The sequence below is a fragment of the Neisseria brasiliensis genome (assembly GCF_009671065.1).
GTDB lineage: Bacteria > Pseudomonadota > Gammaproteobacteria > Burkholderiales > Neisseriaceae > Neisseria > Neisseria brasiliensis.
This window is the reverse complement of record NZ_CP046027.1, coordinates 2,412,687-2,470,357: the sequence shown is the minus strand read 5'-3', so window position 1 is coordinate 2,470,357 and position 57,671 is coordinate 2,412,687. Positions and strand designations below refer to the sequence as shown.

Annotated in this window: 53 protein-coding genes and 1 pseudogene (2 of these 54 cut by a window edge); 16 read left to right on the top strand and 38 right to left on the bottom strand. The window is 50.1% G+C overall.

Annotation, left to right across the window (positions count from 1 at the left end):
* On the bottom strand, positions 1-141 hold the 5' end (the start) of the coding sequence (locus GJV52_RS12320; protein WP_100562974.1) for a DUF1364 domain-containing protein. The gene continues 156 nt to the left of window position 1, outside the view; 141 of the gene's 297 nt are visible here — the first part of the coding sequence; it begins with the start codon at positions 139-141; the stop codon falls past the left edge of the window.
* Between GJV52_RS12320 and GJV52_RS12315 the strand changes: the two genes are divergently transcribed.
* The 3 genes from GJV52_RS12315 (at position 134) to truB (ending at position 2,508) form a co-directional block, all read left to right on the top strand.
* The gene (locus GJV52_RS12315) at positions 134-955 is read left to right on the top strand and encodes a tyrosine-type recombinase/integrase (protein WP_154212908.1); all 822 of its coding nucleotides are present in this window, start codon (positions 134-136) and stop codon (positions 953-955) included. The two genes, GJV52_RS12320 and GJV52_RS12315, sit on opposite strands and share 8 nt — an antisense overlap.
* Before the next feature lie 189 nt (positions 956-1,144).
* Positions 1,145-1,516, top strand: coding sequence for a 30S ribosome-binding factor RbfA (rbfA, locus tag GJV52_RS12310; RefSeq protein WP_095502029.1), 372 nt, complete (start codon positions 1,145-1,147; stop codon positions 1,514-1,516).
* A 71-nt stretch (positions 1,517-1,587) separates the two neighbouring features.
* Complete coding sequence (gene truB, locus GJV52_RS12305; RefSeq protein ID WP_100562952.1) at positions 1,588-2,508, top strand: tRNA pseudouridine(55) synthase TruB; 921 nt, start codon at positions 1,588-1,590, stop codon at positions 2,506-2,508.
* Between the two features lie 57 nt (positions 2,509-2,565).
* On the opposite strand, the gene GJV52_RS12300 is transcribed toward truB, so the two are convergent.
* Positions 2,566-2,994 carry a DUF4124 domain-containing protein gene (locus tag GJV52_RS12300; RefSeq protein WP_100562954.1) on the bottom strand — a complete coding sequence of 143 codons (429 nt, stop codon included), beginning with the start codon at positions 2,992-2,994 and terminating at the stop codon, positions 2,566-2,568.
* An 85-nt stretch (positions 2,995-3,079) separates the two neighbouring features.
* On the bottom strand, positions 3,080-3,277 hold the full coding sequence (locus tag GJV52_RS12295) for a hypothetical protein (RefSeq protein ID WP_095502026.1): 198 nt from the start codon (positions 3,275-3,277) through the stop codon (positions 3,080-3,082).
* An 85-nt stretch (positions 3,278-3,362) separates the two neighbouring features.
* Here GJV52_RS12295 and GJV52_RS12290 point away from each other — a divergent pair, with 85 nt between their 5' ends.
* The 3 genes from GJV52_RS12290 (at position 3,363) to GJV52_RS12280 (ending at position 7,488) form a co-directional block, all read left to right on the top strand.
* Positions 3,363-4,991 carry an ABC-F family ATPase gene (locus tag GJV52_RS12290; RefSeq protein ID WP_095502025.1) on the top strand — a complete coding sequence of 543 codons (1,629 nt, stop codon included), beginning with the start codon at positions 3,363-3,365 and terminating at the stop codon, positions 4,989-4,991.
* 121 nt (positions 4,992-5,112) lie between these two features.
* Positions 5,113-7,113: a DNA helicase Rep gene (gene rep, locus GJV52_RS12285; protein WP_100562956.1), complete on the top strand. Its 2,001-nt coding sequence runs from the start codon at positions 5,113-5,115 to the stop codon at positions 7,111-7,113.
* A gap of 168 nt (positions 7,114-7,281) precedes the next feature.
* Positions 7,282-7,488, top strand: a complete 207-nt coding sequence (locus tag GJV52_RS12280; RefSeq protein WP_095502023.1) for a hypothetical protein — start codon at positions 7,282-7,284, stop codon at positions 7,486-7,488.
* A 258-nt stretch (positions 7,489-7,746) separates the two neighbouring features.
* Here GJV52_RS12280 and uvrC read toward each other — a convergent pair whose 3' ends face one another.
* The 10 genes from uvrC to guaB all read right to left on the bottom strand — a co-directional run bounded on the left by uvrC (position 7,747) and on the right by guaB (position 20,044).
* On the bottom strand, positions 7,747-9,600 hold the full coding sequence (uvrC, locus tag GJV52_RS12275; RefSeq protein ID WP_100562957.1) for an excinuclease ABC subunit UvrC: 1,854 nt from the start codon (positions 9,598-9,600) through the stop codon (positions 7,747-7,749).
* 75 nt (positions 9,601-9,675) lie between these two features.
* On the bottom strand, positions 9,676-10,014 hold the full coding sequence (locus tag GJV52_RS12270; RefSeq protein ID WP_100562958.1) for a thioredoxin family protein: 339 nt from the start codon (positions 10,012-10,014) through the stop codon (positions 9,676-9,678).
* A 123-nt stretch (positions 10,015-10,137) separates the two neighbouring features.
* On the bottom strand, positions 10,138-10,263 hold the full coding sequence (gene cydX, locus GJV52_RS12265) for a cytochrome bd-I oxidase subunit CydX (protein ID WP_096295327.1): 126 nt from the start codon (positions 10,261-10,263) through the stop codon (positions 10,138-10,140).
* Between the two features lie 57 nt (positions 10,264-10,320).
* The gene (gene cydB / locus GJV52_RS12260) at positions 10,321-11,478 is read right to left on the bottom strand and encodes a cytochrome d ubiquinol oxidase subunit II (protein ID WP_095502019.1); all 1,158 of its coding nucleotides are present in this window, start codon (positions 11,476-11,478) and stop codon (positions 10,321-10,323) included.
* A gap of 11 nt (positions 11,479-11,489) precedes the next feature.
* Positions 11,490-13,031: a cytochrome ubiquinol oxidase subunit I gene (locus GJV52_RS12255; protein WP_095502018.1), complete on the bottom strand. Its 1,542-nt coding sequence runs from the start codon at positions 13,029-13,031 to the stop codon at positions 11,490-11,492.
* A 128-nt stretch (positions 13,032-13,159) separates the two neighbouring features.
* Positions 13,160-14,794, bottom strand: a complete 1,635-nt coding sequence (gene cydC / locus GJV52_RS12250; RefSeq protein ID WP_100562959.1) for a thiol reductant ABC exporter subunit CydC — start codon at positions 14,792-14,794, stop codon at positions 13,160-13,162.
* Positions 14,781-16,478, bottom strand: a complete 1,698-nt coding sequence (cydD, locus tag GJV52_RS12245) for a thiol reductant ABC exporter subunit CydD (protein ID WP_095502046.1) — start codon at positions 16,476-16,478, stop codon at positions 14,781-14,783. The genes cydC and cydD overlap by 14 nt, the downstream gene beginning before the upstream one ends.
* Positions 16,479-16,717: 239 nt before the next feature.
* Positions 16,718-16,996, bottom strand: coding sequence for a cell division protein FtsB (gene ftsB / locus GJV52_RS12240; protein WP_095503112.1), 279 nt, complete (start codon positions 16,994-16,996; stop codon positions 16,718-16,720).
* An 18-nt stretch (positions 16,997-17,014) separates the two neighbouring features.
* On the bottom strand, positions 17,015-18,301 hold the full coding sequence (gene eno / locus GJV52_RS12235) for a phosphopyruvate hydratase (protein ID WP_095503118.1): 1,287 nt from the start codon (positions 18,299-18,301) through the stop codon (positions 17,015-17,017).
* Positions 18,302-18,580: 279 nt separating this feature from the next.
* Positions 18,581-20,044 (bottom strand): IMP dehydrogenase, encoded by a 1,464-nt coding sequence (guaB, locus tag GJV52_RS12230; RefSeq protein WP_095503113.1) that lies wholly within the window; start codon positions 20,042-20,044, stop codon positions 18,581-18,583.
* Between the two features lie 226 nt (positions 20,045-20,270).
* Between guaB and GJV52_RS12225 the strand changes: the two genes are divergently transcribed.
* A complete protein-coding gene (locus GJV52_RS12225; RefSeq protein ID WP_095503114.1) occupies positions 20,271-20,714 on the top strand; it encodes a DUF4124 domain-containing protein in 444 nt (147 codons plus the stop codon).
* Between the two features lie 55 nt (positions 20,715-20,769).
* On the opposite strand, the gene GJV52_RS12220 is transcribed toward GJV52_RS12225, so the two are convergent.
* From GJV52_RS12220 to GJV52_RS12210, 3 genes are all read right to left on the bottom strand, one after another.
* Positions 20,770-22,092 (bottom strand): anaerobic C4-dicarboxylate transporter, encoded by a 1,323-nt coding sequence (locus tag GJV52_RS12220; protein WP_198511392.1) that lies wholly within the window; start codon positions 22,090-22,092, stop codon positions 20,770-20,772.
* A 388-nt stretch (positions 22,093-22,480) separates the two neighbouring features.
* Positions 22,481-23,356, bottom strand: coding sequence for a DMT family transporter (locus tag GJV52_RS12215; protein WP_100562975.1), 876 nt, complete (start codon positions 23,354-23,356; stop codon positions 22,481-22,483).
* Positions 23,357-23,448: 92 nt separating this feature from the next.
* Positions 23,449-23,808, bottom strand: coding sequence for a DUF4870 family protein (locus tag GJV52_RS12210; RefSeq protein ID WP_100562976.1), 360 nt, complete (start codon positions 23,806-23,808; stop codon positions 23,449-23,451).
* A 139-nt stretch (positions 23,809-23,947) separates the two neighbouring features.
* Here GJV52_RS12210 and GJV52_RS12205 point away from each other — a divergent pair, with 139 nt between their 5' ends.
* Positions 23,948-24,304, top strand: a complete 357-nt coding sequence (locus GJV52_RS12205; protein ID WP_095503116.1) for a RidA family protein — start codon at positions 23,948-23,950, stop codon at positions 24,302-24,304.
* A 134-nt stretch (positions 24,305-24,438) separates the two neighbouring features.
* Positions 24,439-25,299, top strand: a complete 861-nt coding sequence (ygfZ, locus tag GJV52_RS12200; protein ID WP_095503117.1) for a CAF17-like 4Fe-4S cluster assembly/insertion protein YgfZ — start codon at positions 24,439-24,441, stop codon at positions 25,297-25,299.
* 66 nt (positions 25,300-25,365) lie between these two features.
* On the opposite strand, the gene ubiE is transcribed toward ygfZ, so the two are convergent.
* From ubiE to GJV52_RS12155, 10 genes are all read right to left on the bottom strand, one after another.
* Positions 25,366-26,103 (bottom strand): bifunctional demethylmenaquinone methyltransferase/2-methoxy-6-polyprenyl-1,4-benzoquinol methylase UbiE, encoded by a 738-nt coding sequence (gene ubiE, locus GJV52_RS12195; RefSeq protein WP_095502595.1) that lies wholly within the window; start codon positions 26,101-26,103, stop codon positions 25,366-25,368.
* Between the two features lie 37 nt (positions 26,104-26,140).
* Positions 26,141-26,572, bottom strand: a complete 432-nt coding sequence (locus GJV52_RS12190; RefSeq protein ID WP_095502594.1) for a gamma-butyrobetaine hydroxylase-like domain-containing protein — start codon at positions 26,570-26,572, stop codon at positions 26,141-26,143.
* Complete coding sequence (locus GJV52_RS12185; protein WP_229437043.1) at positions 26,569-26,808, bottom strand: cytochrome b6; 240 nt, start codon at positions 26,806-26,808, stop codon at positions 26,569-26,571. Before GJV52_RS12185 ends, GJV52_RS12190 begins: the two co-directional genes overlap by 4 nt.
* Positions 26,809-26,930: 122 nt before the next feature.
* Positions 26,931-28,220, bottom strand: coding sequence for a CAP domain-containing protein (locus tag GJV52_RS12180; RefSeq protein ID WP_100562961.1), 1,290 nt, complete (start codon positions 28,218-28,220; stop codon positions 26,931-26,933).
* 128 nt (positions 28,221-28,348) lie between these two features.
* Positions 28,349-28,477 carry a hypothetical protein gene (locus tag GJV52_RS13410; protein WP_255408370.1) on the bottom strand — a complete coding sequence of 43 codons (129 nt, stop codon included), beginning with the start codon at positions 28,475-28,477 and terminating at the stop codon, positions 28,349-28,351.
* 66 nt (positions 28,478-28,543) lie between these two features.
* Complete coding sequence (gene ilvD / locus GJV52_RS12175; protein WP_095502591.1) at positions 28,544-30,403, bottom strand: dihydroxy-acid dehydratase; 1,860 nt, start codon at positions 30,401-30,403, stop codon at positions 28,544-28,546.
* Between the two features lie 227 nt (positions 30,404-30,630).
* Positions 30,631-31,536, bottom strand: coding sequence for an oxygen-dependent coproporphyrinogen oxidase (gene hemF, locus GJV52_RS12170; RefSeq protein WP_095502590.1), 906 nt, complete (start codon positions 31,534-31,536; stop codon positions 30,631-30,633).
* Positions 31,537-31,627: 91 nt separating this feature from the next.
* A complete protein-coding gene (locus GJV52_RS12165; RefSeq protein ID WP_095502589.1) occupies positions 31,628-32,170 on the bottom strand; it encodes a C40 family peptidase in 543 nt (180 codons plus the stop codon).
* A gap of 28 nt (positions 32,171-32,198) precedes the next feature.
* Complete coding sequence (locus GJV52_RS12160; RefSeq protein WP_095502588.1) at positions 32,199-33,731, bottom strand: phospholipase D family protein; 1,533 nt, start codon at positions 33,729-33,731, stop codon at positions 32,199-32,201.
* 272 nt (positions 33,732-34,003) lie between these two features.
* Positions 34,004-35,389, bottom strand: coding sequence for an MFS transporter (locus tag GJV52_RS12155; protein WP_095502587.1), 1,386 nt, complete (start codon positions 35,387-35,389; stop codon positions 34,004-34,006).
* Between the two features lie 359 nt (positions 35,390-35,748).
* Here GJV52_RS12155 and GJV52_RS12150 point away from each other — a divergent pair, with 359 nt between their 5' ends.
* The 6 genes and pseudogenes from GJV52_RS12150 (at position 35,749) to GJV52_RS12125 (ending at position 42,508) form a co-directional block, all read left to right on the top strand.
* Positions 35,749-36,528: a (Fe-S)-binding protein gene (locus tag GJV52_RS12150; protein ID WP_095502586.1), complete on the top strand. Its 780-nt coding sequence runs from the start codon at positions 35,749-35,751 to the stop codon at positions 36,526-36,528.
* Positions 36,525-37,226 carry a LutC/YkgG family protein gene (locus GJV52_RS12145; protein ID WP_095502585.1) on the top strand — a complete coding sequence of 234 codons (702 nt, stop codon included), beginning with the start codon at positions 36,525-36,527 and terminating at the stop codon, positions 37,224-37,226. Before GJV52_RS12150 ends, GJV52_RS12145 begins: the two co-directional genes overlap by 4 nt.
* Positions 37,223-38,668, top strand: a complete 1,446-nt coding sequence (locus tag GJV52_RS12140) for a LutB/LldF family L-lactate oxidation iron-sulfur protein (protein WP_095502584.1) — start codon at positions 37,223-37,225, stop codon at positions 38,666-38,668. Before GJV52_RS12145 ends, GJV52_RS12140 begins: the two co-directional genes overlap by 4 nt.
* Before the next feature lie 252 nt (positions 38,669-38,920).
* A pseudogene (htpX, locus tag GJV52_RS12135) lies at positions 38,921-39,745 on the top strand (protease HtpX); the annotation flags it as partial.
* 148 nt (positions 39,746-39,893) lie between these two features.
* The gene (locus GJV52_RS12130; RefSeq protein WP_100562962.1) at positions 39,894-41,057 is read left to right on the top strand and encodes a M20 aminoacylase family protein; all 1,164 of its coding nucleotides are present in this window, start codon (positions 39,894-39,896) and stop codon (positions 41,055-41,057) included.
* A gap of 56 nt (positions 41,058-41,113) precedes the next feature.
* Positions 41,114-42,508: an MFS transporter gene (locus tag GJV52_RS12125; RefSeq protein ID WP_095502581.1), complete on the top strand. Its 1,395-nt coding sequence runs from the start codon at positions 41,114-41,116 to the stop codon at positions 42,506-42,508.
* A gap of 65 nt (positions 42,509-42,573) precedes the next feature.
* On the opposite strand, the gene GJV52_RS12120 is transcribed toward GJV52_RS12125, so the two are convergent.
* The 6 genes from GJV52_RS12120 to GJV52_RS12095 form a co-directional block, all read right to left on the bottom strand.
* Entirely contained in the window at positions 42,574-45,264 is a 2,691-nt protein-coding gene (locus GJV52_RS12120) for a M16 family metallopeptidase (RefSeq protein ID WP_195690047.1), read from the bottom strand.
* Between the two features lie 106 nt (positions 45,265-45,370).
* Positions 45,371-45,817 carry a GNAT family N-acetyltransferase gene (locus GJV52_RS12115; RefSeq protein WP_100562964.1) on the bottom strand — a complete coding sequence of 149 codons (447 nt, stop codon included), beginning with the start codon at positions 45,815-45,817 and terminating at the stop codon, positions 45,371-45,373.
* 67 nt (positions 45,818-45,884) lie between these two features.
* Entirely contained in the window at positions 45,885-46,634 is a 750-nt protein-coding gene (aroD, locus tag GJV52_RS12110; protein ID WP_095502578.1) for a type I 3-dehydroquinate dehydratase, read from the bottom strand.
* Positions 46,635-46,717: 83 nt separating this feature from the next.
* The gene (locus tag GJV52_RS12105) at positions 46,718-47,497 is read right to left on the bottom strand and encodes a ferredoxin--NADP reductase (protein WP_100562965.1); all 780 of its coding nucleotides are present in this window, start codon (positions 47,495-47,497) and stop codon (positions 46,718-46,720) included.
* Between the two features lie 118 nt (positions 47,498-47,615).
* The gene (gene thrC, locus GJV52_RS12100) at positions 47,616-49,025 is read right to left on the bottom strand and encodes a threonine synthase (protein WP_095502576.1); all 1,410 of its coding nucleotides are present in this window, start codon (positions 49,023-49,025) and stop codon (positions 47,616-47,618) included.
* Between the two features lie 74 nt (positions 49,026-49,099).
* Positions 49,100-49,471, bottom strand: coding sequence for a hypothetical protein (locus GJV52_RS12095; protein WP_095502575.1), 372 nt, complete (start codon positions 49,469-49,471; stop codon positions 49,100-49,102).
* 209 nt (positions 49,472-49,680) lie between these two features.
* Between GJV52_RS12095 and GJV52_RS12090 the strand changes: the two genes are divergently transcribed.
* Complete coding sequence (locus GJV52_RS12090; protein WP_095502574.1) at positions 49,681-50,985, top strand: replication-associated recombination protein A; 1,305 nt, start codon at positions 49,681-49,683, stop codon at positions 50,983-50,985.
* 231 nt (positions 50,986-51,216) lie between these two features.
* On the opposite strand, the gene yfaE is transcribed toward GJV52_RS12090, so the two are convergent.
* From yfaE to GJV52_RS12060, 6 genes are all read right to left on the bottom strand, one after another.
* A complete protein-coding gene (gene yfaE, locus GJV52_RS12085; protein ID WP_095502573.1) occupies positions 51,217-51,516 on the bottom strand; it encodes a class I ribonucleotide reductase maintenance protein YfaE in 300 nt (99 codons plus the stop codon).
* 61 nt (positions 51,517-51,577) lie between these two features.
* Positions 51,578-52,711 carry a class Ia ribonucleoside-diphosphate reductase subunit beta gene (gene nrdB, locus GJV52_RS12080; protein ID WP_095502596.1) on the bottom strand — a complete coding sequence of 378 codons (1,134 nt, stop codon included), beginning with the start codon at positions 52,709-52,711 and terminating at the stop codon, positions 51,578-51,580.
* Between the two features lie 21 nt (positions 52,712-52,732).
* The gene (locus GJV52_RS12075; RefSeq protein ID WP_157798105.1) at positions 52,733-52,906 is read right to left on the bottom strand and encodes a hypothetical protein; all 174 of its coding nucleotides are present in this window, start codon (positions 52,904-52,906) and stop codon (positions 52,733-52,735) included.
* A 92-nt stretch (positions 52,907-52,998) separates the two neighbouring features.
* Entirely contained in the window at positions 52,999-55,278 is a 2,280-nt protein-coding gene (nrdA, locus tag GJV52_RS12070; protein ID WP_095502572.1) for a class 1a ribonucleoside-diphosphate reductase subunit alpha, read from the bottom strand.
* Positions 55,279-55,726: 448 nt separating this feature from the next.
* Entirely contained in the window at positions 55,727-57,196 is a 1,470-nt protein-coding gene (locus GJV52_RS12065) for an efflux transporter outer membrane subunit (RefSeq protein ID WP_100562966.1), read from the bottom strand.
* Positions 57,197-57,297: 101 nt separating this feature from the next.
* Positions 57,298-57,671 carry the 3' portion of an ABC transporter permease gene (locus tag GJV52_RS12060; RefSeq protein WP_100562967.1) on the bottom strand. Its footprint extends 739 nt past the window's final position, so 374 of the gene's 1,113 nt are visible here — the last part of the coding sequence; its start codon lies off the right edge, out of view — the gene reads right to left on this strand; the stop codon is at positions 57,298-57,300.

The following is a 57,671-nucleotide window of genomic DNA, read 5'->3' as shown; positions in this document are numbered from 1 at the left end:
ATCGTTCGGCTTCATGGCGATGCCGCATGTTCCTGCCATGCGGTAATGCGCCAAGACGACCGTTTCGGGATTGTGGTTACAGATACCGGCAAGGCGGATTTGGCATTGTTGGCCGCGTGCCGATTCACGGATTTTGCTCATTTCCATACCTCTGCAAGAACCAAACCAGCCGCTCCATAAAAAATCAGGCACACAAAATACCTACAATCACGCCATAAAACACCTGCGGGAGTTTTTCGGCAACCCTGATGCACCGCTGGAGAAAATTCAGCCGCAACACATCAGCCAATACTTAGAATGGCGGAAAGCTACCCCGAGCGGCGCCAATATGGAAATTGCCGTATTCCGTGCCATTTGGAATCAAGCACGCGCATGGGGCTACACCGAGAAAACCAGCCCTACCCAAAACATAAAAACGCACACACTCACAGGCCGAAAAGATGTTTACATTGACGACTATTTATATAAGTTCGTCTATGATCATGCCGATACCGATATGCGAGACCTTATGGACATTGCCTATATTACTGGCCAGCGACCAATTGACATTGTACATATGCACAGTCACCATATACATGATGGTGTTTTATATATTACACAGCAGAAAACACAGGTAAAGCTTCGCTTCGAAGTAACAGGTGATTTGGCTGAAATCATCAATAGACGTGCCAAAGGCGGCTACCTATTTACGAGTAGCCATGGCAAGCCACTTACTAGATCAACCCTAAGCGCCCGTTTTAATAGGCTGCGTAAAAAACTAGCTGAAAAATACCCTGAAATGGCTATAGAATTAAATAACTTTCAATTCCGAGACCTACGTGCAAAAGCAGGGACTGACATCTATCTATCCCAAGATGCAGAAGCCGCAAAAAACCAGCTTGGACATGCGTCACCTGAAATGACAAAAAGATATATTCGTCAAGGAAAAGTATTAAAACCTCTTTCTCGGAAATGAGTTTTGCGGAACATATATATATTATGCGGAACAAATTTATAGACTATATAATTTTTATGATTTAATATCAGTAGCTTATGCGGTAACTTTTTAATAGTGTTATAATAGCGCATTAATGAAACAGGCTGTATGCTTGATTGACCAAATTCATGCCAATCCACTTCAGACGGCCATCAGAAAGGACACATTATGCGAAAACCACAACGCGGCTATGCCCGCCAAGACCGAGTTCGTGAACAAATCATGCGCGAACTGGCCGAACTCGTCCGCACCGATTTGAAAGACCCGCGCGCCGGTTTCATCACCATCAACGAAGTCGAAGTCACCCGCGATTACAGCCACGCTACCGTGTTTTACACCGTATTGGACGACAGCACCCGCGAAATCACCGAAGAAGCACTCGACCACGCCAAAGGCCATTTACGCAGCGAATTGGCCAAACGCATCAAGCTCTTCAAAATTCCCGAGCTGCATTTCAAATACGACGAATCATTAGAACGCGGCATGAGCATTTCCAGCCTGATTGACCAAGTGGCGGCTGAAAAACCGGTAGAAGATTAAACCATCCATCATAAAGGCCGTCTGAAAAGCATTTAACCGGCTTTCAGACGGCCTTTTACAGTTGAAACCCCATGAATACCAAACCCAGCAAACGCCCTATCAACGGCGTTTTATTACTCGACAAACCCGAAGGTTTGAGCAGCAACACCGCCTTGCAAAAAGCGCGCCGTCTTTATCGCGCCGAAAAAGCCGGTCACACCGGCGTGCTCGACCCACTCGCCACCGGCCTACTGCCTGTATGCTTCGGTGAAGCGACCAAGTTCGCGCAATATCTGCTCGATGCGGATAAAGCCTACACCGCCACCATGAAGCTGGGCGAAGCCAGCACCACCGGCGATGCCGAAGGTGAAATCATCGATACCGCCCGTGCTGATATTTCGCTACAAGAATTTCAGACGGCCTGCGCCGCACTCACCGGCCCTATCCGCCAAGTGCCGCCGATGTTCTCTGCATTGAAACACGAAGGCAAACCACTTTACGAATACGCGCGCAAAGGCTTTGTGATCGAACGCAAACCGCGCGACATCACCATTTACTCGATTGATATTCAAGAATTTTCCGCACCCAAAGCCGTGATTAACGTGCGTTGCAGCAAAGGCACCTACATCCGCACCCTCAGCGAAGACATCGCCAAACACATCGGCACTTTCGCCCACCTGACCGCCCTGCGCCGCACCGAAACCGCCGGTTTCACCATCGCACAAAGCCACATGCTGGAACAATTGGCAGACTTAAGCGAAGCCGAACGCGACGCGCTCTTACTGCCTTGCGATGTGTTGGTGCAGCATTTGCCGAAGATCACACTCAACGACCGCGCCGTAGAAATGCTGAAATTCGGCCAGCGCCCACAGTTCACCGAAAACATCGAGCATGAACAACCGATTCGTGTTTACAACCAACAAGGCGAATTTATCGGTTTGGTTGAGTATCAACAAGCCATAGGCCGTCTGAAAGCCTTGCGTTTGATGAATACGGCGAATACAAGCGAATAAAATACACAAGGCCGTCTGAAAAAATAATTTCAGACGGCCTTGTGTATTCAATCAAACTTAACGCAACAATTGTTGCGATTCACCACGCTCAGCGGCTTGCACCTTGTCTTGCGCCGCTTTGACATTGTTTTCCAACCCCTGCACACGCTCTAAATACTTGGCGTAATTGCGTTCATTGCCCAAGCGCACTTTTTTGCCTTCTTCCAAAGCGTGCTGCGCCTGCTGCAATTCGCGTTGTGCCGCTTCCAAATCAGCAGATGTATTTGCTTGCGGCATGCTTTCGCTGATGGCGACTGGGGCGGCAGTTTGATAAACAGGTGCTGAAGTGTATACCGATGGGCGGCCGATATTGCTGGCTTTGCAGTTTTTGCCGCCGTCTTGGCTATAAACCTTGCGGCCTGAGCGGTCGGTGCATTCGTAAATGGTTGCTGCTTGGGCAGCTGTGGAAGCGAGCAAGGCTAAGGTGAGTAAAACGGTTTTGTTCATGTGGGTCATCCGGTTGAAATCAATTCAAGCTATTGTAATGAATTCACGTTAGGGTAAAACGCCGGTTTGTGTAAAAATAAGTTGGCTAAAACCATTTCCACCAAATAAACACCAGCGCAGCAATCATAATCAGGTTGGCGATGATAATCGGCATCCAGCGTTGCGGCTGCTGGCGCACTTCGGCGGCATTGCGCGTGCGGCGGATATAGAAAAACGGGCTGAGCAGCATCGATGCCGCGCAAATCAGAATAATCACGGCGTAATAGATTTTTTCGGTTTCCAACGCGTTTCCTTTTCAGACGGCCTCTATAAAATATGCTACAATTTCGCCCGATTATAACACTCTATTTATAAAGGTTTTACAAAGAATGATTTCTACCAACGGCATTACCATGCAGTTTGGCGCAAAGCCGCTGTTTGAAAACGTGTCTGTCAAATTCGGCGAAGGCAACCGCTACGGTTTGATCGGCGCCAACGGCTCGGGCAAATCCACGTTTATGAAAATTCTGGGCGGCGATTTGGAGCAGACTGCCGGTGAAGTGGCGATTGAAAACGGCGTGCGCTTGGGTAAGCTGAAACAAGACCAGTTTGCTTACGAAGATATGCGCGTGTTGGATGTGGTGTTGATGGGGCACACCGAAATGTGGGCGGCCATGACCGAACGCGACGCGATTTACGCCAACATGGAAGCCACTGAAGACGACTATATGCGCGCGGCCGATTTGGAAGCCAAGTTTGCCGAATACGACGGCTACACCGCCGAAGCGCGCGCCGCCGAATTGTTGAGCGGCGTGGGCATTTCTGAAGATTTGCACAATGCGCAAATGAGCGAAGTTGCTCCGGGCTTCAAATTGCGCGTGTTGCTGGCGCAGGCATTGTTTTCCAAGCCCGACGTGTTGCTGCTTGACGAGCCGACCAACAACTTGGACATCAACACCATCCGCTGGTTGGAAGGCGTATTGAACGAATACGATTCGACCATGATCATCATCTCGCACGACCGTCACTTTTTGAACGAAGTGTGCACCCACATGGCCGACTTGGACTACAACACCATCACCATCTATCCGGGCAACTACGACGATTACATGCTCGCTTCAGCACAATCCCGCGAGCGCGCGCTGAAAGACAACGCCAAAGCCAGAGAAAAACTGCAGGAACTGCAAGAATTCGTGGCGCGTTTCTCGGCCAACAAATCCAAAGCCCGCCAAGCCACCAGCCGCTTGAAACAGGCCGACAAAATCAAATCGGAAATGGTCGAAGTCAAACCTTCTACCCGCCAAAACCCGTATATCCGTTTTGAAGCCGACGAAAAAGCCAAGCTGCACCGTCAGGCCGTGGAAGTGGAAAAACTGGCCAAGCGCTTTGAAACCCAGTTGTTCAAAAACCTCAACTTCATCTTGGAGGCCGGCCAACGCCTGGCGATTATCGGCCCCAACGGTGCCGGTAAGTCCACTTTGCTGAAATTATTGGCCGGTGCCTACAACGCCGAATATTCAGACGGCCTCACCCAAGACGAAGGCACCATCAAATGGGCTGAAAAAGCACATGTCGGCTACTATCCGCAAGACCATGAAAACGACTTCGACGTCGATATGGACTTGAGCGAATGGATGCGGCAATGGGGTCAAGAAGGCGACGATGAGCAAGTGATCCGCGGCACACTCGGCCGCCTGCTCTTCGGCAGCAACGATGTGGTGAAAAAAGTCAAAGTATTGTCCGGCGGAGAGAAAGGCCGCATGCTCTACGGCAAATTATTGCTGTTGAAACCGAACGTGCTGGTGATGGACGAGCCGACCAACCACATGGACATGGAAAGCATTGAATCGCTCAACATGGCGCTGGAAAAATACAACGGCACGCTGATTTTCGTTTCGCACGACCGTCAGTTTGTTTCATCGCTCGCCACCCAAATCATCGAGCTCGACGGCAAAGGCGGCTACGAGCATTACTTGGGCGACTACGAAAGCTATCTGGAGAAAAAAGGTTTGGTTTGATTCTCCATTAAATGAAGCTGAAACTGAAACAGGCCGTCTGAAAAGTGAATCTGCTTTTCAGACGGCCTTACCCTTTGCCGAATGTTATAATCCTGTTCCAACACATTTCCCCTATCGTCTTATGAAACTCAATCCCCAACAACAAGCCGCTGTAAATTATTTGGGCGGGCCGCTTTTGGTTCTGGCCGGAGCCGGCAGCGGCAAAACCGGTGTGATTACGCAAAAAATCAAGCACTTGCTGGTTAACATCGGTTATGCCGGCCATCAGGTGGCAGCGATTACCTTTACCAACAAGGCGGCGAAGGAAATGCAGGAACGCGTGGCGAAAATGCTGCCCAAATCGAAAACGCGCGGGCTGACGATTTGTACCTTTCACTCTTTAGGCATGCGAATTTTGCGTGAAGAAGCCGCGCAAATCGGCTACAAAAAAAACTTTTCCATCTTAGACGGCACCGACAGCGCCAAAATCATCGGCGAGCTGTTGGGCGGCACGGGCAAAGAAGCCGTGTTCAAGGTGCAGCACCAAATCTCACTATGGAAAAACAATCTACAAACACCTGAAATCGCGTTTCAGACGGCCTCAAATGAATGGGAAAAGCAAACCGCGCAAATTTATGCCGGTTATCAAGCCACTTTGGAAAGCTATCAGGCGGTGGATTTTGACGACCTGATCCGCCTGCCCACGCTTTTGTTGCAGCAAAACAGCGAAGTGCGCCACAAATGGCAGCTGCGTTTGCGCTATTTGTTGGTCGATGAATGCCAAGATACCAACACCTGCCAATTCACGCTGATGAAGCTGCTTACCGGCGCGGAAGGCATGTTCACCGCGGTGGGCGATGACGACCAATCGATTTACGCTTGGCGTGGCGCCAACATGGAAAACCTGCGCCAAATGCAGCAGGATTATCCGCAAATGAAGGTGATTAAACTTGAGCAAAATTATCGCTCCACCGCGCGGATTCTAAAAATCGCCAACAAAGTGATTGAAAACAATCCGAAATTGTTCCAAAAAACCTTATGGTCGCAATTCGGCATGGGCGAAGTGGTGAAAGTGGTGGCGTGTCAAAACGAGCAGCACGAAGCCGAATGGGTGGTCAGCCAAATCGTCAAACAAAAAGTCGTGGCGGGCGACAAAGCCAAATATGCCGATTTTGCCGTGCTTTATCGCGGCAACCATCAAGCGCGTGTGTTTGAAGAAGCCCTACGCAGCGCGCGCGTACCCTATCAGCTTTCCGGCGGGCAAAGCTTTTTCGACAAAGCCGAGATTAAAGACGTATTGGCCTACATCCGCCTGATTGCCAATCCGGCCGACGACCCCGCCTTTTTACGCGCCGTGACCACACCCAAACGCGGCATCGGCGACGTGACGCTGGGCAAACTCAACACCTACGCCCACGAACACGAGTGCAGCCTATACGAAGCCGCCCAAACCGAAGCAGCCTTAGCCCTGCTCAACACCGCCAACCGCGAGCATTTACAAGCATTTATGCACATGATGGAAGCCTACCGCAACCGCGCCGAAGTGGCCGATGCAGGCGAATTCATCACCAGCCTGCTGGAAGAAATCGGCTATGAAAACCATCTGCTCATCAGCGAAGAAGGCAAAGCCGGAGAAATCAAATGGCGCAACGTCACCGATTTAACCTCATGGCTGCAACGCAAAGGCGATGAAGACGGCAAAAACATCATCGAAATCGCGCAAACCATCGCGCTGATGACGCTGCTGGAAGGCAAAGATGAAGAAGAAAACGACGCAGTCAAACTCTCCACCCTGCACGCATCCAAGGGCTTGGAATATCCGTATGTGTTTTTAGTCGGCTGCGAAGAAGGTATTTTGCCCCACGCCGACAGCATCGAAAAAAGCAACGTCGAAGAAGAACGCCGCCTGATGTATGTTGGCATCACCCGCGCCAAACGCCAATTAACCCTAACCCACTGCATCAAACGCAAGCGGCAAGGCACATGGCAATTTCCCGAGCCCAGCCGGTTTATCGACGAAATGCCACAGGAAGATTTGAAAATTTTAGGCCGCCAAGGCGGCGAGCCGATTGTCAGCAAAGAAGAAGGCAAAAGCCATTTGGCCAATTTGCGTGCGATGATTGCGGCGAAAAGTAAGGGATAAGCTTGTATGCCGTCTGAAAAGTTTTATCATCTTTCAGACGGCATTTTTAGAATGTCGGATACGAATCGGACGATGTTTACTACGCTGGCACCGACGGTAATAGCGATTGTCAAATTAGATGACATAGGTTAAAGTCCCTGTAAACTAAATATTTTTTCGGGGCTAACCATGTCCACATTCAAGTTGCCTAAAGAATTAGTCGCATTTATCGATGATATTTTCGGCATGTTGGGGCTGGCTTTTGCAGTCCTACTCATATTGGTAATGTTTGCCGTAGGATTTGCCTTCTATCCGATTATCAGCAGTATCGTTGCCGGTCTGTTTGTTATCGGCCTCTTGATGGAATATCTGGGGAAAGGCCGTAAATCGTCTTAGCAAGCGTAGGTCGGATACTTGTATCCGACACTCTTAAAGCTACTAGGCCGTCAAGGCGGCGAGCCGATTGTCAGTAAGGAAAGAAGCATTTTTAGAATGTCGGATACAAGTATCCGACCTACCGTTAGTATAAATTTTATAATAAATAACAAGGCCGTCTGAAATCCGTTTTCTTAAAACTTTTCAGACGGCTTTGTTTATTCCCACATATCACAACAATCGTAGCTCAGATACTTACATCCAACCTTCTTAAATCCACTAATGCAAATGCTCATAAATCTTCTCGGCCAAGGCACTGCTGATGCCTTCCACTTGCGCCAAATCTTCCTTACTTGCTGCGGCCACGCCGCGTAGGCCGCCGAAGCGGGTAAGCAAGGCTTTGCGGCGTTTGCTGCCTACGCCGGGGATGTCGGTCAGCGATGAGGTAACGCGTGCTTTGTCGCGTTTTTTACGGTGGCCGGTGATGGCAAAGCGGTGCGATTCGTCGCGCACGGTTTGCAGCAGGTGCAGCGCCGGGCTGTTCGGCGGCAGGCGGAACACTTCGCCGGTAAACGGTAAAATCAACTCTTCCAAACCGGCTTTGCGCTCGGGGCCTTTGGCAATGCCGATCAGCGGAATGGTCAAGCCCAATTCTTCCCACACGCTCACAGCCACGCCGATTTGGCCTTTGCCGCCGTCAATCAACACGGCATCCGGCCATTTCACGGCTTCGCCGTTGGCTTCAGCCTGCTGCATTTTGCCGTAGCGGCGGGTCAATACTTCACGCATGGCGGCGTAATCGTCACCCGCTTTGGCGGTAGTGATGTTGTAGCGGCGGTATTGGCTCGACTGCATGGCCTGTTCGTCATACACCACGCAGGACGCGATGGTTGCCTCGCCCTGCATATGGCTGATGTCGAAGCATTCTAGGCGTTTGAGGCCGTCTGAATCCATGTTCAACACTTTGGCCAATTCTTCGATGCGGTTTTGCTGGCTACTTTGCTGCAATTGGCGCTGACCGATGGCAATGCGCGCATTTTGTTCGGCCATTTTCATCCAGACTTTGCGCTCGCCGATGGTTTTGGTGACAAACTGAATTTGCCTGCCCTGCTCGTCAATCAAGGCTTGTTGCAGGCTTTCGGGTAAGGTGAAATTGCTGATAATGATGTCGGGCTTGTCTTTACCCAAATAATGTTGCGCGACAAAGGCTTCGGCGTAATCCTGCATATTGGGATCCGGATCGTGGCGCACATCGGGGAAGAAGCTTTTATCGCCGACATGCCGCCCGCCACGCACGCTTACCCAATGGATGCACACGAGGCCGTCTGAAACCACGGCGGCGAGTAAATCGATGTCGTTGGGATTATTCGGATTTTTGCTGTCGATATACTGACGGCTCTGAATCACACCCAAAGCCTGAATCTGGTCGCGATATTTGGCCGCTTCTTCAAAATTTAGCATATCGGCCGCGCGGTTCATTTTATGGTGCAAAACTTGGGTGAGCTCGTCGGTTTTGCCATTCAAAAACGTGGCCGCCTGATTGACATCGGCACGATAATCTTCCTGCGAAATATGGCCGACACAAGGCCCCGAGCAACGTTTAATCTGATAAAGCAGGCAGGCGCGCTCGCGATGCTCAAATACGCTGTCTTCACAAGTGCGCAGCTTGAATACTTTCTGCAAAATCTGAATACTGTCGCGCACGGCATAGCCGTTGGGATACGGGCCGAAATACTGATTCGGCTTTTTCAAGGTGCCGCGGTAATACGCCATCTGCGGAAACTCATGCCCGCTGAACATCAAATACGGATAGCTTTTATCGTCGCGAAACAAAATATTGTATTTCGGCGACAAAGCCTTGATAAAATTGTTTTCCAAAATCAAGGCTTCAGTTTCATTGCGCGTGACCGTGGTTTCGATGTGGTGAACCTGTTTCACCATCAAACGTATGCGTGGCGATAAATCGTTTTTTTGGAAATAGCTCGACACCCTGCGCTTCAAATTCACCGCTTTACCGACATACAATACATTGTTTTCTGCATCAAACATGCGGTACACGCCCGGTAAATTGGGCAGGTTTTTTAGGAATAAATCTAAATTGAAGTCTTGGGTTTCGCTCACGGAACAGCTCATCGGGTAAGGGTTTGATAGATGATAAAGATAGGGATGGAACGGCGGTTTTCAATCTGGCAGTTTTTTTCAGACAGCCTATTTAAAGATTTCCGCATAATCCGTATGCTCAAGTGGCGGCTGCTTAATTTGCTGTTCAAACGCTTGCAAATCGATAAATCTTGCTTGGCGGTGGTATTCCTTACCATGCGCATACAGCAACACCGCCGGAATGGTTAACACTTCAAACACGGCTGCTGCTTCGGTTTGCTCGCTCAAATTGATTTCCAAAGCCGTCAGCGCATGCTTTTCCGCCAAAGTCTGCACGCGCGGTTTTATCGCATGGCACACGCCGCAATTTGTGGCAGAAAGATACAACAAAGCTTCTGGGGCGTTGGCGATGATTTCGAGCGTTTGGGCTAAGGGATAGGTGTTCATTTTAAGCAGGATTTTCTTTCAGACAGCCTCATTATAAGCGATAAAGAAAATGCCGTCTGAAACGTATGAAAACATATTTCAGACGGCATTTTGCTAACTTAGTTGATACGGATGAACCCGTTTTCAGACGGCCTCATCTTCTTTGGCAAACAGCTTATCGCGGTCTTGCTCAAATTCGCCCCACATTGCATTCATGATGGCGAGCAACACGGCAAAGCCCAAGCCCAAAATCCATGCAAAATACCACATTGTTGGTTCCTTTCTTCTTTCAGACGGCCTCAAAATCAATATGCCGTCTGAATCGTGTTAATACGCGCTGTGATCGTTTTCGCGGATGTCTTCCACCGTCACTTTGCCGCTCATTACCTTATACGCCCACGATGTGTAGGCCAAGATAATCGGCATCATGATTGCGGTAGAAAACAGCATCACCACCAAAGTCAGGTGGCTGGAAGTCGCATCCCATACGGTCAAGCTCGAGCGTAAATCGCTGCTGCTCGGCATGATGAATGGGAACAGCGACACGCCGAATGTGCCGATGACACCAATCACACCCAAGGCGGAGAAGAAAAACGCCGCACCCATTTTATCCATGCGTGCCAGCAATGTGCCGATGATGAATCCGGCGTAGGCAATCAGCGGCACCAGCATGGTCAGCGGATATTGCTGATAATTATTGAGCCAAGCGCCGGTTTGTTGGGTCACTTCTTTACCCAAAGGGTTTGGCAGCGTATCGGGGCTGAGTGTGCCGGCAGTCACAACATAGCCCTCCACACCCGTGGCCACCCACCAGCCGCCGATGCTGAATAATAATAGTGTAGCGATTAAAGCAGGCAGCAACACTTTGCGCGTGCGCTGATAAACCACGCCTTCGGTTTTGTTCATCAGGAAAATCGCGCCGTGCAACACCAGCATCGCCACAGACACCAAGCCGCACAATAAGGCAAACGGGTTCAGCAATGCCCAAAACGAGCCGGTGTAAAACGAGCGCATGGTGTCGTCAAAGTGAAACGGCACACCCTGAATCACGTTGCCCAACGCCACGCCGAACAACAAAGCCGGAACAAACGAGCCGACAAACAAGCCCCAGTCCCATGTTTTGCGCCATGTCGGATTTTTCACCAAGCTGCGGTATTTGAAGCCGACCGGCCGGAAAAACATCGCCCACAACACCGCCAGCATCGCCCAGTAGAAACCGGAAAACGCGGTGGCGTAAATAATCGGCCACGCGGCAAAAATCGCGCCCGCGCCGGTAATCAGCCATGTTTGGTTACCTTCCCATGTTGCACCGATGGTGTTCACCACCACGCGGCGTTCTTCATCGGTTTTGGCGACAAACGGCAGCAGCGTGCAGATGCCCATGTCGTGGCCGTCCATCACGGCAAAACCGGCAATCAGAAAACCAATCAAGAGCCACCAAACAAATTTCAGGCTGGCGTAATCAAAGAAATTGACAATATCCATTCTCTGTCTCCTTAATGCGCTTCATTGTCGTAGCGGCCTGTGCCGAGCGAACCCGGCCCTTGGCTGATGTATTTGCGCATCAAATACACTTCCACCACCAGCAATACGGTGTAAAACGCGATAAAGCCCGCCAGCGAACCATACAGCGATGTCACCGATAATGACGATGCCGACAAATGCGTCGGCAGCACACCGTAAATCGTCCACGGTTGGCGGCCGTATTCGGCCAACAGCCAGCCCGCTTCAATCGCAATCCACGGCAGCGGCAGCGAAATCACCGCCAAGCGCAGCAGCCATTTTTTGTGGGCAAACGTGTTTTTCACCGAATGCCAGAAGCTCAAGCCGAATACCAGCAGCATCACCACGCCGCTGAACACCATCACGCGGAAGCTCCAAAACAGCGGCACCACTTTCGGAATGGTCTCACGCGCGGCTTGGTCTTTCATTTCCGGCGTGGCGGCGGCCACATTGTCGGTGTATTGCTTCAACAGCAAACCGAAGCCGAGATTGTCTTGGTGCTGCTCAAACACATCACGCGCGGCGGCATCATCGCGGTTTTGACGCAGCGTTTCCAATGCGGTCACGGCTTGCTGCCCCGATTCGATGCGCTGGCGGTTTTCCGCCACGATGTCTTTAATGCCCGGAATTTCCTTATCCAGCGAACGCGTGCCGATGATGCCCATCACATAAGGGATATGCACGGCAAAATCGTTTTTCATTTCTTGCTCATTAGGAATAGCAATCAGGTTAAACGACGCCGGTGCTGGCTCGGTTTCCCACATCGCTTCCAATGCCGCCATCTTGGTTTTCTGCGCATGGCCGATGCTGTAGCCCGATTCGTCGCCCAACACGATAACCGACAAAATCGATGCCATGCCGAATGCCGCCGCGATGCGGAAGCTCTTCTTGGCAAACTCAATGTCTTTCTTACGCAGCAGATACCAGCTTGACACCGACAGCACAAACATCGAGCCGGTGACATAACCTGCCGATACCGTATGCACGAATTTGTTTTGCGCTTCCGGATTGAAAAACACATCGACAAAGCTGGTCATCTCCATGCGCATGGTTTCCAGATTGAATACCGCGCCGACGGGATTCTGCATCCAACCATTGGCCACCAAAATCCACAAAGCGGAAAGATTGGTGCCCAGCGCCATAAACATGGTCACCAACAAATGCTGGCGGCGGGTCATGCGTTGCCAGCCGAAGAAAAACAGGCCGACCAACGTTGCTTCCATAAAGAACGCCATCAAGCCTTCCAAAGCCAACGGCGCGCCGAAAATATCGCCGACATAGTGCGAATAATACGACCAGTTGGTGCCAAACTGAAATTCCATGGTAATGCCGGTGGTGACACCTAGGGCAAAGTTAATGCCAAACAACTTGCCCCAAAACTGGGTCATGTCGCGGTAAATCACCTTGCCCGTCATCACATACACGGCTTCCATAATCACCAAAATCCACGATAAGCCCAGTGTGAGCGGCACGAAGAGAAAGTGATATAACGCCGTTACAGCAAATTGTAGCCGCGAGAGCTCAATCACATCCATACGAAATACTCCTTATAAATATGCGGTGTTAATCATCAAGAAAATGTGTGGGTAACGTATTCATTAATCATCTGTTTTTCTAATTTTGGTTTCAGACGGCCTTGTCATTGAGGCCGTCTAAACAATGATTAGCTATTTATCTCTAAAATCTGGTCATCCGAATCCTTGGGCAAATGATGGCTGGCGGCAATCAAAAAGCCATCGGCTTGCGCTTCACGCAACGTCTGCCAAATCTGCCCGCGTGTGGCTTCGTCTAATCCGGCAAACGGCTCGTCCAACAGCAAAACAGGTTTTGGCCGCAGCAGCAAACGCGCCAAGGCAATTCGTCTCGCCTGCCCGCCTGACACCGCCGCGCCGTATTCGCCCAAAGGCGTTTGCAAACCCTGCGGCTGCGCCCTTGCCCAATCGGCCAGCGCCACTTGTGCCAACACGCGCCATAAGTCTTCATCGCTGATTTTGTCATCGCCCAAGCGCAGGTTGTCGGCCAGGCTCATATCGAAAATATCGACTTGCTGCGCCAAATAGTTCACCGCCGCAAAATCGTATTCCCGCCCGCTCATGTTCAGACGGCCTGATTGCGCCGCCAACTCTCCAGCCAACACGTCCAGCAAAGTCGATTTACCGCAGCCGGATTTGCCGCGGATAATCAGCGCTTCGCCTGTTGTCAGCGTAAAAGAAACCTTTTCCGCGCCGTTTAATGCACCGGTGTATCGGGCGTAAAGATTTTGAACGCTAATGTGGCTAATATCATTCAAGGCCGTCTGAAGATCGTGATTTTGAATGTCGAAAACCGTTTCAGACGGCATGGTTAATTCGTTCAAGCGGTCGCGGGCGGCGGCGGCAAAACCGTAAGCCATAAATTGCGCCGTCAGAGGCGATAATACTTCGTTCAAGCCGAACACCGCCAACACCATCGCCAGCAATACCGGCACGCTCAAATCCTGCGCTTGCAATAAGGGCAAGGCCTGCCAAATCATCAGCCCAACCACCACCGCCAGCAAACATTGTTGCAACCAGCCATACAATGAAGCCAAAGCTTGTTGGCGGCGCTTCAATTGGCCGTAGGCTTCATCGGCGGCGATAAACTCGCGGCGGCAATCCGCCCAGCACCGCCACAGCAGCAGCGATGTCAGCATCTGCAAAGGCTCGAGCAGCAAAGTACGGCGGGCTTCGGCTTGGTCGGCATCTTCGCGCGCCAGCTTTTTGCCGTGAACGGCAGCCAAGGCAGGCAACACGATTCCGGCCAGCAACAAAGGCAAAGCAACCGCAATCGCCAAACTTGGCGCGACAAAAGCCAGCCACAATAAAAAGGCCGTCTGAAGCAGCAAAGCCCACAACCACGGCATGAAAAAGCGCAGCGGCAGATTGTCGAGCAAATCAATGTCGCCGGTCAGCCGGTGCATGATTTGCGCCGAAACATTGGCCTTATCCCAAGCGTGGGTCAAGTTTGCAAACAGGCAGATACGCAAATCGCGCAGCAGCGCCAACACGGCATTGTGCGAAGCCAAGCGTTCACCGTAACGGCCGGCAGTGCGGATAATTGCCAAAGCGCGGATAATGGCGCCGGGGCGGAAATAGTCGAAGGTGTAAGCCGTTGCCATCGCAGCCAAACCGGCCGCCGCCGCCGCGCTGATAAACCAGCCAGAAACCGCCAGCAAGGCAACGGTTGCCAATAAAGTTGCCGCGCCCAAAGCCCATGCCAGCAACCATTTTTCGGCTTGCGACCGCCACAATTCGTGCAAACGGAATTTATGCTTTTCCATGCTGCGCCTCCAAAATCACCGTTTGATCCAACCAGTCGATTTCCTGCCAATCATGGCTTACCAGCAGCACAGTCTTGCCGCGGCTAAGTGTGTCAAGCAAGGCATAAATTTCAGCGGCAGTTTGCGCGTCCAAATGGGCGCAAGGTTCGTCCAGCAGCCACAAGCCGCAATCGCGCAGCAATAATTGCGCCAACGAAAGCCGCTGCTGCTGCCCGCCCGACAAACCACGTCCGCGCTCACCCAGCGGCGTATCCAAAGCTTGCGGCAATCGGGCAACCACGTCCCACAGGCCGGCTTGCTTCAAAACATGCTGCATCTCTAATTCATCGGCATCAGACTTAGCCAAGCGCAAATTATGGCGGATACTGCCGCGCATCAACGTCGCCGATTGTGCCAGATAAGCGGTTTGCTGCCGCAGTTGGGCAATGTGGTCGCGATGGTTTTTGCCATTAACCAAAATCTCACCCTGATAATCCGCAAAACCAAGCAAGGCTTGCAACAAACTCGATTTCCCGATGCCACTTTCGCCACCAATGCCGATACGCGTGGCAGACGGAATATGCAGCGAAAATTCGGCCAAGCGTTGCCGTTCGCCATCGCTTATGCTGACCTTGTTCAACAAAATTTGCGGCGCATGATGGGCAGTAATGTCATTTGATAGGCCGTCTGAAAAATCATTTGTCTCGGCGTGTGCCAATAAAGGTTGCAAGGCTTCCGCCGCGGCTTGTGCTTGCGCTTTGGCATGGTAATCGCTGCCCAGTTGGCGCAAAGGCAGATAAAATTCCGGCGCCAACAACAAAATAAATAATGCACTTTCATACGGCACCGGCACCACACCTTGCGCCCACGGCAACACGCCGATCAGCCCCAAGCCGAGATACACCGCCACCAGCGCAATCGCCAGCGAAGCAAACAATTCCAATACTGCGCCCGATAAAAACGCCAATGCCAACACGCCCATAGTTTTACGCTGATAGCGCGAAGCCGATTGCGCCACCTGCTTTTGTGCCCAATCCGTCGCTCGCAAACGCCTGAGTGTCGGCATACCGCGCACCAAATCCAAAAAACGCCCGCCAAATTGCGCCAATACATCCAACTGTTCACGGTTTTTATCCGCCGCCATGCTGCCGACCAAAATCATAAACAGCGGCACCAGCGGCGCGGTGAGCAGTAAAAGCCCGGCCGCCAATTTGCTGTGAAAAAATACCGCCGCCACAATCGCCAATGGCGTGATCACTGCCACCAGACTTTGCACATAAAAGCGGCTGATGTAGCCATCGAGCGCATCGACCTGCTCTAACACCTGCGTGCTCAATGCGCCGTCATTGCCGTAGCGATGCCGTGCCGGCCCTAGCGTCGCCAGCGCATCTAATAATTTTGCCCGCAAGCTGCTGCGCGCATCCAAACTGATGTTTTGCAGCAACCTCTCTTTGCCTAAATTCAACAATGGCCGCAGCAGCAAACAAGCCATCAGCCACGGCAAAATACGCACCAACACATCACGGTTAACCGCTGCACCCGCCACCACGGCATTGAGCCAATCGGCAAACAAGTGCGCCAATAATGCGCTTTGCACAATCAGCAAAGCCACCGATACGCATGCCAAAACCACCGGCAGCCACAAGCGGCGGCGGTAAGGCATAAGCAGGCTGCGCAGCAGATTGTCGGAACGCATTCGCGGCATAAAAATTCCCGAGTTGAAAACAACGGCCATCGATCACTAAAGTTTAGCCAAGGATAAGCCGAAAGAATTATGCCATTATATGCCTGATTTGATTTATATCAAACCAAGCAAACTGTAAAAGCATGGAGAAAACGATATGATATTAATAGAAAATATTTATTCGTTTTATAAATGAATTATTCAAAAAGACGAAGGCCGTCTGAATATTCAGACGGCCTTTAATTGAGAAAATAAATTTCTTAACGGCTGCGCTCGATAAAACGGTAATAAGTTTCACCATCTTGCACATAGCCCAATTCCACGCGGGCAATTTCGGAAATGGCTTCTTGGCCGTTGGCCAAATCGTCCACTTCCGCCGCTAAGAAATTATTGCGCAAAGTGAGCGTTTGGTTTTTTTCTTCCTGCACTGCAAGCTGTTCCTTCAACTCATCCGCATGCCCCCAGCTGCCCTTACCGAACCACAGGCTATACTGAAACCATACCAGTGCGATGGATAAAACGATGGTCACCCACTTCATGCAACATACTTCCTATTCTTATTTGCCCAATTGGTAGAAGGCGGCTTTGCCCGGGTAGTAAGCGGCTTCGGCCAATTCTTCTTCAATACGCAGCAATTGGTTGTATTTCGCCATGCGGTCAGAGCGGCTCAATGAACCGGTTTTGATCTGCATGCAGTTGGTTGCCACGGCCAAGTCGGCAATGGTGCTGTCTTCGGTTTCGCCCGAGCGGTGGCTCATCACGCTGGCGTAACGGTTGCGTTTGGCCAAATCAACGGCTTGCAAGGTTTCACTCAAAGTACCGATTTGGTTTACTTTCACCAACAATGCGTTGGCCACGCCTTTTTCAATGCCTTCGGCCAAGATTTTCGGATTGGTCACGAACAAATCGTCGCCGACCAATTGTACTTTACCGCCCAATTTGTCGGTGAGTAGTCTCCAGCCGTCCCAGTCGTTTTCATCCATACCGTCTTCGATAGAGATGATTGGGTATTTGGCCACCAAGTCAGCCAAGTAGTTAGCAAATTCTTCGCTGCTGTAGGCTTTGCCTTCGGCTTCCAAGTGGTATTGGCCGTCTTTGTAGAATTCGCTTGATGCGCAATCCAAGGCAAACAATACATCTTCACCGGCTTTGTAGCCTGCGGCTTCGGTAGCTTCTACCATCAATTGCAGTGCTTCTTCGTGGCTGTTCAGGTTAGGGGCAAAACCGCCTTCGTCACCGACGGTAGTCGGGAAGCCTTTGCTGTCGCACAATTTTTTCAGCGCGTGGAAAATTTCCGCACCGCAACGCAAAGCTTCACGGAATGATTTCGCGCCCACCGGCATAATCATGAATTCTTGAATATTCAAGCTATTGTTGGCGTGTTCGCCGCCGTTGATGACGTTCATCATCGGTACTGGCAAAGCCATCGGACCGGCACCGCCCAAGTAACGGTACAGTGGCAAGCCTGCATCTTCAGCCGCAGCGCGGGCAACCGCCATAGACACGGCCAAAGTCGCATTTGCACCCAAACGGCCTTTGTTGTCGGTGCCGTCTAATTCCAACATGATTTGGTCGATGTAAGATTGCTCGCTGGCATCCACACCAATCAAAGCTTGGGCGATTTCGTTATTGACATGCTCAACCGCAGTCAACACACCTTTGCCCAAATAACGGCTTTTATCGCCGTCACGCAATTCCAGTGCTTCTTTTTGGCCGGTTGACGCACCACTTGGCACGGCAGCACGACCCATTACGCCTGATTCCAACAACACATCACACTCAACGGTAGGATTACCGCGTGAGTCCAAGATTTCGCGGGCAAAAATATCAACGATTGCGCTCATGAACATTCTCCAAATAAAGGGAAGGGAAAAATCGGCTTTTGAAAAGCTGCAGATGTTTCAGACCGCCTCATTAAAGGCCGTCTGAACCAATCAGCAGCAGATTTTCATGAATCTTTTAGCATCGGTTTATTCGTTTATCAAACCGACTCAATCAAACCGGTATAGTTTAACAGTTTTTCAGACGGCCTGATAGCTGGAAAAGACAGATATTGTGCAAAAGGCCGTCTGAAAAGCATTATACAGAAAACTTTTCAAACGGCCTTGATTCAAATTAACAAATTAACGATGGTAATTCGGTGCTTCTTTAGTGATTTGCACATCGTGAACGTGTGATTCGCTCATACCGGCGGAAGTGATTTCCACGAATTCGGCTTTCTCGTGCATTTCATTAATGCTGGCGCAACCCAAATAACCCATGCTCGAGCGCAAACCGCCCATCAATTGATGGATGATGTTCACAATCGGGCCTTTGTACGGCACACGGCCTTCAATGCCTTCCGGCACGTATTTGTCGGTGCTGTCGGTTTTGTCTTGGAAATAGCGGTCGGCAGATCCTTGGCTCATCGCGCCCAGCGAACCCATGCCGCGGTAAGATTTGTATGAGCGGCCTTGGTAGAGTTCGATTTCGCCCGGCGCTTCTTCGGTACCGGCAAACATACCGCCCAGCATCACGCTGTAGGCACCTGCGGCCAAGGCTTTGGAAATATCGCCTGAGAAACGGATACCGCCGTCAGCAATCAGTGGTACGCCCGTGCCTTTTAAGGCTTCGGAAACATTGTGCACGGCAGTCAATTGCGGTACACCAACACCGGCCACGATACGGGTGGTACAAATCGAACCCGGGCCGATACCCACTTTCACCGCGTCCGCACCGGCAGCCACCAAATCCAACGCTGCTTGGGCAGTGGCAATATTGCCGCCAATCACCTGCACTTGCGGATAGTTTTCTTTCACCCAGCGCACGCGTTCAATCACGCCTTGGCTGTGGCCGTGGGCAGTGTCAACCACAATTACGTCGACACCGGCTTCGACCAAAGCTTTGACACGCGCTTCGGTATCGCCGCCGGTGCCTACCGCTGCGCCGACACGCAGACGGCCTTCGGAATCTTTGTTGGCATTTGGGAATTCGGTGTTTTTCAGAATATCTTTAACCGTAATCAAGCCTTTAAGTTCGTCTTGCTCGTTCAACACCAAAACACGCTCAACTTTATGCTGATGCATTAATTCGCGCGCTTCTTCAATGCTGGTGCCTTCGGCTACGGTAACCAAACGATCGCGCGGGGTCATGATGGCCGATACCGGCAAATCCAAACGCTCTTCAAAACGCAAATCACGGTTGGTCACAATGCCAACCACTTTGCCGTTTTCCACCACTGGCAAGCCCGACATTTTGCGTTTGCGTTCGGCACGTTGTTTCAGCAAATCGCCAATCAATACATCCGGCGCCACGGTTACCGGATCTTTCACGATACCGCTTTCATGGCGCTTCACTTTCGACACCGCACGCGCTTGCAGCTCCGGCGTCATGTTTTTATGGATAATACCGATACCGCCTTCCTGCGCCATTGAAATGGCCAGCTTGGCTTCGGTTACAGTATCCATCGCAGCGGAAAGTAAAGGAATATTGAGCGTGATTTCGCGGGTGAGTTTGGTTTGAAGTTTAACGTCGCGCGGCAGCACGGTTGAGTGTGCAGGAACCAATAAAACGTCGTCAAAAGTATAGGCTTTTTCTACGATACGCATGATGCTCAGGCTTTCAGTTTGTGCAAGATGCACGGCATTATAACATGTAAAGAATCTACTTAACAGAATCACTTGCTTATTTGCACTAATTTTTTACAATTTAATCTATTTGCTGCGCAAGAAGCTTATTCCCTACTAAATTTTCGCTGATTTTTATGACATGCCGCTTAAAAACCAAGTAAAATATCGAAAACAACACAAAATACCCTTTTACTCGGAAAACCCTATGAAAACGACTCTAACATACACCCTGCTGACCCTTTGCTTGTCCTTCACTGCTGCCACCGCTTCAGCCAACAGCGTGTACACATGGCGCAACACCAACGGCACCACCACTTATTCCGATGTGCCGCATCGTCTGCAACCGGCGCGCAGCAACACCATGAATGTGCGCACACACACGGTTTACCAGCCGGTTAAAGCAGCGGCTCCGGCTCCAAGCGAAGGCTCGATTGCCGAGCAGCAAAATCAGCTCAATCAACGAATCACCGAAGCCAATAAGCAGATCGAAGCACAAAACCAAAAAATCGCCGAAGACAACCAATCGATGAAAGACGACAACTGCAAAGCTGCCCGTCTCAATCGCGACTATGCCGAATCTGCCCGCGCCAATAATCGTGAAGCATTGAAGCAACGCTACGATGCCGACATCAGCAAATATTGCAACTGATTCACAAATATAAAATGCCGTCTGAAATTTCAGACGGCATTTTGTTTATATTTAATCAAAGAAACATTTTGGCAAACAACAAACCAAAGCCCAAAGAAAATGCCATGCTCAATAAGCCTGGTATCATAAAGCTGTGGTTGAAAATAAACTTGCCGATTTTGGTTGTGCCCGTGCTGTCGAAATCGATGGCGGCAATAATCGGGCCGTAATTTGGGATAAAGAAATAGCCGTTCACCGCCACGAAAGTACCCAAAATGATTTCGGTTGGGATGCCCAAAGAAATCGCAATCGGGAACAAGGTCGCCACCGTCGCGCCTTGGCTGTTGACCAATACCGACAACACAAACAAAGCAAAAGCAAATGTCCACGGCGCAGCTTCGACCAAGTGTGATACTGCTTCTTTCACTTCCGCCAAATGACCGTGCATCAGCGTATCACCCAACCACGCCACACCGAATACGGCAATCACCGCGCGCATACCGGCATGGAATACCGAACCGCGTGTGATGTCGTCGCCATTCGGTTTGCACAACAAAATAATAAACGCGGCTGCCGCCAGCATCACAATTTCAATCGTGTGCGCCATGCCCATCGGCTTGGCTTCTTCGCCAAATACCGGACGCAATTCCGGCAACGCACCCATTATCACCACCAACACCGCTGCCAATAAGAAAATCCCTACCGATAATTTTGCCTGCGGGCTGACGTTGAACGTCTCACGCTCAGATTCATCTACCGCATGGGCGTTCACATAATTCGGGTCTTGCAACAAAGCTTGATAATGCGGATCGTCTTTTAAATCTTTACCCAATTTATTGACGAACACGCAAGCCAAGCCAATGCCCAACAGGGTTGCCGGCATGGTGACTTTCAAGACGTCGGTCATGGTGATGTTTTGCGGTTCCAAATAAGTCACCGTTGCCACCACGGCCGCCGCAATCGGGCTGGCCACAATGGCAAACTGCGACGCAATCACTGCCATGGTCAACGGGCGCGATGGTCGGATGCCGTTGCGGCGGCTTACTTCAGCAATCACCGGCAACACCGAATAAGCCACATGGCCGGTGCCTGCCAATACGGTAAACGTCCACGTCACCATCGGCGCGATAAAGGTGATGTATTTCGGATTTTTATGCAGCACGCGCGTGGCTATTTTAATCATGTAATCCAAACCACCACTGGCCTGCATCGCCGCCGCCGCCGACACCACCGCCATAATCATCAGCATCACATCAATCGGCGGGCTGGTCGGCTCCATGCCGAAACCAAATGCCAACACCGCCAAACCGATACCGCCCATCACACCCAAGCCGATACCACCCAGCCTTGCGCCGATTAAAATACACAGCAGCACAATGGCAAACTGAATGAAAAACATGCCAGACATACACACTCCATTATTGATTAATTTGTGAAAACGTTTTGCCGCTTCGCGTAGTCAAGCAACTTTTATTTATGCTTAAAGAACAAACGCAAAAAAAGCCGGGCGAAAGCACCGGCTATCGTCAACATCAATTTTTTCAATCATACATGAATAAACATAAATAAACAAATTCCTTACATAAACAAAGGCCGTCTGAAATTTCAGACGGCCTGATACCTTCACAAAATCCCTATCTTTGGCACATTTCTTCGTTGCGCGCGGCTCGAAAGCTTGCCTATCTTGATGATATGTCTGCACTTTCTGCGCTGCTACAACTTTGAACTGTACTCAAATCTAGGGTTTTGCAAAGGTCTCAGCCTTTAAAGATTAAATTACTCTCAACTTACATACCGACAAACCCGCGAATCTGTTCCCAATAAAACAAACACGCAATCGCCACCAAAGCTACGCTGATGCCGGCGGCGTTGATGCTGCTGATTTTTTCTTTGAATATCCACGCACCGACTAAAGTGCCCAACACAATCACGCCCATGTTCATGCCCGCGAAAACCAGCGTCGGGTTATCGCTCATGGCTTGGTGCGCGCTGATGTAGGTGACGATGTTTAAAAAGTTCAAGCCGCCGAGCAAGACGCCACCGATGATGCCTTCTTTGGTCCATTTGGTGCCTTTGGAAAACAGATAAGCAAACATCAAAATGGCCGCCAGGCAAAACGCCACCAATAAATTACCGGCAAACGCTGTGCCGCTTTTGGCCACTTGTTTGAACAAAATATCGATCACACCGTAGCCCGCCCAAACACCCATCAGCAAACTGATTTGCGTGGTGATGCTACCCGATTTTTTGCTGCCATCCGCTTTCCACAACAAACAAAACAGCGCCACAAACGCCAACGCAATACCAATCAGACGGCCTTCGGTCAATTGTTCGCCAAAAATGGCAAATGACGCGACAATCGGCAAGAACAGCGACAGCCGCTGCGCCGCATCCGATTTGACGATGCCGACACTTTCCACCGCCTTACCCATAATCACAAATACGCTCGGCAGCAACACGCCCAATGCGGCAAACAGCCACCACGTCGGCAAAAAGCCTGCCAGATTGCTCAAATCCGGCTTCAACACCATCATCGTCAGCGTAATCGCCACAATATAATTCACAGCCACTGCTTGCTCGATTTTGATTTTCTGTTTGCGCGCTACCTTCAGCAACACCGACACCAACACGCTGCACACAATACTGGCAACAAGATAATGCATATTTTCTTTCTCATTCAAAGGGCTAAAACAAACTTCAAACGGCCTTTAATCAAATAAAGGCCGTCTGAAAAATAAGCGGATTAAATGTAGATTTATAACCAGCCGTCAGGTGAGACCGGCTTGCCGTCATACAGTTTCACAAAGCCGGCAACCACGCGGTAAATAAACCACAAGCTCACGATAAATAAGAACACCAAACCGATGCCAATAGACATCGTCGCCGCGCCGATAATATAGCAAATCACGCATACCCAAAATGTTTTGATCAGGTAGCTGATGTGATGCTCGTAAACCGTGCCGCGCATGTCGTCGCGCTTTACATAAGCCAGAATCACGCCGATGATGCATGAAAATGCGGTGAAAATGGTCAACGCATACAGGCCGTAAATCACCATCATATAAGTTCGGCGGTTGTCGTTGGCTGGTGTTTGGGTAGGAATAATGTCGTTCATTTTTGCCCCTGAAATTTGAATTTTGCGGATGTTGATATTATAGTGACTTAAATTTTTAAGAAGCGCCAGCCTTGTGCCGACCTTCGGTGAAACTTTGTTTACTATATCATACATCACTTTTAAAATCAGGAGTTCCGACATGAGCATTGAATATTTCGGCCAACACGCCCGCCTATCCGAAGCCACCGTAGCCAATGGCTTCGTGTTCCTATCCGGCATGGTGCCTGAAAACACCGAACAAGCCGATGCGAAAACGCAGACCGCCGATGTGTTGGCGCAAATTGACTCATGGTTACAACAATGCGGCTCCAGCAAACAACATATTGTCGAAGCCACCATTTATCTGACCGATATGGCCGACTACGCCGCAATGAATGAAGCTTGGGATGCATGGGTTGATCCCAAGCATTCCCCTGCCCGCGCCTGCGTAGAAGCCAAACTGGCCAAACCAGAATGGAAAGTCGAAATCAAGGTTTCAGCAGTTCAGGCGAAATAATAATTTCAGGCCGTCTGAAAACATCAGCAAATATTCAGACGGCCTGAGAGATTTGGTCTTTATTTTGATGATAACGACCCCATATCATCCCCATTGCAAACCTTATTTCTGACTGTTATCAAGGAATCCCCACCATGCAAACCCGCCTGCCTTTCTTCGGCGTTGTCCGTGTCAGCGGTGACGACCGAGCCGATTTTTTACACAATCAATTGTCAAACGACATTCAAAACCTAGCCACCGGCCAAGCCTGTTACGCCACTTACAACACAGCCAAAGGCCGCGTATTAGCCAATATGATCGTGCTCAACCGCGGCGATGATTTGCTGCTGGTGATGGCGCAGGATTTGATTGAACCGATTATTAAAAAATTGCGCATGTATGTGCTTCGCGCCAAAGTGGTGTTTGAGCCCTTGGCCGATTTTGCCGTGGTCGGAGAATTGGCTGATGATGCCAAAGCCGTGATTGCCGCCGAGCCGAGCTTGGCTTTTGCCGCTGAAAACCAAAACGATGTTTGGTGCATTCATCTGCCGCACACAGGCCGTCTGAAAGTCGGTTTGGCAGAACAATTACCACCACACGACGCAGCCGCAGAGAATGCTTGGAATCTGCACGAAATCTGCAGCGGCTACGCTTGGATTTCTGCCGCCACCAAAGAAACCGCTGTGGCGCAAATGCTCAACCAACACATTATCGGCGGCGTTCATTTCCGTAAAGGCTGCTATCCGGGTCAGGAAATTATCGCGCGCGCCCAATACCGCGGCCAAGTGAAACGCGGTTTGGCCGTATTGAGCGGCAACTCATTAGAAGCGGCGGGCATTGCGGTGCAAGTCGGTGGCGAAGAAGCCGGCCAAATCATCAATACCGCCTTCACCGACAACGGCAGCTTAAGCTTAGCCGTGATTAAATTTTCCGCTGCCGATGCAGCATTAACCGATGCCGATGGCAATGCTTTAGCGGTAGAACAATTATTTTTTACGGTTGAGCCGAAAGAATAAGTAAGATCAATAAAGGCCGTCTGAAATTCAGACGGCCTTTATTGATTGGTTCACACCAACCTAAAATTAAAACTTCACACCTTTATGCAAGGCCACAATGCCCGCGCTCATGTTGTGGTAATCCACGCTATCGAAGCCGGCTTCCAGCATCATTTGCTTCAGCGTTTCTTGATCAGGGTGCATGCGGATGGATTCGGCTAAGTATTGGTAGCTGTCAGCATCTTTGGCAATCAGCTTGCCCATCACCGGCAGCAATTTAAACGAATATAAATCGTATGCGCCGGATAATGGCTTGTAAACTTTAGAAAATTCCAATACCAGCAGCGTGCCGCCCGGTTTCAATACACGGTACATTTCTTTCAATGCGGCATCTTTGTGTGTCATGTTGCGCAAACCAAACGCCACCGAAACTAAGTTGAAATAGTTATCCGGAAACGGCAATTTTTCCGCATCGGCCAGCGATACCGGCAAAATCAAACCTTCGTTGAGCAAACGGTCGCGACCAACGGTGAGCATTGATGAATTGATGTCGGTCAGCCACACTTCGCCTTCTTTACCCACGCGTTTTGCCCAACCGCGCGACAAGTCGCCTGTACCACCGGCGATGTCCAACACTTTATCGCCTTTTTTCAAACGCGCGGTATTGATGGTGAAATGCTTCCACACACGGTGCAAACCGCCCGACATCACGTCATTCATGATGTCGTAGTTTTTCGCTACCGAGTGGAACACTTCGGCAACTTTGCCGGCTTTTTCATCTTCATCGACGGTTGAAAAACCGAAGTGGGTTTTGTGGTCGCTCATAATCTGCTTTCTTCAATGGAATAGGTTGTGTCTCTGCTTAATGGCTGCAACCGCAGCTGCCGCCGCCACAAGAATGACCGGCTTTGGCTTGCGCCGCCAAATCTTCGGCTGTCGGAATACGTGATGCACCTGCCAATTCAATGCGGCGCAAGTAATCGGCCCACATTTCATCATATTGGTAGGCCAATTTGTGTAAATACGGCCAATCATACAAACCACTGTCGTGGCCGTCTGAAAAAGTGATTTTCAGTGCATACTGGCCGACCGGCTCCAAGCCCATAATGGTGACATCGGCTTTGCCTGTTTGTAAAACTTCCTGCCCCGGCGCATGGCCGCGCACTTCAGCGCTGGGTGAATACACGCGCAAAAATTCGGCCGGCAGGCTTTTGTGTTCGCCATTGTAAACCAAAGTCAGGGCGACGCGGCCGTTTTGCAGGCGGATTTCTTCGGGGATTTGGTGTTCGCTCATTTGATTACTTTCGTACTGTTTTTACGCAGCATAGCCACTCTGATGGAAAAAATGCCGCCCAAAACAGCAAACAGCACCAGCGCATACAACGAAACGCGCATGGCCATAATTTGATGATTCATGCTCAAGCCCAAAGGCGCAACCATTAACACGACAAACACCAAAAACGTCAACATCATCAACGCAATACACACAAACGCATAACGCGTGTTGGCTTGAATTTTCGGATTAGTCATCATGGCAGCCGATGGGATGAAAACGGTATTTTAACAGCTTTCCGGTTAAATTTCGATAATCCTTAAACGGCTTGGCAACAATTGTTTAGGCCGTCTGAATGGCTTTCAGACGGCCTACTCATTTAAGAAGCAAGATAAAGTGCCAACGCTTTTTCCTTCTCGCCTTCAAACATCAGCCGCACATCGCCACCTGCCACACCCGTCACACGTACCAACACACCGCCGATTTGCCGTTCCAACACTTCCAATTTCGCTCCGCCGCGCTGCTGATAGACCAATTGCGGGCAGGTTTTTAAGCACCACCGATTGCGCCAATGGATAAAATATTTCTCGCCCGACTGCAGCGAGAGTTTCTCACCGCCTTCGACAATAAAATACGGATAATCCGGTTTTTTGGTGCGGAATGTCCATTCAGCGCGCTCCGGTTTACCCTTGCGCTCAAACTCAAACACCGCCCGATACAGCGTGTCGTATTCCAAAGGCCGAACGGGAAACAGCGCAAATTGCCGCGCGCTAAATTGCCGGTTCGGGTCGTTGTGTTGGGTTAACACGCGTTTATGGGTGATTTCCTGCTCGCCTTGATACAATTTAAACGAGCGCATTTCCACGCGCCCGGCTTGTTCGGAAAAAGCAATGCTCACCGGATTACCGGTAAACTCATGCCCCGGCATCGGATCCGGCCGCTCGCCTTGAAAATCGGGCATGGCAAAATGACCCATCGGGTAAACCGTGTATAAAAGCTCGCGACGGTTTTGCACTTCATCGACATACACCACCGCGCCGTTGTGACACGATTGCTTGTAGTAATGGCGATTTGGCTCAGCTTTCAGACGGCCTAAACCACACAATCGGTTAAACCCTTTATGCCCTTGATTCACCACCAAAGCAGTATGATTGCGGCCGCTTTCATAGGCCACGCCGGCTTCGTTAATGCTTTGCTCCAACAAAGAAAAGCGGTGATAAATTGCCGTCATCAAACCGTCAAGCTGCTGATGCACAGCAAATTCAGCCGCCCTATCCGCATCCTGAAAACGACTGCTGGTGCTGACATTCTCATGCACACCATCATAAAGATAACCCACCCGCCTTGCCCGTTCAGACGGCCTGTTGCCGGTAAAATAACGGCTGGCGCGATTGTGTTCATCATGACCGTCATCGGGATTTTCAGTCAGATACAGCGCATGATTGCGGGCAGATTGCTCCAATATCGTCGAATGCGCCAAGGACTGCAAACCGGCCGTTTCGCGCAAGAAGTTCAAATAGCTCAAGCCGTCCAAGCCTGCTACCGCCGCACGATCCTGCGGCGCACTCGCCTGCAGCAACTGCTCCGGTGCAATTTTGGGCGATTGCTGGTATTGAAAAAAGGCGAACACAGCGGCAAACAGGCTGAGCCAAAGAATAAGGGATTTCATGGTTGCGTTTCAGACGGCCTTGATTAAGCCATTCAGCATAATTGTTTGGATAACGGCATTCTACCAAAGATAAAACCAAGGCCGTCTGAAAATACTATTTTTTCAGACGGCCTTAATACTCAATCAATTCACCTTTTCGGCTGCACTTGGAATGTATCCGGATGTTTCTTCAAATATTCGGTCGCCACAAAACCGCCGCCTATCAAAATCAATAAGATGACGGCTAAGGCAATCATGGCGATAACGAATTTATCCATCACATTCTTTCGTCAGGCCGTCTGAAACATGATATTTCAATATTTCAGACAGCCTGTTACTGCCGATTAGCGTTCGATCTGCGATACGTCGCGCACGGCACCTTTGTCGGCGGAAGTCGCCATCAGGCCATATGCGCGCAGGGCTTGGGAAACGTAGCGGTCGCGGTTGACCGGCTTCCAAGCTTGGCTGCCGCGTGCTTCCATCTCGGCACGGCGTTGTGCCAATTCTTCATCGGAAATCATCAGGTTGATGCTACGGTTTGGAATATCGATTTCGATGGTATCGCCTTCGTTCACCAAACCGATGGCGCCCCCTTCTGCCGCTTCCGGTGAAGCGTGGCCGATGCTCAACCCTGAAGTACCGCCGGAGAAGCGACCGTCGGTCAGCAAGGCGCAGGCTTTGCCCAAACCTTTTGATTTCAAATAAGAAGTCGGATACAGCATTTCCTGCATACCCGGGCCGCCTTTTGGGCCTTCGTAGCGGATGATGACGATGTCGCCGGCCACGATTTCGTTAGCCAAAATGCCTTCTACGGCAGCATCTTGGCTTTCAAACACGCGTGCGCGGCCGGTGAATTTCAGAATGCTGTCGTCCACACCGGCGGTTTTCACCACGCAACCGCGCTCGGCGATGTTGCCGAACAATACGGCCAAGCCGCCGTCTTGCGAATAAGCGTGTTCGACGCTGCGGATACAGCCTTTTTCACGGTCAAGATCAAGCGTTTTCCACATGCGGTTTTGCGAGAAGGCTTGCGTGGTGCGCACGCCGCCCGGTGCGGCTTTGAAGCGTTCGATGGCTTCGGTGTTTTCCGGATTGGTAACGTCCCATTTGGCAATGGCTTCTTTCAAAGTCGGCGCGTGAATGGTTGGAATATCGGTATGCAGTTTGCCCGCTTTTTCCAGCTCTTTCAAAATACCGAAAATGCCGCCCGCACGATGCACATCTTCCATGTAGTAATCGTGATTGTTCGGCGCGGTTTTGCAGATACACGGCACCACGCGGCTCAAGCGGTCGATGTCGGCCATTTTGAAATCGACACCGGCTTCATTGGCCACGGCCAGCAAGTGCAAAATGGTGTTGGTCGAGCCGCCCATGGCGATGTCCATGGTCATGGCGTTTTCAAAAGCGGCTTTGGTGGCGATGCTGCGCGGCAATACCGATTCATCGTCTTGTTCGTAGTAGCGGCGGGTAATCTCGACAATCAGACGGCCTGCTTCCAAGAACAAATCTTTGCGGCCGGCATGGGTAGCCAAGTAAGAGCCGTTGCCCGGCAGCGACAAGCCCAAGGCTTCGGTCAGGCAGTTCATTGAGTTGGCGGTAAACATGCCGGAGCACGAACCGCAAGTCGGACACGCGTTTTGCTCGACTTCCTGAATCTGCACATCGGAAACATTGTCGTCCGCCGCTTCAATCATGGCGTCAATCAAGTCCAAACGACGCTCGTCGGCAATATTAATCGCACCAATCACTTTACCCGCTTCCATCGGACCGCCGGATACGAAAATAGTCGGAATGTTCAAACGCATGGCCGCCATCAACATGCCCGGGGTGATTTTGTCGCAGTTGGAAATACACACCAGCGCATCGGCGCAGTGGGCATTAACCATGTATTCAATCGAATCGGCAATCAAATCGCGGCTTGGCAGGCTGTATAACATGCCGCTGTGCCCCATGGCGATACCGTCATCCACCGCGATGGTGTTGAATTCTTTGGCAATCGCACCGGCTTTTTCGATTTCGCGCGCCACCAATTGACCCATATTGTGTAAGTGAACGTGACCCGGCACGAATTGGGTAAACGAGTTGGCAATGGCAATAATCGGTTTGCCAAAATCGGCGTCAGCCACACCGGTGGCACGCCACAATGCGCGCGCACCGGCCATATTGCGGCCGTGGGTAGAGGTTTTGGAGCGGTAGTCCGGCATGTTGTGTTCCTTTGTTTATGGTGGCGTATTTAAAGGCCGTCTGAAAAATGGGGAAATTGTTAACAAAAATAAAGTCGTTATTTTATACCAATCAGGCGCAAATCAGTATCTTAATTTGTCGTTTTCTAATATGAAATAAAGATGAGTTTGCTATACCTGTATTTACTTTTCATTTATTGAGGTTTGAGGCTGTCTGAAATTAATAGGGCTTTCAGACGGCCTCAACATTATGCCAATTCATTCAACCAATCTCGCGGCGTTAAAAACCCGTTTAAACGCGCTTCATCGCTGCCTGCTTCCGGTTGATATTGGTATTCAAAGCGCACCAGCGGCGGCATCGACATCAAAATGCTTTCGGTGCGGCCGCCGCTTTGCAGACCGAAGAGCGTACCTCTGTCCCACACCAGATTGAATTCGACATAGCGGCCGCGGCGGTAAAGTTGGAAATTGCGTTCGCGTTCGCCATATGCGGTGTTTTTGCGTTTGGCAACAATCGGTTGATAAGCTTGCACATAACCTTCGCCGACAGCTTGGATAAAGTTCAGGCAGGTGTCGAAATCCCAGCGGTTTAAGTCGTCAAAAAACAGGCCGCCTACACCGCGGGTTTCGCCTCGGTGCTTGAGATAGAAATAGTCGTCACACCATTTTTTGTATTCAGGATAAACTTCCGCGCCAAATGGGCGGCACAGATTTTCCGCCACGCGGTGCCAATGCAAAATATCTTCTTCAAACGGGTAAAACGGCGTCAGGTCGAAGCCGCCACCAAACCACCACACCGGTGCTTGGTTTTCAGGATAAGCAATGAAAAAACGCACATTGGCATGACTGGTTGGCACATACGGATTTTTCGGATGAATCACCAGCGACACACCCATGGCTTCAAATGCGGCACCGGCCAATTCGGGGCGGTGCGCAGTAGCCGATGCAGGCATTTTTTCGCCTTTAACATGGGAAAAATTCACGCCTGCCTGCTCGAACACCGCGCCGTTTTTCAACACGCGTGATTCGCCTTTGCCGAGTTTGCTCGTCCATTCATCGCGCACAAACACCGCGCCGCCGTCTTCGGCTTCCAATGCGGCGCAGATGTGGTTTTGCAAATTTTTCAATACGGTTAACACGGCTTCTGTGTGCATGATGTTTCCTTATTTTGATTGGGTTGAGGCCGTCTGAATATTTTCAGACGGCCTTAATGATGACTTAACAAATATTGCTTTTCAGACGGCATCAATTGATGAAAAAGGTATGCGCGCCCAAGTAATTTTTGGCGTAAAACGGCTTGGTCAGTTTTTCGGTTTGAATGGTTTTACCGCTGCTTGGTGCGTGAATAAATTCGCCGTTGCCAATGTAGATGCCGACATGCGAATACTTGGTGCGCTTACTGGTGTTGAAAAACACCAAATCGCCCGGCTTCAATTGGCTGTCGGGGATTTTACGCGAAGCGGCGGCCATATCGCGGGCGGTGCGCGGCAGATTTACGCCGAGTGCGTTTTTGTAGATGTATTGAATCATGCCGCTGCAATCGAAGCCGGTAGCGGTGGTACTGCCGCCCCATTTGTAAGGCGTGCCGACCAAGCCCATGCTTTGAATCATGATTTCTTGCGAACCATGTGCGCGGTCGATATGGCTGATGCGCACAGGCTGGATTTTGCGCGTCGGTGCCTGCTTGGCAGTTTTCACCGTTTTCTTCGGCTTTTTGGCGGTGGTGCCACACGAAGCCAACAGCGTTGCGCTTGCAGCTAAAAACAAAGCTTTCCAAATCGATTTCATCGCTTTTCCTTTCGCTTTTCAGACGGCCTTACAGCAAACTTTCAATCGGCAGGAACGACAATATGCGCGCGGTCACACGTTTCCAAAAACCTGCTTCCGGCTCTTTGCCGTAGGTTTTGCCGTCTTCGGGATTATACCAATGCAGCTTGTGGAATTTGTTCATGGTCACTTTATAGGCGTATTTCGGCGTGGTTTCCACCAAGCTGCGCTGCATCATGCCGGCCACTTCAGGGCTTTCAATAACCACGCCCATTTCGGTATTCAGGCGTGCCGAACGCGGGTCGAGATTGAATGAGCCGATAAACACCCGCTTGGCATCGACGATAAAGGTTTTGGCATGCAAACTGGTGGCCGAGCTACCGGTCAAGCCGCGGTCTTTGGTTTTCGGCACGGCATGGTTGGGCTGCAATTCATAAAGATGCACGCCGGCTTTGAGCAAGGGCTTGCGGTATTTCACATAGCCCGAATGCACCGCCGCCACATCGGTTGCCTGCAATGAATTGGTCAACACGTTCACATCAATGCCTTCTTTGGCCATCTGCGACAAGGCTTCTGTACCGCTTTTGGTCGGCACAAAATACGGCGACACCAAATAAATGCTTTCTTGCGGCTTTTGCAATGCGGCAAATAAGCGCTGGCTAATCGGCTGCTTGGAGCGGTCGCGGTTTAAGCCTTTGGCCGGATCGTCGCTAATCAGGCGGGTATGCACGTTAAACCACTCAATATTGTTTTCTTGCATGGATTTAAACAAGCCCGAATTTTCGACTTCTTTGCGGTATTTGGCTAAAACTTCATTGCTGTCTGAGCGGTCGCATTCCAGCTCTTGGTAGCCTTTTTCTATGCTGCCTTTTTTAATCACACTGGTGGCATTATAGGAAGAATTGCTCGCCCAATAGCGGTCGAAATCTTCGGACACATCCGTCACCACCGGTCCGGTCGCCAAAATATCCAAATCGGCAAACACGGTGTCTTCGCCGACTTGGAAATATTCGTCACCGATGTTGCGTCCGCCGAGAATGGTGGCGCGGTTGTCGGCCGTCAGCGATTTATTGTGCATGCGGCGGTTGAGTCGCGGAAAGTCGGTGAGATAACTTAACGCACGCCATTTGCGCGATACAAACGGATTAAACAAGCGGATTTCGATATTCGGGTGGCTGTCGAGCGCCAGTAAAACATTGTCTAAACCGTTGGTGTTGTTGTCATCCAAAAGCATGCGCACGCGTACACCGCGCTCGGCAGCACGGTGCACCAGATTAAACAGCAAGCGACCGGAAATATCGTTGTGCCAAATATAATATTGCAAATCCAAGCTGACATCGGCCGCTTCAATCAAAGCCGCGCGCGCGACAAAGGCTTCATGCGCATCGTTTAACAAATAGATGCCTGAAGTCGCCGGATCATCATCAATCTCGCCTTGTTGCGACGGTTTTAAAATCGCTTCCAAGCGCGGTGCAGAATCCACTTCGATATATTGGCTTTCTGTCCGCTCATCTAAAGGTGGCAAAGCGGCGCAGCCGACAAGAAACGCTGGTAACATGAATGTTAATAAGGTTGTCTTCATTGAGATAATGGTTTTCAGACGGCCTCATGAAAATACAATACACCAGTGCAGGTTTATTCCTTGCATGCCGTCTGAAAAAATGAATTTAAATTGTTGCTTTGCGCATTTTACCTGATTTTTATTGCGAGTTTGAGACCTTTGCAAAACTCCAGATTTGAGCACAGTTCAAAGTTATAGCAGCACAGAAAGCACAGGCATATCACAAAGATAGGCAAGCTTTCGAGCAGCGCATAACGAAGAAATGTGCCAAAGATGGAGATTTTGCAAAGGTCTCAGCCTGTAAGATTTTGGCCATCAGTAACATGTAAGCGGCTAAAAATCAGGCTGGATATCAAAGTAATCATGCCAACGCCAATAAAAGTAAGCTGGAACGCAATATGTAAATCCGTTTGCGCGAAACTGCTGCCACGCCAAAGCTGAAGCATCAGTGCGCCCAAGGCAATGCCCAACGCAATCGCCAATTGCTGATTCACCGCCATCAGGCTGTTGCCGCTGCCGGTTTGATAGCCGCGTAAATCCGCCAGCGTGAGCGTGTTCATCGATGAAAACTGAATAGAATTGCAAGTACCCATCAGCAGCAACAAAATCACCCACACCACCAACGGCGCTTCTGCACCCGGTATCGCCAACAGCATAATCAACACACCCAAAATGCGCGTGTTCCAAATCAATACATTACGATAACCAAATCGCGCCATAATCGGCTTAATGGCAGGCTTCACCAGCAACGAAGCCAACGCAATCGGCGCCACCAGCCAACCCGACAGGCTCGCGCTATACCCAAAGGCCACCTGAAACAATAAAGGCAGCAAAAACGGTATCGAGCTAATCCCCAAGCGGCTGAGCAAATTACCGGTTAAGCCTAAGCGGAACGTGCGCACTTTAAACAAATGGCCGGCATAAATCGGATTGGGCGTGGTTTTCGCATGACGGTAATACAGCCACATCAACACCGCGCCCGTTGCTGCCAGCAGCAATGAAAAGGGAGCAGCATTGGTATGAGACACAATTTCCACAGATAAGGTTAGCGCACACGCCGCCGCGGCAAACATCAAAAACCCGCTCAAATCCAAGGCCGTTTTCTCACCTTTAACATCAGGCATAATTTTCCAGCCAACGATTAAGCCCATCAAACCAATCGGCAGATTCAGCAAAAAAATCCAATGCCAAGACGCATATTCCACCAAATAACCGCCTACCAACGGCCCCAACACCGGCCCGATTAAAGCCGGCATCACCGCGTAGTTAAACGCATTGAGTAACTGCGACTTTTCATACACACGCAAAATGGTCAAACGCGGCACCGGTACCAACATTGAGCCGCCAATCCCTTGCACCGCCCTAGCCAACACCAACATCGGCAAATTGGGCGCAGCAGCACACAATAGCGAACCCAGCATAAAAATCGAAATAGAAGCGAGAAATACTTTTTTCGTGCCCAAGCGGTCAACCAAATAGCCGCTTAAAGGAATCAAGAGCGCCACAGTTAAGGTATAAACAATCACCGCCATTTGCATATTCAGCGGTGATTCGTGCAAATCTTCGGCAATTTTGGGTAACGCGGTATTTAAAATAGTGGCATCCAGCATCTGCATGAAAATGGCAATAGCCATCAACAGCGGCAGCCAGCGGGAAGGTTTCGCAGCTTGGGTCATCATGATTCGGCTTAATTAATGTTTCTTTTCATCAATATCGGGCATTGTACCTGAATTTAAAGGCCACCAAGGCTTTAAGGCCGTCTGAAAAAACTTTGCGTTCAGATAGATTCAGACTGCCTGAGACTTTTTATCACAATATGCCGTCTGAAAATTATTTTTCATTCCTATATAAACAAATTATAACTTAAATTTAATGAGAATGATTACCAAAATATAAAATATCAGAAGGCATAAGCCCTTTAGCTTTCAACCATCTATCGGTAAATTTATTTTGAAAAATTCAACTTGACCTGTTACATCGAATTGCTTAAAGTACAAAATTATCCTTTACTCATTACAATAAAGAAATCTCTACCAAAATGAGCGTAAAAACCCCTACCCCCATTATCCGTTTCGACAGCGTGCCGACCGATGCCTATTTCTTCGGCACCTGCGTTCTCGACATCTTCATGCCCGAAGCCGGCATGGATGCCATGACCTTAATCGAGCAGCAAGGCATTCGCACCCATTTCCCGATGAATCAAAGCTGCTGCGGCCAACCTGCTTATTCTTCAGGCCATCCGCAAGAAGCATTTGAAGTAGCCAAAGCGCAATTGGATCTGTTTCCTGAAAACTGGCCGATTGTTGTGCCGTCTGGCTCATGCGGCGGCATGATGAAACACCATTGGCCAACTTTGTTTAAAGGCACGCCGTACGAAGCGAAAGCCAAAGACATCGCCGAGCGCGTTATCGAATTTACCCATTTTCTCTTAGCCATCGGCTATCACCCTGAAGACAAAGGTGCACCAGTAAAAGTGGCGGTTCATACTTCTTGCGCCGCACGTCGTGAAATGAATGTACATCTTTCCGGCTGGGAATTAATTGACGGCATGGAAAATGTCGAACGCATCGTGCACGACCACGAAAGTGAGTGTTGCGGTTTTGGCGGCACATTCTCGGTTAAGCATCCCGACATTTCCGGTGCCATGGTCAGCGATAAAGTCGCCGCATTGAAAGAAACCCAAGCCACTGAAATCATCAGTGCCGACTGCGGCTGCATGATGAACATCGGCGGCAAAATTGCCAAAGATGAACCCAACATGCCGGCACCGAAACACATTGCCACCTTCTTATTAGAACGCACCGGAGGCAAAGCATGAGCGCACGCGACAATATTCTGACCAAGCTGAGAAAAGCCGATGCCTACCCGATGATTGAGCCGAACACCGCTGATTACTACCGCCAAAACGAAATAACTTGGGAAAACGAAACCGCCCGTCTGAAACATTGGGCAGTGACCATGCGCGCGGTGAAAACCGAGATTTATTGGGTGACCCGCGACAATTGGCCGCAAGTGTTCCGCCAAGCGGCAGAAGAAAAAGGCCTGAAAAATATTTTATTGCCATTACAAACTGCAGACGGCCTCAAAGCCCAAGCCGCCTTGGAAGGCAGCAACATCGAAGCCTTGTCGTTCGACCTTAAAATCGAAGAGTGGAAAGACGAATTTTTCCAGCAAATCGATGCCGGTTTCAGCGGCTCAAAATGCGGCATCGCCCGCACCGGCACTATCATGCTGGAATCCAGCCCCGAGCAACCACGCAGCTTGAGCTTGGTGCCACCTGTGCATTTCTGCCTGTTTGACACCAGCAAAATGTATGGTGAATTTCACCATGCCGTTGAAGGCGAAAAACTGGTTGAAAACGGTATGCCGACCAACGTGATTCTCATCTCCGGCCCATCGAAAACCGCCGATATCCAATTAACGCTGGCCTACGGTGCACACGGCCCGCGCGATTTGGTTGTGCTGGCGATTCTGCCTGATCACATTTCACCTGCCGATTTGGAGGAAACCGTATGAGCAGCCAAACCATCCAATTTCACATGAAGCCGGAAACCTTCAAGCAAAACACCGCTATTTCATTGCAGGACAAACCCTTGCGTAAAAGCCTGCGCACGGCAATGGATATGCTGATGACCAAGCGCAAAGCCGTGTTGTCAGACGAAGAAGAATTGCAAACCCTGCGCGATTTGTGTGAACACATCCGCCAACGCTCACTCTCCCGCCTGCCTGATTTGCTGGAGCAGCTCGAAGCCAACCTGACCCGCTTGGGTGTAAAAGTGCATTGGGCGGAAACGCCTGCCGAAGCCTGCACCATCATTCACAATATTATGAATGCCCACAACGGCAAACTGATGGTCAAAGGCAAATCCATGGTCAGCGAAGAAATCGAGCTGAACCATTATTTGGAAGACAACGGCATTCGTGCGGTAGAAAGCGATTTGGGCGAATTTATCGTTCAGATGGCCGGTGAAAAACCGACCCACATCGTGATGCCTGCCATCCATAAAACCAAAGAGCAAGTCAGCGAATTGTTCCATCAAAATTTGGATACGCCGCTGACCGATGACGTTGACCAGCTTACCGGCTTTGCCCGCATGGCCTTGCGCGATATTTACCGCACTGCCGACGTGGGCTTGAGCGGCGTGAACTTTGCCGTCGCCGAAACCGGTACCTTGTGTTTGGTTGAAAACGAAGGCAACGGTCGCTTATCGACTACCGTGCCACCAGTGCATATTGCCATTACCGGCATTGAAAAAGTGGTGGCCAAATTGTCGGACGTGCCGCCGCTGTATAGCTTGCTGCCACGTTCGGCCATCGGTCAAAACATCACCACTTATTTCAACATGATTACCGGCCCGCGCCGCAGCGAAGAGTTGGACGGCCCGCAGGAAATGCACTTGGTGTTACTCGACAACGGCCGCACGCAAGCCTATGCCGAAGACCAAATGCGCCGCACTTTGCAATGTATCCGTTGCGGTGCGTGTATGAACCACTGTCCGGTGTACACCCGTATCGGCGGCGCAGCTTACGGCACCACCTATCCGGGCCCGATTGGTGAAATCCTGTCGCCGCACCTGCTCGGATTGGAAAGCACCAGCGATCTGCCGACTGCGTGCAGTATGTGTGGCGCTTGTGTGGAAGTATGTCCGGTACGCATCCCGATTACCGAGCAAATGCAACGTCTGCGCGTAGAAGCCCAGCGCTCGCCAAGCGAAGTAGTTCCGCATCCGATTCGCGGCCAAGGTGCATCGCATACCTTTGGTGAACAAATGGCATGGCGCACGTTTAACGGCATTTTCAGCGGCAAAAAAGCCTACCGTGCTTTTGGCTGGGCAGCGACCAAATTCCGCGCCTTAACCCCAAATAAACAATTGGGCTGGACGGATAGCCGCGTGCCGATGAAACCGGCAAAGAAAACCCTACATGAAATGATGGCGGAAAAACAACGCCAATCATAATCTTTCATGGCTGCATCAAGGCCGTCTGAAACGTTCAGACGGCCTTTCGATTATTTCAAGTGAGATTTAGATATTTAGCCCAAAAATTTGAACAAGTGCCTATTTTCCAACAGATACTAACAGTCAGCTTTGCATACCTTTGCTCAAAAGCTTATTCCCTAAAATCAACCTTTTTGAGACAATACCGTCAAATCTGCGCCATCTCGGCCAGTATAAAAACAAACCACACACCAACATAAAGGAATCCATCCGGTGAAACGCATTTTCTTGTTTCTTGCAACCAATATCGCCGTCCTGATCGTTATCCGTATCGTTCTGGCTGTTTTAGGCATCAACAGCACCGATGAAGTCGGTAGCCTGTTGGTTTATTCTGCTGTTGTCGGCTTCAGCGGCTCGATTATTTCCCTGCTGCTATCCAAAACCATGGCCAAACGTTCGGTTGGCGCGGAAGTGATCACCCAACCACGCAGCGAAGAAGAAGCTTGGTTATTGTCCACCGTTGAAGCCCAAGCGCGTCAATGGAATTTGAAAACACCGGAAGTGGCCATTTACCATTCCCCTGAACCAAACGCCTTCGCTACCGGTGCCAGCAAAAATAATTCTTTAGTCGCCGTATCCACCGGTCTGCTTGACCACATGACCCGCGATGAAGTGGAAGCCGTGTTGGCACACGAAATGGCACACGTCGGCAACGGCGACATGGTGACGCTGACCTTGATTCAAGGCGTGGTCAACACTTTCGTTGTATTCCTCGCCCGCATAGTTTCCGGCATGGTTGCCCGCAATGAAGACGGCAGCACATCCAACGGCATGTATTTTATGGTCAGCATGGTGTTGCAAATTGTGTTCGGCTTCTTGGCCAGCATCATCGTGATGTGGTTCAGCCGCCAACGCGAATACCGCGCCGATGCCGGTGCCGCCAAATTGGTTGGTGCCCCGAAAATGATTGCTGCGTTGCAACGTTTGAAAGGTGCCGGAAGCGATTTGCCACAAGAAATGAATGCCATGGGTATTGCCAGCGAAAGCAAAGATTCCCTGTTGAGCACCCACCCATCTTTGGACAACCGCATTGCCCGCTCGCTTGAAAGCGCAATAACATTCAATCATCAAAGGCCGTCTGAAAATATTTCAGACGGCCTTTTTGTATTTGCGCATTGTTAACAAAGTTGCTACGATGATTGAACTTTTCTACCTAAAATAATTCAGAAAATCCAAAGGAAATGTCATGAGCCATCTGCAAACGCTGCAACAAAGAGAAGAAGAATTTACCCGCCTTCGCCGCCAAATCCACCAACACCCTGAACTTGGTTTTGAAGAACAACGCACCAGCGACATCATTGCCGATTTGCTTCAGCAATGGGGCTATGAAGTGCATCGCGGTTTGGCCAAAACCGGTGTGGTCGGTACATTAAAAAACGGCGACGGCAATAAAACCATCGGCTTGCGTGCGGATATGGATGCACTGCCGATTCATGAAGAAAGCACGCACGATTGGCGAAGTAAAATAGACGGCAAATTTCACGGCTGCGGCCATGATGGACACACCACCATTTTATTGGCAGCGGCTCAACGTTTGGCAGAAACCCGTAATTTCAACGGCACTTTACGCGTCATCTTCCAACCTGCGGAAGAATTGCTCTACGGCGGCCGTGTGATGCTGGATGACGGTTTGTTTGATTTGTTTCCTTGCGACATGATTTTCGGCTTACACAATATGCCGAAAATGAAAACCGGTGAATTTTACTTCCGCGAAGGCTCGGCGATGGCGTCATCGGATACGATTCATATTCACATTCAAGGTGTCGGTGGTCATGGTGCCATGCCCGAATCCGGCATCGATGCCACCTTGGTTGCCTGCCACATCACCATTGCCCTGCAAAGCATCGTATCACGCAATGTTAGCCCGCTCGATCAAGCCGTGGTGACTGTGGGCTGTATTCAATCGGGCGATGCGCCCAATGTGGTCAACGGAAAAGCCTTGATGAAGCTGACTGTGCGCACTTTGAAGCCGGAATTGCGCGAATTGGTGTGCCGTCGCATCAGTGAAATTGCTCAAGCGCAGGCCAGCAGCTTCGGCGCGACTGCCACCATCGAACACATCAACGGCTGCCCGCCTTTAATCAACGGCGCTGAAGCCACACGCTTTGCCCGAGAAGTGGCCACCGAATTATTTGGTGCAGAAAAAGTACATACCGCGCCGCCATTGATGGGCAGCGAAGATTTTGCCTTCATGCTGGAAGCCAATCCCAATGGTAATTATTGTTTTGTCGGCAACGGCGACGAACCGGGCGCGTGTATGGTGCACAATCCACTTTATGATTTCAATGACGAGATTATCGTGCCGGCGGCAGCTTATTGGTGCGCTTTAACTGAAAAATATTTACGCTAATCTTTCAGACGGCCTATCTGTCTTCAGGCCGTCTGAATATTGTTAGGATAATAACCATGCAAAACCATTCTCAATCATTTGAAGGCAACGACCGCCTGCTTTTCGGCATGGTGTTGGGCGTGTTGACGTTTTGGCTGTTTTATCAGGCTGTGTTTAACGTCGCGCCTGATATTCAACGCAGCCTTGCCATGCCGGATACATCACTCAATGCGGTGATTAGTTTGGGCTCGCTGTTTTCCGGTTGCTTCATTGTGTTGATGGGTGGGCTGGCAGATAAATTCGGCCGCGTGCGCCTGACCTATATCGGCTTCCTGCTCAACATCGTTGCCTGCTTATTTTTGTATTTTGCCCAAGGTCCTGTCAGTTTCGGGCTGGGGCGTGTGTTTCAAGGCTTATCTGCAGCCTGCATCATGCCGGCCACGCTTTCCATCATCAAAAATTATTACCACGGCGCTGCGCGACAGCGTGCGTTTAGCTTTTGGGCGATTGGTTCGTTCGGCGGCTCGGGCTTGTCTTCGTTTGTCGGCGGCACCATCGCCACTTATTTGGGCTGGCAAAGCATTTTCCTGCTCTCGATTGCGATTTCCATCATCGGCATGCTGCTGATACGTGGCACACCGGAAAGCAAATCACCGCAAACTGCCATCACACGCTACGATTACATCGGCCTGTTTTCCTGCGTATTGGGCTTGCTCGCGCTTAATTTATTGATTACCAAAGGTTTCCGCTTAGGCTTCAGCCACCCCTTCACTTTGGCCATGCTCATCAGCTTTATCGTGATGGCCATGGTGTTTTTCCGCACCGAAATCCGCTTAAAATCGGCGGCTTTTTTGGATTTTTCACTGTTTCAAAACCGCGGCTACAACGGCGCATGTTTATCCAATTTCCTGCTCAACTGCACCGCCGGCACCATTTTCATCATCAACACTTATCTGCAAAAAGGCCACGGTTTAACGCCGTTTGAGGCTGGTTTAAAATCGCTGGGCTATTTGGCGATGGTGTTAATCATGATTCGGGTCAGCGAGAAACTGCTGCAAAAATTCGGCTATAAAAAACCTATGCTCATCGGCGTATTGATTACCGCCACGGGCATTTTGGGCTTATCAATGACCAACGTCAGCCACGAAACCTACATGATTCAAGTGGTGATTTCCTTTGCTCTGTTCGGCTTCGGATTGGGCTGCTATGCCACGCCATCGGCTGATTGCGCGATGGTCAATGCGCCGCTGGAAAAAGCCGGTGTCGCGGCTGGGGTATATAAAATGGCAAGCGCACTCGGTGCCTCTTTCGGCATCGCTACCGGCGCGACGGTATTCAGCGCATTGCAAGCTTCAGGTGTGCACCAAGCCGCACAAGCCGCTTTATGGCTGATGTTGGCACTCGCTTTGCTTTCGTGCTTGTCGATTGCGCTATTGATTCCGAAAGATGGCGGTAAATCTAATCAAGTCTGAAAAATATTACACACTATAAAACAATGCCGTCTGAAACCCTGTTCAGATGGCATTTTTATGGACGCTTATGGTCGCGGTGTCATCATCAAAACTTTCTCGTTTTCTGTTGACCACATTAATTTCGCCGTTTCTCGCAATTGGCCGCGGCTGAAGCTTGCCGGAATATTCGGAATCTCCGTCAGATAACGCGCATCGCCGTAGCTTTGATGGCTGGTAACCAAACGCTCCAACCACAATTCAGGCTTGCGGCGGCGGGCGTTTTCCTGCTCGACAAAGAGCTTACGCAGATTACGGGCTTCAGTGAAGCCGATATTATCAGGCAAACCATTCAACACTTTTTGCGCGGTATGCCAAGCGGCTTGCGCCTGTTCGCTTGACGTATTAAACGACAAACGGCTTTGTATACGGTTTTGCCCGATATTCGGTTCGGCCTGAAATTTCACACCATAAACGCTTTGCTGCTTGCTGCGCAATTCGTCTTTTAAACGTGCATTGGCGATATTGTTCAAAAGCTTGATTTGCTCATGCTGCGCCGGTGAAAGCTGCGGCATGGTTTGCCACGACAAGGCCTGCACATCCGTGCCTTGCGTATCGTTGGCGGCAATGTGCTGCATTTGGCGGCCACTTTGCCAAGCATATTTTGTGGCTGGCATGGCTTGGCGCGGAATATCGGCCAAATATTGCGCCACCCAAGGCTTCACATTTTCAATCGGCAGATTGCTGACGATGTAGTAAGTGGTCGGCGCGGCCACCAGCGTTTGCCATTGTTGCCGGAAAGCGGCTTCATTCAATCCGGCATAAGCATGGCTTTCAGACGGCATCAGCATATTGCGACCATATTGTAATGTGTTCAAAGCATCGCGTTGCCGCCCTGACTTGGCATATTGTGCCACTTTGAAGCGCGACTCTTCCCGCTTCACGGCTTGTTGCCAATCGCTGAAATCAGGGGCAATTTGCTGCTGACGGTAAAGCTGCAACACCGATGGCAACGCGCTTTTGGCAGCTTGTGCATCGGTGGTTTGATGATCGCCCTCCAAGCGGAAACGGTATTGCTGTATACCCTGCTTTTGTTGCCATTGCTTAAAACTGGCCGCGCTCATGCCCTGCGGTGTGGAACGCGCCAACACATCAGCCAAAATTTCCGCCTGCCATGCTTTTTCCGGCTGCTGCCAATAGCCGACATTGGACAAAGCTTTGAAATACAGATTATTGCCTGCCATCGGCAGTTTCATTACCACTGCCGTATCACCGTTACTTAAGGTCAGGTAATGCAGGTTTAATTTGGTGTCTTGGCGTTCTGCAACAATGTTGCCGCCTTTGTTTTCAACAAAACGCGGTTCAGTCAGGCCGTCTGAAACATTTTCAGACGGCCTAACCACCTGATTCAATGTAGAAAATTCAGGCAGCTTCACTTTTTCATTTGCTTGCGCCTGAACCTGAATCATTTTATCCGGCGCGTTTAGCCAATCTGCAATACGCTCATTCACCACCTTGGCATTGATGCGGTAAAGCTGGCTGCGGTCTATGGTTTGGATTTCGGCATCGGGCATGGGCAAACCGCGCAACACGGTTTCATCGCTCATGGCCGCCACTTTGCTCAAATCATTGGGAATGCCGGCTTTTTGCGGCGACAAATTGCCGTGCAATGCTTTACGATATTCCGCCAATTCTTCATTGGTGGCCGGTGTATTTAAAATGTCTTGGCGCAAATGACGCAACACGTTCAACATTTCACTATGCTGATTCGGCGCGGTTTCGGATTGGAACACCAACGCGCCGGTATTGCGGCCCAGCGTATCCATTTTCAACACCACATCTTCGCCCGATTGCTGAATGCGGCGGTTGACGATAAAGGCGGCAAAATTATCCAATAAACGCTGATAAGCATGCTCTTCGTAAGCCGATGTCGGCTGCTTTTTGAAGCGGAATACCAGTGATAATTTGTTGTCGGCATTGTCGCGGTCGGCTACTTGCGCAATATGCCAGCCGTTTTGCAAAGCCGGTTCGTATTCTTCGTAGCAGCGTTCACTCAAGGTAATCGGCTGCAAGCTGCCGAATGCTTTTTGAATCAGGGCAGAAGTTTCATCAATGCTCACATCGCCCATCACCACCAACACGGCATTGTTTACGCCATACCAGCGGTTGTGAAAATCGCTGGCGGTTTTCATATCAGCTTTTTCGATGGCTTCCAAACGCCCGATCGGCGCATACCGCCCTTGGCGCGCGCCTTTATACATCAATTCATGCTGCTGTCGGCTTAAGCGGTTTTGCAGGCTTTGCTGTTGGCGCCATTCGCTTAAAATCACTTGCCGCTCTTTTTCCCAATCGGCAGCGGAAAACTGCTTGGGCTGCAAAATTTGACGGTAAATCAACAAGGTTTCATCAAGCTGCTTGGTTCCGCGCGGCGGGGTCAGCATGTAGCGGGTATAGTCGTAAGTCGTGAGCGCGTTGAAATGTCGCCCCATCTGCCAGCCGTCTTTCATCAGGCGGTTGGACAAACCTTGCGGGTTTTGCGGCGAAGATTGAAACACCATGTGCTCGGTGATGTGGGCTATGCCTTCTTCTCCGGCATTTTCATCAGCTGCACCCACGCCGACATTCATGCGTGTCACCAGCCGTTTGCCGGCCGATGGAATTTTGAAAATATGATAAGTCAAACCATTATCGAGCTTGCCGGTGGCATGCAGCGACTGGTTGGCATAAGCAGGCAGCGTCGCGCCGACAAATGCCAGCACGACAAAATAAGTGAGCTTCATGAAGAGTTTCCGTTTAACGAGGCCGTCTGAAGCGGCTTTATCATGAAGCATTATAGCCTTAATTTATTTAAAATGAATACATTAAACTGATTATATTGCCAATTTTTCAGATGGTCTCACGTTTACGCCACACCATATCAATATGCGGAATGCCGTCTTCCAAATATTCATCCGAAACTCTATGAAAGCCCAAAGATTCATAAAACCGCTGTAAATAAAGCTGCGCTTGAATGTGAATTTCCTGCTGGGGGAAACGCTGCTGCACCGCTTGCAAAGCCTGCTGCATCAACACCCTGCCCAATCCCAGCTCCCGAAAAGACGACACCACCAGCACTCGGCCGATTTTTACCAACACTTCTTCCGCGATAATGCGGCAATACGCAGCCAATTGGCCGTCTTGTTCGGCGAACACATGCAGCGCGTGTAAATCTTTTTCATCCACTTCAGGATAAGGACAATTTTGCTCTACCACGAAAACATCGACGCGGCTTTTATAAATTTGCCACAATTCAAGATGGCTCAATTCGGTAAATACTTTAATATGCCAATTCATTTTTGCCTTTCTAATAAACAGGCCGTCTGAAATTCAGACGGCCTTTAATCTATTCATTTAAAATGACTTAAGCCAAAGTATCCAAAATCTGACGCAAATCATTCGCACCAATCTGCCCCGGCGCCGACGCTTTGGCTGCTGCGCCGAAGGTCATGGCCGAGCCAAAGGTTTGTCCGGCCAAGCGGCTAATCACACCGAGCTTGCCCATCGACATGGTGACAATCGGTTGCTTGGTAGTTTGGTACACTTCCTGCGTGGCATCCAGCAAGGTCAATACATCGGCAGCGCTTTGTGGCATCACCGCGATTTTACAAATATCCGCACCCAAGCTTTCCATTTTTTTCAGACGGCCTGTAATCTCTTCTTTTGCCGGTGTTTTGTCAAAATCATGATTGCACAACAAAGCGGCCACACCTTTAGCCTTTGCAGCCTGCACCGCTGCTTGCACTTTTTCATCACCGGCAAACAGTTCAATATCAATAATATCCACCAAACCCGATTCAATCGCACGGTGAACCAAGTCGAAATAATAATCGTCGCTGCACGGGCATTCGCCACCTTCTACTGCACGGCGGAAGGTAAACAGCAGCGGCGTATCCAGCAAGGCTTGGCGTACCATTTTTGTCTGCGCCAACACGGCTTCGGCATCAGCAGCTATGTCTAAAAAATCGGCACGAAATTCCACAATATCGAAGCTCAATCCTGCCAAACCGGCAATCGCTTGTTGCAGGCCGTCTGCATTTTTAGCCACCAACGGCACGGCAATTTTGGGGCTGCCTGCGCCCAGTGTTACGTTTTTGATTTGAACGGTATTCATTTTTTCTCCTTTATTTTGAATGAAAGGCCGTCTGAAAGCATATTTGTTCAGACGGCCTTATGAAGGCTAAACGCAGTCAGCGATTATTGATCGACAAACGCGCGCTCAATTAAATAATCGCCACGTTGGCCGACTTTTGGCGACGGGGTCAGGCCGAAGCTGTCGAGAATGGCCGCGGTGTCTTTGTTCATCGCAGTGCTGCCGCACAACATTGCACGGTCGTCTTGCGGATTCATCGGCGGCAAACCGATGTCTTCAAACAATTTACCACTCTTCATCAAATCGGTCAGGCGGCCTTGGTGTTCAAATTCTTCGCGCGATACAACAGGATAGTAAATCAATTTTTCTTTCACCATCTCGCCCAAGTATTCATGCTCCGGCAATTCTTTGGTGAAATGGTCGTAATAAGCCAAATCTTGCTTGTAACGCACGCCGTGCACCAGAATCACTTTTTCAAATTGCTCATAAATTTCAGGGTCTTTGGTCACGCTCAAGAATGGTGCCAAGCCGGTGCCGGTGCTCAACAAATACAAGTGTTTGCCCGGATTCAAGTCGCCAGCCACCAGAGTGCCGGTCGGCTTTTTGCTGATCAACACTTCATCGCCCACTTGCAAATGCTGCAAACGACTGGTCAAAGGACCATCTTGCACTTTAATGCTGAAAAATTCCAAATGCTCTTCCCAGTTGGCCGATGCCACACTGTAAGCGCGCATCAAAGGCTTGCCATCGACCATCAGGCCAATCATCACAAATTGGCCATTTTCAAAGCGCAATGATTCGTCGCGGGTACAAGTGAAAGAGAAATAAGCATCGGTCCAGTGATGCACTGACAACACTTTTTCAGTATAAAATTTTGATGACATGAATCTTTTCCTATGAACAAAAGCCGTTGCCGGCACTTTCTAATATTTTGACAATAATCGTTTTCAATCATGCTTCAGGCCGTCTGAATCCATTAGGTTCAGACGGCCTAATGAGCGATTAATCCAAGGCTTTGCGGATGATGTTTTTCACCAGCTCGGCATCGTTTTTCACCACTTCAACGCGTTGCGGCAAATCTTCCAAACCTTCCAAGCCGGCCGGACGCGGAATGGTCACATCGCCCACCGCTTCGTAAATGGTTTGGTCGAACTTGGCTGCCAAAGCGGTTTCCAAGCAAACAATAGTCTCGCCCGCTTCACGCACGTCACGCGCCACTTTTACGCCGTCGGCGGTATGTGGGTCGATCAGTTCACCGTCTTGCTCGTACACTTGGCGGATGGTATCCAGGCGGTCGGCGTGGGTCGATTTGCCCGATACGAAGCCATATTTTTCGTGAATTTCTTCTAATTGGTCTTTTAAATCAAAGCCTTTACCCGAAGCCACTTCAGCCCACAAACTTTGGATTTTATCGGCATCGCGATCCATCAAATCAAACACAAAACGCTCAAAATTCGACGCTTTGGAAATGTCCATCGACGGGCTGGACGTAACGTGGGTATGTTCGGTGGTGCGCGGTTGGTAACGGCCGGTTTTGAAAAACTCGTCCAATACATCGTTTTCATTGGTTGCCACGATTAAGCGGTGCACCGGTAAACCCATTTGGCGCGCGATATGGCCGGCACACACGTTACCGAAATTACCGCTCGGCACACAGAAGCTTACTTTTTGCTCGTTGCTGGTGGTGGCATTGAAATAGCCGGCGAAATAATACACCACTTGCGCCACGATGCGGCCCCAGTTAATCGAGTTAACCGTGCCGACATGGTATTTGGCTTTGAATTCGGCATCGTTTTGCACGGCTTTTACGATGTCTTGGCAGTCGTCAAACATGCCTTCTACGGCGATGTTGTGAATGTTTTCGTCTTGCAGGCTGAACATTTGCGCACGTTGGAACGCGCTCATTTTGCCTTCCGGCGAGAGCATGAATACATTCACGCCTTTTTTGCCGCGCAAAGCATATTCAGCCGCCGAACCGGTGTCGCCGCTGGTCGCGCCCAAAATATTGACTTGCTTGCCTTCTTTGTTCAACACATATTCAAACGCATTACCCAAAAACTGCATTGCCATGTCTTTAAAAGCCAAGGTTGGGCCATTAGACAACGCTTCGATTTTAATGCCGTCTGAAAGGCTGCGCACAGGTGTGATTTCTTTGGTGCCGAACGCGGCTTCGGTGTAGGTGCGGTTGACAATATCGCGCAAATCATCGCTTGGAATATCAGTAGCAAACAGGCTGATGATTTCAAACGCCAGCTCAGGATAGCTCAGCGTGCGCCATTTTTGCAGGGTCACGTCGTCCACTTGCGGATAATGCTCGGGCAGCATCAAGCCGCCGTCGGGTGCCAAGCCCATCAATAATACTTCGCTAAACGATTTCGGCGCAGTGGCACCGCGCGTGCTGATGTATTTCATGTTTTCTACTCTGTATCTGTTTGAATCATTAAAGATTTCAGACGGCCTGATTGATATTCAGGCCGTCTGAACAATTAATTACCGGTGTAAACGCGTTTTACACAAGCAGTCACGGTTTTGGCGGTCACAGTCGCCAATGCTTGCGTGCGGGTGCTTGGGCTCAAAACCTGCATCATTTCGTTGGCAGTCAGTTGATTAGGCGCTTCTTCGCTGGCGCAGCCGCAAATTTTGCTTTCCCATTCTTCTTGTTTTTCAGCCGACATGGCCAAAGCCACCATGCGCCATTCGTTGCGTTTGTTCAATTCGGTGCGGCATTGGTTTTCCACCGCCATTTTCACCACGCTGCTGCCGATACCGGTGCCGCTGCCTAAGCCGTTCATTGATGTGCCGCTGGCGCATGCGCCCAACAATAAAGCCGACACAGCGGCTGCCAAGATTTTTTTCATTCTGTAACCTTCCAAAAGGAACATTTAAATCAAAATAATAATGGGCGCGGCCATCCCGCCTCAATCGCCCTACTTTGACCGCTCACTGATTAACCAGCGCCACGGTTTAAATTTCCGGCATATTATACAGCAAGGCTCTGAATCATGCGAACGCTTGCGCTATAATATCCGGCAAGAAAACCACAATGCCGTCTGAAACGGAATCTGCCATGAATGATTTATTTACCCGCCAACCCGACGCACCGCTCGCCGAACGCCTGCGCCCGCATTCTTTAAACGAAGTCATCGGCCAGCAGCACTTAATCGGCGAAGGCAAACCGCTGCGCGTGGCGGTAGAAGGCGGCAAACCGCATTCCATGCTGCTGTGGGGGCCGCCTGGTGTGGGCAAAACCACGCTGGCACGCATCCTCGCACAAAGTTTCAATGCGCAGTTTCTGCCCGTATCGGCCGTGTTTTCCGGTGTAAAAGACATTCGCGAAGCCATCGAAAAAGCCGAAATCGCCTTGCAGCAAGGTCGGGCAACGATTTTATTTGTCGACGAAGTACACCGTTTCAACAAAGCGCAGCAAGACGCTTTTTTACCGCATGTGGAAAGCGGTTTATTGACCTTTATCGGCGCGACAACCGAAAACCCATCGTTTGAAGTCAATCCAGCCTTACTCAGCCGCGCGCAAGTGTATGTGTTGCAATCATTATCGGCGCAAGATTTGCAGCAATTGATTGAAAAAGTGCTGGCCTTGCCCGAATATCAAGATTTTGAAATCGATGCGGAAGCGCGCGAATTATTGGTGAACACAGCCGACGGCGATGCGCGGCGTATGCTGAATTTATTGGAACAACTGCTCCGCGCTGCCGCTACACGCCGTCTGAAAACCTTAGACGCTGCATTTCTCGCCGAAAGCTTGGGCGCACAAATCCGCCGTTTCGATAAAGGCGGCGAAAGTTTCTACAACCAGATTTCCGCACTGCACAAATCCGTGCGCGGCTCCCACCCTAATGCCGCGCTGTATTGGTTCTGCCGCATGCTCGACGGTGGCGCCGATCCGCGCTACTTGGCACGGCGCATCGTGCGCATGGCTTGGGAAGACATTGGCTTGGCCGACCCACGCGCCTTTCAGATTGCCAACGATGCCGCCACCACGTTTGAACGACTCGGCAGCCCCGAAGGCGAATTGGCCTTGGCACAAGCCGTGTTGTATTTGGCTTCGGCGGCGAAATCGAATGCCGGCTACAACGCCTACAACCAAATGCGCGCATTTGTGCGCGACCATGCCAGCGATGAAGTGCCGGTGCATTTACGCAATGCCCCGACCAAGCTGATGAAAGAATTGGGCTACGGCCGCGAATACCGCTACGCCCATGACGAACCACACGCCTATGCCGCCGGAGAAACCTATATGCCCGACGGCTTGGATGAGCCTGAGTTTTACCAACCCGTACCGCGCGGCTTGGAAATCAAAATCGGCGAAAAACTGGCTTGGCTGAAATCTTTGGATGATGAAGCTTTGAAGTAAAATGATTGGCAGAGGCCTTTGTAAAATCCCTAGATTTGAGTACAGTTCAAAGTTGCAGCAGCGCAGAAAGCAAAGACAATATCACAAAGATAGGCAAGCTTTCGAGCAGCGCATAACGAAGAAATGTGCCAAAGATAGGGATTTTGCAAAGGCCTCTGGGTGATTTTGAATGATTTGTGATCAAAAGGCCGTCTGAAACCCAATGTTTCAGACGGCCTTTTCAATGATTTCTTACTCTTTGTCAAACAAATCCACATCAAACAAATCCGGCTCGCGAATTTTAGCGTGGCAATCGAGCGTGATGTCTTCCGTGACCCGACAGCAACACGGCAGGATTTCGCCGGGCGTGATAAAGGCCAATGGGAAATCATCATAGCCGACTTTGCCGCTGATGAGCTTCAGACGGCATGAACCGCAATAGCCACTGCGGCATTGGTATTCGACCTCGTGGCCGGTGCGCTCCAGCCCTTCCAGCAAGGTTTCGCCGTTTTGCAGCTCAAAAATTTTGTCGTGTGTGCTAATAATGGCCATAGTTTGATAAAAGGCCGTCTGAAAGAAATGCTCAATCCGACAGCCTTTTGTAAGTGAAGTGTTACAGCTCGAAATCGCCCAAATCGTCGGCGTTGACTTCCGCATCGATTTGACCAATCAGGTAAGAAGAAATTTCCACTTCCTGCGGCGCGACCTGCACATTGTCGGACGACAGCCACGCGTTGATCCACGGAATCGGGTTTTGGCTCGCGCCTTCAAATGCCGGCTTCAAACCCACTGCCTGCATGCGCAGATTGGTGATGTATTCGACGTATTGACCCAAAATTTCTTTGTTCAAGCCAATCATCGAACCGTCTTTAAACAGATACGCCGCCCATTCTTTTTCTTGTTCGGCCGCTTTTTTGAACAATTCAAAGCAATCGTTTTCCAGCTCGGCAGCAATTTCCGCCATCTCCGGATCATCGACACCGGCACGCATCAGGTTCAGCATGTGTTGCGTACTGGTTAAGTGCAAAGCTTCATCACGCGCAATCAGCTTGATGATCTTGGCATTGCCTTCCATCAATTCACGCTCGGCAAAGGCAAACGAGCAGGCAAACGAGACATAGAAACGAATCGCTTCCAATACGTTCACGCACATCAAACACAAATACAGCTTTTTCTTCAACTCGCGCAACGAAACTTCAACCAATTCGCCTTTAACATTGTGCGTGCCCTCACCGAATAAATTGTAATACTGGGTGTATTCAATCAATTCATCATAATAGCAGGCAATGTCTTCCGCACGCGCGATGATGTATTGATTTTGCACAATATCATCAAACACAACCGACGGATCATTGACGATATTGCGGATGATATGGGTGTAGCTGCGCGAGTGGATGGTTTCGGAAAACGACCATGTTTCAATCCACGTTTCCAACTCCGGAATCGACACCAACGGCAACAGCGCCACATTGGGGCTGCGGCCTTGAATCGAATCGAGCAGTGTTTGGTATTTCAAATTGCTGATGAAAATGTGTTTTTCGTGTTCCGGCAGATTGGTATAGTCGATACGGTCGCGCGACACGTCGATTTCTTCCGGACGCCAAAAGAAAGACAATTGTTTTTCAATCAGTTTTTCAAAAATTTCATATTTTTGCTGGTCATAACGCGCTACGTTCACTGACTGGCCAAAGAACATTGGTTCTTTTAATGCATCGTTTGGTGTTTTGGTAAACGTGCTGTATGACATGGTTAAATGATCGCAAGACATTTATTTTGCATCCTTATCTTTAGATAAAGTTTTGACAGTTTTTAAGAAATTTTTATTACATAAAACAATTTTCAGCTGCCTAACTGAATAAGCTAATATAGCAGCTATTAAAACTGTTACTTCTTCATTTTGTCCCAAACTATCAATAATCGAAGGAATATCCATAAAATTCATATATTTCCAATAATGAATATCCTTCTTCAAGAAGCCTAAATTTTGCTTACAGACTTCTCAAAGAAGCTCTGTTAAATCAAATTTTAAGTTCCTTAAATCTTACACGCCCCGCCCGCGCAGCCGTCATCTTGCAAATCAGCCTGCGTATCATCCGCGCCGTCGCGTGTATTGTGGTAATACAGTGTTTTCACACCGTATTTGTAGGCGGTGAGCAAATCTTTCAGCATTTGTTTCATAGAAACTTTGCCGCCTTCGAATTTGCCCGGGTCGTAGCTGGTGTTGGCCGAAATCGCTTGGTCGACAAATTTCTGCATCACGCCCACCAATTTCAGATAGCCGTCGTTGCTTGGCATTTGCCACAGGGTTTCGTAGGCATTTTTCAGATTTTCAAATTCGGGCACGACTTGTTTCAAGATTCCGTCTTTCGATGCCTTTACCGTCACCAAACCACGTGGCGGTTCAATGCCGTTGGTGGCGTTGGCGATTTGCGAGCTGGTTTCAGACGGCATCAAGGCAGTCAGGGTTGAGTTGCGCAAACCGTATTTGACGATGTCGGCGCGCAAGCCTTCCCAATCATAATGCAGCGGCTCTTGGCAGATGGCATCCAAATCTTTTTTGTAGGTGTCAATCGGCAGTTTGCCTTGCGAATAAACGGTTTCGTTAAACAATGGGCAAGTGCCATATTCTTTGGCCAGATTTACCGATGCTTTCAGCAGATAATATTGCATCGCTTCAAAGGTGCGGTGGGTCAGGCCGATGGCGGAATCGTCGCTGTATTTCACGCCGTTTTTGGCCAAGTAATACGCATAGTTAATCACACCGATGCCCAAGGTGCGGCGGTTCATGGTCGCATGGTAAGCGGCTTTTACCGGATAGTCTTGATAATCCAGCAAGGCATCCAAGGCGCGCACGGTCAAATCGGCCATTTCTTCGAATTCGTCCAAGTCGTTCAATGCGCCTAAGTTGAAGGCGGACAAGGTACACAAAGCAATTTCGCCGTTTTCATCGCTGATATTGTTTAACGGCTTGGTCGGCAAGGCGATTTCTAAGCATAAGTTAGACTGTCGCACTGGTGCCACGCTCGGATCAAACGGGCTATGGGTGTTGCAGTGATCAACGTTTTGAATATAGATGCGGCCTGTGCCTGCGCGCTCTTGCATCAATGATGAGAACAAATCGGTGGCCGGTACGCTGCGTTTGCGGATGTTCGGGTCTTGCTCGTATTGGGTGTACAAACGCTCGAATTCGTCTTGGTCGGCGAAAAATGCGTCATATAAGCCCGGCACTTCATTTGGCGAAAACAAGGTAATGTTGCCGCCTTTAATCAGGCGGGTATACATCAATTTATTGATTTGCACGCCATAATCCAAATGACGCACGCGGTTTTCTTCTACGCCGCGGTTGTTTTTCAACACCAGCAGGTTTTCAACCTCAATGTGCCACATCGGATAGAACAAGGTTGCCGCGCCACCGCGCACACCGCCTTGCGAGCAGGACTTCACTGCCGCTTGGAACATTTTGAAAAACGGAATGCAGCCGGTATGCTGCGCTTCACCGCCACGGATTTCGCTGCCCAAACCACGGATGCGGCCAGCATTGATGCCGATGCCCGCGCGTTGTGATACATATTTCACAATCGCGCTGGTGGTGGCGTTGATGGAATCCAAGCTGTCGTCACATTCAATCAATACGCAGCTTGAGAATTGGCGGGTTGGTGTGCGCACACCGCTCATAATCGGCGTTGGCAACGATACTTTAAAGGTAGAAACCGCATCGTAGAAACGCTTCACATAATCCAAGCGCGTGGCTTTCGGATATTTGCTGAACAAACACATTGCCACCAAAATATACAGAAACTGTGGCGTTTCATAGATTTGACGGGTGACGCGGTTTTGCACCAGATATTTACCCTCTAACTGCTTCACCGCAGCGTATGAGAAGGTCATATCTCGGCAATGGTCGATATAGGCATTCAGCTCATCAAATTCTTCGCGTGTGTAGTCTTCAAGAATATGGCGGTCGTATTTGCCCGCTTCGGTGAGTTTGCTTACATGGTCAAACAGATGAGGCGGCTCGAATTCGCCGTAAGCGATTTTGCGCAGGTGGAAAATGGCCAAACGTGCGGCCAGATATTGATAGTCGGGCGAATCTTGTGAAATCAGGTCAGCTGCGGCCTTGATGATGGTTTCGTGAATGTCGTCGGTGCGGATGCCGTTGTAAAACTGAATATGCGATTTCAGCTCGACTTGCGACACCGATACATTATTCAGGCCTTCGGCCGCCCAAGTGACGACACGGTGGATTTTGTCTAAATCAATCGGCTCCAAGCGGCCATCGCGTTTGGTTACTTGCAAGTGAGTGGTTGCATTCATCGTCAAAGTCCTAGCTGAAAACACAAGATACGGTATAAATTAATCTTACGGCACACAATATAATGTATTTCAATCCGACAATCCAGTACTTGACAAACCCTGTTTTTTTGGATTGTTTGCCCGATTCAGATGGCCTGAAGATTTTTACATTTTCACCCTCTTGACAGCCATAATGCAGAAAATTCAAGCCTTCACGAGAAAGCAGTTGAATACGTCATCAAATGGTAAGATCGCTAGAGGCTTATGAAATCAGGTAATTTTGATTTTATCGTATGGCCGTCTGAAAATGGTGAAATAGATTTTTTTGACTGATTTTTGAGCAGATTTTCAATGCGTTAAAATTTGTAAACTTAAAAATATGTGACAAACATGACACGCTGTCAAAAAGGCCGTCTGAAAATCAATTGGCATGATCTAATCCATTTCAGATGGCCTTTATTTATCTATATCAAACACCTGATTCCGATGAATTTATGCTATCCGACCAACCACCACCCAATGCTTTGTAAAGCGACACCAGCATTTGCGCGCGGGCAAGCTGCGCCTGAATCAGGTTTTCCTGCATTTGGTTTTCGTTCAAATGTGCGCGTAAGGCGTGGTCTAAGGTTTTGTAATCGTTGCGGAACAGTTTTTCCGTGTCCTGTGCATGTTGCGCGGCTTGGCGATGAGCGGTTTGCATCAACGCGGTTTGACGCTGCATGGCCTGCACGCTTTGATAGGCGCTATCCACTTCACCTAATGCGGTCAGAAGCTGCTGGTCGTATTGCAATAAGGCCGTCTGAAGGCGGGCATCGGCGGCGGCAATATTGGCTTTAATGCGGCCGTTGGTGAAAATCGGCATTTGAATGCCCACGCTCAACAAGCTTGCCCAACCTTTCAAAGCATCGCTACCATCAATGCCGATGCGCGCGCCTTGTCCCATGAAATTAATGCTGAAACGCGGCAGTAAATCGGCTTTGGCACTGGCCAACTTAGCGGCATAGGCATTCACTTGCGCGGTGTGGGCGCGCAAATCGGGGCGGCGCTCCAGCATACCTTGCGGGGTTTGTCCGCTTGGTGCGGCCGGTTGTTTGGCTAACACATCTACAGCTGATGGCGGCAAGTCAAAGCTTTGCGGCATATTACCTGTCAACACGGCAATGCTGCGTACATAAGCATCATATTCGGCTTGCAACGTGGCGCGTTTGGCTTCGGCGGCGGTGAGCTGCACGCCGACTTCATTCACTTCATAGCCACTGACATGGCCTGCTTTGAAACGCCCTTGCACATATTGCTGCAAGCGTTTGAGCGTGTGAATGCTCGCGTCCGCCACTTTCAGACGGCCTTGTACTGCGCGTGCTTTAAAATAGTTTTCGGCAATATCACCGGCCACCAACATTTGTGCGCCATACACCTGCTCTTGCTGCCCCAAAGCGGCATAATAGGCGGCGTCGGCATCGCTGCGTTTCTGACCGAAAATATCCGGCTCCCACGAAGCGGATACGCCGCCCATTAACTGGTCACCCTTGATATCCATCGTGTCGCTGCCCAATGCACTTGCCTGCGGGATTTGTGCAGCCACACCCGAGAGCGGATTATCGGCCTCGCCACGCACAATGCCGCCCTGGCCGCTCAAGCCGACTTGCGGCCCCAAATCAGCAATAGCAGCCCGACTGGTGGCACGTGCTTCGTTCAAACGGCTGACCGCGATTTTGACATCATATCCTTGCGCCAAACCTTGATCTATCAAACGGTTCAACACCGGATCATGCCAATGCTGCCACCATTGGGCAATTTGTTCGCTGCCTTTTGCCGCTTCGCTTTCGCTAAACGATTGCGGCACACTAATTTCGGAATGAAGCGGAATCTGCGTGCTTTGACAAGCGGTTAAGGCCAGCAACACAGCGGCGCATAAAGCGGATATTTGAATGGATTTCATGGATTGTCCTTTTTTCAGACGGCCTAATTTTCGTTTTGAATGTTTTTAATTTGATTTTCTTTCAGACGGCCTTTTTCCATCTTTCAGGCCGTCTGAAAACATTATCCCCGCTGCTCAAGCATTTTCCTAAAGCGTAGCAATGCGTAGCCCAAAAAGGCCAAGCCCAGCAGCATTAAGGCGAGCATTTGCGGCCACACAATATCCAAGCCCGCACCGCGAAATACCACGTTTTGCGAAAAATTGGCAAATTGCGTTTGCGGCCAATATTCGCTAATCATTTGCGCCGCTTCAGGCATATTGCTGCGTGCTGAAGTCGAACCGGAAAACAGCAGCGTAACCATGTGAATCGGGATAATCAGCAAGCCGAATTGCGCCATACTCGGGGCAACGGTCGCCAGCATCACGCCCAAAGACGCCACGCAAAACAGAAACAGCCACAAGCCCGCCGCATACAGCACGATTGAACCATTAATCG

What these genes read in the sequence shown, in the direction of transcription:
- rbfA (WP_095502029.1), top strand. Translation starts at nt 1,145, where the DNA reads ATGCGAAAACCACAACGCGGCTATGCCCGCCAAGACCGAGTTCGTGAA.
- truB (WP_100562952.1), top strand. Translation starts at nt 1,588, where the DNA reads ATGAATACCAAACCCAGCAAACGCCCTATCAACGGCGTTTTATTACTC.
- GJV52_RS12300 (WP_100562954.1), bottom strand. Translation starts at nt 2,994, where the DNA reads ATGAACAAAACCGTTTTACTCACCTTAGCCTTGCTCGCTTCCACAGCT.
- GJV52_RS12290 (WP_095502025.1), top strand. Translation starts at nt 3,363, where the DNA reads ATGATTTCTACCAACGGCATTACCATGCAGTTTGGCGCAAAGCCGCTG.
- rep (WP_100562956.1), top strand. Translation starts at nt 5,113, where the DNA reads ATGAAACTCAATCCCCAACAACAAGCCGCTGTAAATTATTTGGGCGGG.
- GJV52_RS12280 (WP_095502023.1), top strand. Translation starts at nt 7,282, where the DNA reads ATGTCCACATTCAAGTTGCCTAAAGAATTAGTCGCATTTATCGATGAT.
- uvrC (WP_100562957.1), bottom strand. Translation starts at nt 9,600, where the DNA reads ATGAGCTGTTCCGTGAGCGAAACCCAAGACTTCAATTTAGATTTATTC.
- GJV52_RS12270 (WP_100562958.1), bottom strand. Translation starts at nt 10,014, where the DNA reads ATGAACACCTATCCCTTAGCCCAAACGCTCGAAATCATCGCCAACGCC.
- cydX (WP_096295327.1), bottom strand. Translation starts at nt 10,263, where the DNA reads ATGTGGTATTTTGCATGGATTTTGGGCTTGGGCTTTGCCGTGTTGCTC.
- cydB (WP_095502019.1), bottom strand. Translation starts at nt 11,478, where the DNA reads ATGGATATTGTCAATTTCTTTGATTACGCCAGCCTGAAATTTGTTTGG.
- GJV52_RS12255 (WP_095502018.1), bottom strand. Translation starts at nt 13,031, where the DNA reads ATGGATGTGATTGAGCTCTCGCGGCTACAATTTGCTGTAACGGCGTTA.
- cydC (WP_100562959.1), bottom strand. Translation starts at nt 14,794, where the DNA reads ATGGAAAAGCATAAATTCCGTTTGCACGAATTGTGGCGGTCGCAAGCC.
- cydD (WP_095502046.1), bottom strand. Translation starts at nt 16,478, where the DNA reads ATGCCGCGAATGCGTTCCGACAATCTGCTGCGCAGCCTGCTTATGCCT.
- ftsB (WP_095503112.1), bottom strand. Translation starts at nt 16,996, where the DNA reads ATGAAGTGGGTGACCATCGTTTTATCCATCGCACTGGTATGGTTTCAG.
- eno (WP_095503118.1), bottom strand. Translation starts at nt 18,301, where the DNA reads ATGAGCGCAATCGTTGATATTTTTGCCCGCGAAATCTTGGACTCACGC.
- guaB (WP_095503113.1), bottom strand. Translation starts at nt 20,044, where the DNA reads ATGCGTATCGTAGAAAAAGCCTATACTTTTGACGACGTTTTATTGGTT.
- GJV52_RS12225 (WP_095503114.1), top strand. Translation starts at nt 20,271, where the DNA reads ATGAAAACGACTCTAACATACACCCTGCTGACCCTTTGCTTGTCCTTC.
- GJV52_RS12220 (WP_198511392.1), bottom strand. Translation starts at nt 22,092, where the DNA reads ATGTTTTTCATTCAGTTTGCCATTGTGCTGCTGTGTATTTTAATCGGC.
- GJV52_RS12215 (WP_100562975.1), bottom strand. Translation starts at nt 23,356, where the DNA reads ATGCATTATCTTGTTGCCAGTATTGTGTGCAGCGTGTTGGTGTCGGTG.
- GJV52_RS12210 (WP_100562976.1), bottom strand. Translation starts at nt 23,808, where the DNA reads ATGAACGACATTATTCCTACCCAAACACCAGCCAACGACAACCGCCGA.
- GJV52_RS12205 (WP_095503116.1), top strand. Translation starts at nt 23,948, where the DNA reads ATGAGCATTGAATATTTCGGCCAACACGCCCGCCTATCCGAAGCCACC.
- ygfZ (WP_095503117.1), top strand. Translation starts at nt 24,439, where the DNA reads ATGCAAACCCGCCTGCCTTTCTTCGGCGTTGTCCGTGTCAGCGGTGAC.
- ubiE (WP_095502595.1), bottom strand. Translation starts at nt 26,103, where the DNA reads ATGAGCGACCACAAAACCCACTTCGGTTTTTCAACCGTCGATGAAGAT.
- GJV52_RS12190 (WP_095502594.1), bottom strand. Translation starts at nt 26,572, where the DNA reads ATGAGCGAACACCAAATCCCCGAAGAAATCCGCCTGCAAAACGGCCGC.
- GJV52_RS12185 (WP_229437043.1), bottom strand. Translation starts at nt 26,808, where the DNA reads ATGACTAATCCGAAAATTCAAGCCAACACGCGTTATGCGTTTGTGTGT.
- GJV52_RS12180 (WP_100562961.1), bottom strand. Translation starts at nt 28,220, where the DNA reads ATGAAATCCCTTATTCTTTGGCTCAGCCTGTTTGCCGCTGTGTTCGCC.
- GJV52_RS13410 (WP_255408370.1), bottom strand. Translation starts at nt 28,477, where the DNA reads ATGGATAAATTCGTTATCGCCATGATTGCCTTAGCCGTCATCTTATTG.
- ilvD (WP_095502591.1), bottom strand. Translation starts at nt 30,403, where the DNA reads ATGCCGGACTACCGCTCCAAAACCTCTACCCACGGCCGCAATATGGCC.
- hemF (WP_095502590.1), bottom strand. Translation starts at nt 31,536, where the DNA reads ATGCACACAGAAGCCGTGTTAACCGTATTGAAAAATTTGCAAAACCAC.
- GJV52_RS12165 (WP_095502589.1), bottom strand. Translation starts at nt 32,170, where the DNA reads ATGAAATCGATTTGGAAAGCTTTGTTTTTAGCTGCAAGCGCAACGCTG.
- GJV52_RS12160 (WP_095502588.1), bottom strand. Translation starts at nt 33,731, where the DNA reads ATGAAGACAACCTTATTAACATTCATGTTACCAGCGTTTCTTGTCGGC.
- GJV52_RS12155 (WP_095502587.1), bottom strand. Translation starts at nt 35,389, where the DNA reads ATGATGACCCAAGCTGCGAAACCTTCCCGCTGGCTGCCGCTGTTGATG.
- GJV52_RS12150 (WP_095502586.1), top strand. Translation starts at nt 35,749, where the DNA reads ATGAGCGTAAAAACCCCTACCCCCATTATCCGTTTCGACAGCGTGCCG.
- GJV52_RS12145 (WP_095502585.1), top strand. Translation starts at nt 36,525, where the DNA reads ATGAGCGCACGCGACAATATTCTGACCAAGCTGAGAAAAGCCGATGCC.
- GJV52_RS12140 (WP_095502584.1), top strand. Translation starts at nt 37,223, where the DNA reads ATGAGCAGCCAAACCATCCAATTTCACATGAAGCCGGAAACCTTCAAG.
- GJV52_RS12130 (WP_100562962.1), top strand. Translation starts at nt 39,894, where the DNA reads ATGAGCCATCTGCAAACGCTGCAACAAAGAGAAGAAGAATTTACCCGC.
- GJV52_RS12125 (WP_095502581.1), top strand. Translation starts at nt 41,114, where the DNA reads ATGCAAAACCATTCTCAATCATTTGAAGGCAACGACCGCCTGCTTTTC.
- GJV52_RS12120 (WP_195690047.1), bottom strand. Translation starts at nt 45,264, where the DNA reads ATGAAGCTCACTTATTTTGTCGTGCTGGCATTTGTCGGCGCGACGCTG.
- GJV52_RS12115 (WP_100562964.1), bottom strand. Translation starts at nt 45,817, where the DNA reads ATGAATTGGCATATTAAAGTATTTACCGAATTGAGCCATCTTGAATTG.
- aroD (WP_095502578.1), bottom strand. Translation starts at nt 46,634, where the DNA reads ATGAATACCGTTCAAATCAAAAACGTAACACTGGGCGCAGGCAGCCCC.
- GJV52_RS12105 (WP_100562965.1), bottom strand. Translation starts at nt 47,497, where the DNA reads ATGTCATCAAAATTTTATACTGAAAAAGTGTTGTCAGTGCATCACTGG.
- thrC (WP_095502576.1), bottom strand. Translation starts at nt 49,025, where the DNA reads ATGAAATACATCAGCACGCGCGGTGCCACTGCGCCGAAATCGTTTAGC.
- GJV52_RS12095 (WP_095502575.1), bottom strand. Translation starts at nt 49,471, where the DNA reads ATGAAAAAAATCTTGGCAGCCGCTGTGTCGGCTTTATTGTTGGGCGCA.
- GJV52_RS12090 (WP_095502574.1), top strand. Translation starts at nt 49,681, where the DNA reads ATGAATGATTTATTTACCCGCCAACCCGACGCACCGCTCGCCGAACGC.
- yfaE (WP_095502573.1), bottom strand. Translation starts at nt 51,516, where the DNA reads ATGGCCATTATTAGCACACACGACAAAATTTTTGAGCTGCAAAACGGC.
- nrdB (WP_095502596.1), bottom strand. Translation starts at nt 52,711, where the DNA reads ATGTCATACAGCACGTTTACCAAAACACCAAACGATGCATTAAAAGAA.
- GJV52_RS12075 (WP_157798105.1), bottom strand. Translation starts at nt 52,906, where the DNA reads ATGAATTTTATGGATATTCCTTCGATTATTGATAGTTTGGGACAAAAT.
- nrdA (WP_095502572.1), bottom strand. Translation starts at nt 55,278, where the DNA reads ATGAATGCAACCACTCACTTGCAAGTAACCAAACGCGATGGCCGCTTG.
- GJV52_RS12065 (WP_100562966.1), bottom strand. Translation starts at nt 57,196, where the DNA reads ATGAAATCCATTCAAATATCCGCTTTATGCGCCGCTGTGTTGCTGGCC.